At 41.9% G+C, this 57,671-nt stretch carries 57 protein-coding genes; 42 read left to right on the top strand and 15 right to left on the bottom strand.

The features are described from left to right. Positions 1 to 115 precede the first annotated feature (115 nt). The 9 genes from ACT3TH_RS13015 to ACT3TH_RS12975 all read left to right on the top strand — a co-directional run bounded on the left by ACT3TH_RS13015 (position 116) and on the right by ACT3TH_RS12975 (position 9,471). A complete protein-coding gene (locus ACT3TH_RS13015) occupies positions 116 to 2,317 on the top strand; it encodes a heavy metal translocating P-type ATPase (protein WP_444756241.1) in 2,202 nt (733 codons plus the stop codon). A gap of 120 nt (positions 2,318 to 2,437) precedes the next feature. After that, positions 2,438 to 4,492, top strand: a complete 2,055-nt coding sequence (locus ACT3TH_RS13010; protein ID WP_105244429.1) for a heme lyase CcmF/NrfE family subunit — start codon at positions 2,438 to 2,440, stop codon at positions 4,490 to 4,492. Continuing rightward, positions 4,485 to 5,135 (top strand): DsbE family thiol:disulfide interchange protein, encoded by a 651-nt coding sequence (locus ACT3TH_RS13005; protein WP_058025866.1) that lies wholly within the window; start codon positions 4,485 to 4,487, stop codon positions 5,133 to 5,135. The genes ACT3TH_RS13010 and ACT3TH_RS13005 overlap by 8 nt, the downstream gene beginning before the upstream one ends. After that, on the top strand, positions 5,132 to 5,683 hold the full coding sequence (locus ACT3TH_RS13000) for a cytochrome c-type biogenesis protein (RefSeq protein ID WP_191114791.1): 552 nt from the start codon (positions 5,132 to 5,134) through the stop codon (positions 5,681 to 5,683). The genes ACT3TH_RS13005 and ACT3TH_RS13000 overlap by 4 nt, the downstream gene beginning before the upstream one ends. Beyond that, positions 5,680 to 6,960: a c-type cytochrome biogenesis protein CcmI gene (gene ccmI, locus ACT3TH_RS12995; RefSeq protein WP_191114792.1), complete on the top strand. Its 1,281-nt coding sequence runs from the start codon at positions 5,680 to 5,682 to the stop codon at positions 6,958 to 6,960. The genes ACT3TH_RS13000 and ccmI overlap by 4 nt, the downstream gene beginning before the upstream one ends. Before the next feature lie 141 nt (positions 6,961 to 7,101). Continuing rightward, positions 7,102 to 7,809, top strand: coding sequence for a signal peptidase II (gene lspA / locus ACT3TH_RS12990; protein ID WP_057758795.1), 708 nt, complete (start codon positions 7,102 to 7,104; stop codon positions 7,807 to 7,809). A gap of 233 nt (positions 7,810 to 8,042) precedes the next feature. After that, positions 8,043 to 8,879, top strand: coding sequence for a cation transporter (locus ACT3TH_RS12985; protein WP_057758797.1), 837 nt, complete (start codon positions 8,043 to 8,045; stop codon positions 8,877 to 8,879). Positions 8,880 to 8,978: 99 nt separating this feature from the next. Then, a complete protein-coding gene (locus ACT3TH_RS12980; RefSeq protein WP_256713876.1) occupies positions 8,979 to 9,104 on the top strand; it encodes a hypothetical protein in 126 nt (41 codons plus the stop codon). 208 nt (positions 9,105 to 9,312) lie between these two features. Then, positions 9,313 to 9,471, top strand: a complete 159-nt coding sequence (locus tag ACT3TH_RS12975) for a transposase (protein ID WP_224737862.1) — start codon at positions 9,313 to 9,315, stop codon at positions 9,469 to 9,471. A gap of 37 nt (positions 9,472 to 9,508) precedes the next feature. On the opposite strand, the gene ACT3TH_RS12970 is transcribed toward ACT3TH_RS12975, so the two are convergent. Further along, the gene (locus tag ACT3TH_RS12970; protein WP_058025361.1) at positions 9,509 to 9,718 is read right to left on the bottom strand and encodes a helix-turn-helix domain-containing protein; all 210 of its coding nucleotides are present in this window, start codon (positions 9,716 to 9,718) and stop codon (positions 9,509 to 9,511) included. Between the two features lie 84 nt (positions 9,719 to 9,802). Between ACT3TH_RS12970 and ACT3TH_RS12965 the strand changes: the two genes are divergently transcribed. Together ACT3TH_RS12965 and ACT3TH_RS12960 are read left to right on the top strand one after the other, a co-directional pair. Next, the gene (locus ACT3TH_RS12965; RefSeq protein WP_057758801.1) at positions 9,803 to 11,095 is read left to right on the top strand and encodes a hypothetical protein; all 1,293 of its coding nucleotides are present in this window, start codon (positions 9,803 to 9,805) and stop codon (positions 11,093 to 11,095) included. Between the two features lie 128 nt (positions 11,096 to 11,223). Then, positions 11,224 to 11,472 carry an antitoxin VbhA family protein gene (locus ACT3TH_RS12960; protein ID WP_057758803.1) on the top strand — a complete coding sequence of 83 codons (249 nt, stop codon included), beginning with the start codon at positions 11,224 to 11,226 and terminating at the stop codon, positions 11,470 to 11,472. Between the two features lie 751 nt (positions 11,473 to 12,223). Here the strand turns inward: ACT3TH_RS12960 and ACT3TH_RS12955 are convergent. Then, positions 12,224 to 12,649 (bottom strand): elongation factor P hydroxylase, encoded by a 426-nt coding sequence (locus ACT3TH_RS12955; protein WP_444756240.1) that lies wholly within the window; start codon positions 12,647 to 12,649, stop codon positions 12,224 to 12,226. 158 nt (positions 12,650 to 12,807) lie between these two features. Here ACT3TH_RS12955 and ACT3TH_RS12950 point away from each other — a divergent pair, with 158 nt between their 5' ends. The 6 genes from ACT3TH_RS12950 (at position 12,808) to lysM (ending at position 17,376) form a co-directional block, all read left to right on the top strand. Next, positions 12,808 to 13,401, top strand: a complete 594-nt coding sequence (locus ACT3TH_RS12950; RefSeq protein WP_444756239.1) for a YceD family protein — start codon at positions 12,808 to 12,810, stop codon at positions 13,399 to 13,401. Positions 13,402 to 13,718: 317 nt separating this feature from the next. Continuing rightward, on the top strand, positions 13,719 to 13,901 hold the full coding sequence (gene rpmF, locus ACT3TH_RS12945; protein ID WP_057758809.1) for a 50S ribosomal protein L32: 183 nt from the start codon (positions 13,719 to 13,721) through the stop codon (positions 13,899 to 13,901). A gap of 434 nt (positions 13,902 to 14,335) precedes the next feature. Further along, positions 14,336 to 15,304: an ACP S-malonyltransferase gene (fabD, locus tag ACT3TH_RS12940; protein ID WP_444756238.1), complete on the top strand. Its 969-nt coding sequence runs from the start codon at positions 14,336 to 14,338 to the stop codon at positions 15,302 to 15,304. Next, entirely contained in the window at positions 15,295 to 16,029 is a 735-nt protein-coding gene (gene fabG, locus ACT3TH_RS12935) for a 3-oxoacyl-ACP reductase FabG (RefSeq protein ID WP_444756245.1), read from the top strand. Before fabD ends, fabG begins: the two co-directional genes overlap by 10 nt. A 269-nt stretch (positions 16,030 to 16,298) precedes the next feature. Further along, complete coding sequence (gene acpP, locus ACT3TH_RS12930; protein WP_021813394.1) at positions 16,299 to 16,535, top strand: acyl carrier protein; 237 nt, start codon at positions 16,299 to 16,301, stop codon at positions 16,533 to 16,535. Positions 16,536 to 16,839: 304 nt separating this feature from the next. Beyond that, positions 16,840 to 17,376: a peptidoglycan-binding protein LysM gene (lysM, locus tag ACT3TH_RS12925; RefSeq protein ID WP_444756237.1), complete on the top strand. Its 537-nt coding sequence runs from the start codon at positions 16,840 to 16,842 to the stop codon at positions 17,374 to 17,376. A 154-nt stretch (positions 17,377 to 17,530) separates the two neighbouring features. Here the strand turns inward: lysM and queG are convergent, their stop codons facing one another. Further along, entirely contained in the window at positions 17,531 to 18,769 is a 1,239-nt protein-coding gene (gene queG, locus ACT3TH_RS12920) for a tRNA epoxyqueuosine(34) reductase QueG (protein ID WP_444756236.1), read from the bottom strand. A 194-nt stretch (positions 18,770 to 18,963) separates the two neighbouring features. Between queG and ACT3TH_RS12915 the strand changes: the two genes are divergently transcribed. Next, a complete protein-coding gene (locus ACT3TH_RS12915; protein WP_444756235.1) occupies positions 18,964 to 20,760 on the top strand; it encodes an NAD(P)H-hydrate dehydratase in 1,797 nt (598 codons plus the stop codon). On the opposite strand, the gene ACT3TH_RS12910 is transcribed toward ACT3TH_RS12915, so the two are convergent. Further along, a complete protein-coding gene (locus tag ACT3TH_RS12910; protein WP_444756234.1) occupies positions 20,757 to 21,251 on the bottom strand; it encodes a DUF4124 domain-containing protein in 495 nt (164 codons plus the stop codon). The two genes, ACT3TH_RS12915 and ACT3TH_RS12910, sit on opposite strands and share 4 nt — an antisense overlap. Positions 21,252 to 22,196: 945 nt before the next feature. On the opposite strand from ACT3TH_RS12910, the gene ACT3TH_RS12905 reads away from it, so the two are divergent. The 8 genes from ACT3TH_RS12905 (at position 22,197) to ACT3TH_RS12870 (ending at position 29,929) form a co-directional block, all read left to right on the top strand. Beyond that, the gene (locus ACT3TH_RS12905) at positions 22,197 to 23,909 is read left to right on the top strand and encodes an acetolactate synthase 3 large subunit (RefSeq protein ID WP_444756244.1); all 1,713 of its coding nucleotides are present in this window, start codon (positions 22,197 to 22,199) and stop codon (positions 23,907 to 23,909) included. After that, positions 23,909 to 24,406 carry an acetolactate synthase small subunit gene (gene ilvN, locus ACT3TH_RS12900; RefSeq protein ID WP_444756233.1) on the top strand — a complete coding sequence of 166 codons (498 nt, stop codon included), beginning with the start codon at positions 23,909 to 23,911 and terminating at the stop codon, positions 24,404 to 24,406. Before ACT3TH_RS12905 ends, ilvN begins: the two co-directional genes overlap by 1 nt. Before the next feature lie 153 nt (positions 24,407 to 24,559). Further along, on the top strand, positions 24,560 to 25,576 hold the full coding sequence (ilvC, locus tag ACT3TH_RS12895; protein ID WP_444756232.1) for a ketol-acid reductoisomerase: 1,017 nt from the start codon (positions 24,560 to 24,562) through the stop codon (positions 25,574 to 25,576). A gap of 277 nt (positions 25,577 to 25,853) precedes the next feature. Then, positions 25,854 to 26,279 carry a hypothetical protein gene (locus ACT3TH_RS12890; protein ID WP_444756231.1) on the top strand — a complete coding sequence of 142 codons (426 nt, stop codon included), beginning with the start codon at positions 25,854 to 25,856 and terminating at the stop codon, positions 26,277 to 26,279. Positions 26,280 to 26,659: 380 nt separating this feature from the next. Beyond that, on the top strand, positions 26,660 to 26,872 hold the full coding sequence (locus ACT3TH_RS12885) for a cold-shock protein (protein ID WP_057758834.1): 213 nt from the start codon (positions 26,660 to 26,662) through the stop codon (positions 26,870 to 26,872). Positions 26,873 to 27,119: 247 nt separating this feature from the next. Continuing rightward, complete coding sequence (locus tag ACT3TH_RS12880) at positions 27,120 to 27,680, top strand: DUF421 domain-containing protein (protein ID WP_444756230.1); 561 nt, start codon at positions 27,120 to 27,122, stop codon at positions 27,678 to 27,680. A 437-nt stretch (positions 27,681 to 28,117) separates the two neighbouring features. Then, positions 28,118 to 28,867, top strand: a complete 750-nt coding sequence (locus tag ACT3TH_RS12875) for an electron transfer flavoprotein subunit beta/FixA family protein (RefSeq protein ID WP_444756229.1) — start codon at positions 28,118 to 28,120, stop codon at positions 28,865 to 28,867. Positions 28,868 to 28,996: 129 nt separating this feature from the next. Next, positions 28,997 to 29,929: an electron transfer flavoprotein subunit alpha/FixB family protein gene (locus ACT3TH_RS12870; RefSeq protein WP_444756228.1), complete on the top strand. Its 933-nt coding sequence runs from the start codon at positions 28,997 to 28,999 to the stop codon at positions 29,927 to 29,929. Positions 29,930 to 30,027: 98 nt separating this feature from the next. Here ACT3TH_RS12870 and ACT3TH_RS12865 read toward each other — a convergent pair whose 3' ends face one another. Together ACT3TH_RS12865 and ACT3TH_RS12860 are read right to left on the bottom strand one after the other, a co-directional pair. Next, positions 30,028 to 30,822 (bottom strand): TrmH family RNA methyltransferase, encoded by a 795-nt coding sequence (locus ACT3TH_RS12865; protein WP_444756227.1) that lies wholly within the window; start codon positions 30,820 to 30,822, stop codon positions 30,028 to 30,030. 126 nt (positions 30,823 to 30,948) lie between these two features. Next, positions 30,949 to 31,932, bottom strand: a complete 984-nt coding sequence (locus ACT3TH_RS12860; protein ID WP_444756226.1) for a class 1 fructose-bisphosphatase — start codon at positions 31,930 to 31,932, stop codon at positions 30,949 to 30,951. 408 nt (positions 31,933 to 32,340) lie between these two features. Here ACT3TH_RS12860 and ACT3TH_RS12855 point away from each other — a divergent pair, with 408 nt between their 5' ends. Genes ACT3TH_RS12855 through ACT3TH_RS12845 form a run of 3 tightly spaced genes read left to right on the top strand, consistent with a single transcriptional unit; the run spans position 32,341 to position 35,225 of the window. Then, positions 32,341 to 33,414 (top strand): aspartate carbamoyltransferase catalytic subunit, encoded by a 1,074-nt coding sequence (locus ACT3TH_RS12855; RefSeq protein WP_444756225.1) that lies wholly within the window; start codon positions 32,341 to 32,343, stop codon positions 33,412 to 33,414. A 58-nt stretch (positions 33,415 to 33,472) separates the two neighbouring features. Then, a complete protein-coding gene (locus ACT3TH_RS12850) occupies positions 33,473 to 34,684 on the top strand; it encodes a dihydroorotase (protein ID WP_444756224.1) in 1,212 nt (403 codons plus the stop codon). Then, positions 34,677 to 35,225 carry a DUF2127 domain-containing protein gene (locus ACT3TH_RS12845; RefSeq protein ID WP_444756223.1) on the top strand — a complete coding sequence of 183 codons (549 nt, stop codon included), beginning with the start codon at positions 34,677 to 34,679 and terminating at the stop codon, positions 35,223 to 35,225. Before ACT3TH_RS12850 ends, ACT3TH_RS12845 begins: the two co-directional genes overlap by 8 nt. Before the next feature lie 109 nt (positions 35,226 to 35,334). Here ACT3TH_RS12845 and ACT3TH_RS12840 read toward each other — a convergent pair whose 3' ends face one another. The 3 genes from ACT3TH_RS12840 to ACT3TH_RS12830 all read right to left on the bottom strand — a co-directional run bounded on the left by ACT3TH_RS12840 (position 35,335) and on the right by ACT3TH_RS12830 (position 40,007). Next, positions 35,335 to 36,609: a cation:proton antiporter gene (locus ACT3TH_RS12840; protein ID WP_444756222.1), complete on the bottom strand. Its 1,275-nt coding sequence runs from the start codon at positions 36,607 to 36,609 to the stop codon at positions 35,335 to 35,337. Between the two features lie 112 nt (positions 36,610 to 36,721). After that, positions 36,722 to 38,356, bottom strand: a complete 1,635-nt coding sequence (locus ACT3TH_RS12835) for a DUF2254 domain-containing protein (RefSeq protein WP_444756221.1) — start codon at positions 38,354 to 38,356, stop codon at positions 36,722 to 36,724. A 100-nt stretch (positions 38,357 to 38,456) separates the two neighbouring features. After that, complete coding sequence (locus tag ACT3TH_RS12830) at positions 38,457 to 40,007, bottom strand: YihY/virulence factor BrkB family protein (RefSeq protein ID WP_444756220.1); 1,551 nt, start codon at positions 40,005 to 40,007, stop codon at positions 38,457 to 38,459. A gap of 313 nt (positions 40,008 to 40,320) precedes the next feature. Here ACT3TH_RS12830 and wrbA point away from each other — a divergent pair, with 313 nt between their 5' ends. Both wrbA and ACT3TH_RS12820 read left to right on the top strand, forming a co-directional pair. Continuing rightward, positions 40,321 to 40,938: an NAD(P)H:quinone oxidoreductase gene (gene wrbA / locus ACT3TH_RS12825; RefSeq protein WP_444756219.1), complete on the top strand. Its 618-nt coding sequence runs from the start codon at positions 40,321 to 40,323 to the stop codon at positions 40,936 to 40,938. Positions 40,939 to 41,006: 68 nt separating this feature from the next. After that, positions 41,007 to 41,489, top strand: coding sequence for a hypothetical protein (locus ACT3TH_RS12820; RefSeq protein ID WP_444756218.1), 483 nt, complete (start codon positions 41,007 to 41,009; stop codon positions 41,487 to 41,489). 164 nt (positions 41,490 to 41,653) lie between these two features. On the opposite strand, the gene ACT3TH_RS12815 is transcribed toward ACT3TH_RS12820, so the two are convergent. Continuing rightward, positions 41,654 to 42,418: a DUF3108 domain-containing protein gene (locus ACT3TH_RS12815; protein WP_444756217.1), complete on the bottom strand. Its 765-nt coding sequence runs from the start codon at positions 42,416 to 42,418 to the stop codon at positions 41,654 to 41,656. Positions 42,419 to 42,956: 538 nt separating this feature from the next. On the opposite strand from ACT3TH_RS12815, the gene ACT3TH_RS12810 reads away from it, so the two are divergent. Further along, positions 42,957 to 43,247, top strand: coding sequence for a co-chaperone GroES (locus ACT3TH_RS12810; protein WP_010196840.1), 291 nt, complete (start codon positions 42,957 to 42,959; stop codon positions 43,245 to 43,247). A 156-nt stretch (positions 43,248 to 43,403) separates the two neighbouring features. Then, complete coding sequence (gene groL / locus ACT3TH_RS12805) at positions 43,404 to 45,053, top strand: chaperonin GroEL (protein WP_444756216.1); 1,650 nt, start codon at positions 43,404 to 43,406, stop codon at positions 45,051 to 45,053. Between the two features lie 221 nt (positions 45,054 to 45,274). Here the strand turns inward: groL and ACT3TH_RS12800 are convergent, their stop codons facing one another. The 3 genes from ACT3TH_RS12800 to yaaA all read right to left on the bottom strand — a co-directional run bounded on the left by ACT3TH_RS12800 (position 45,275) and on the right by yaaA (position 47,849). Further along, a complete protein-coding gene (locus ACT3TH_RS12800) occupies positions 45,275 to 46,012 on the bottom strand; it encodes a hypothetical protein (RefSeq protein WP_444756215.1) in 738 nt (245 codons plus the stop codon). A 100-nt stretch (positions 46,013 to 46,112) separates the two neighbouring features. Next, complete coding sequence (locus ACT3TH_RS12795; protein ID WP_444756214.1) at positions 46,113 to 46,823, bottom strand: hypothetical protein; 711 nt, start codon at positions 46,821 to 46,823, stop codon at positions 46,113 to 46,115. Positions 46,824 to 47,039: 216 nt separating this feature from the next. Next, positions 47,040 to 47,849: a peroxide stress protein YaaA gene (gene yaaA / locus ACT3TH_RS12790; RefSeq protein ID WP_444756213.1), complete on the bottom strand. Its 810-nt coding sequence runs from the start codon at positions 47,847 to 47,849 to the stop codon at positions 47,040 to 47,042. A gap of 459 nt (positions 47,850 to 48,308) precedes the next feature. Here yaaA and ACT3TH_RS12785 point away from each other — a divergent pair, with 459 nt between their 5' ends. From ACT3TH_RS12785 to ACT3TH_RS12755, 7 genes are all read left to right on the top strand, one after another. After that, positions 48,309 to 49,466, top strand: coding sequence for a Re/Si-specific NAD(P)(+) transhydrogenase subunit alpha (locus ACT3TH_RS12785; RefSeq protein WP_444756212.1), 1,158 nt, complete (start codon positions 48,309 to 48,311; stop codon positions 49,464 to 49,466). A 100-nt stretch (positions 49,467 to 49,566) separates the two neighbouring features. Then, entirely contained in the window at positions 49,567 to 49,902 is a 336-nt protein-coding gene (locus ACT3TH_RS12780; protein WP_444756243.1) for a proton-translocating transhydrogenase family protein, read from the top strand. Then, a complete protein-coding gene (locus ACT3TH_RS12775) occupies positions 49,899 to 51,299 on the top strand; it encodes an NAD(P)(+) transhydrogenase (Re/Si-specific) subunit beta (RefSeq protein WP_444756211.1) in 1,401 nt (466 codons plus the stop codon). The genes ACT3TH_RS12780 and ACT3TH_RS12775 overlap by 4 nt, the downstream gene beginning before the upstream one ends. Positions 51,300 to 51,461: 162 nt before the next feature. Then, entirely contained in the window at positions 51,462 to 52,007 is a 546-nt protein-coding gene (locus ACT3TH_RS12770; RefSeq protein ID WP_444756210.1) for an acyl-CoA thioesterase, read from the top strand. Between the two features lie 76 nt (positions 52,008 to 52,083). After that, positions 52,084 to 52,293 (top strand): Fe-S cluster assembly protein IscX, encoded by a 210-nt coding sequence (gene iscX / locus ACT3TH_RS12765; protein ID WP_131657563.1) that lies wholly within the window; start codon positions 52,084 to 52,086, stop codon positions 52,291 to 52,293. Positions 52,294 to 52,361: 68 nt separating this feature from the next. Then, positions 52,362 to 52,847 carry a GyrI-like domain-containing protein gene (locus ACT3TH_RS12760; protein WP_444756209.1) on the top strand — a complete coding sequence of 162 codons (486 nt, stop codon included), beginning with the start codon at positions 52,362 to 52,364 and terminating at the stop codon, positions 52,845 to 52,847. A 230-nt stretch (positions 52,848 to 53,077) separates the two neighbouring features. Then, positions 53,078 to 53,299, top strand: coding sequence for a hypothetical protein (locus tag ACT3TH_RS12755; protein ID WP_444756208.1), 222 nt, complete (start codon positions 53,078 to 53,080; stop codon positions 53,297 to 53,299). A gap of 125 nt (positions 53,300 to 53,424) precedes the next feature. Here ACT3TH_RS12755 and dapE read toward each other — a convergent pair whose 3' ends face one another. Both dapE and ACT3TH_RS12745 read right to left on the bottom strand, forming a co-directional pair. Further along, entirely contained in the window at positions 53,425 to 54,657 is a 1,233-nt protein-coding gene (gene dapE, locus ACT3TH_RS12750) for a succinyl-diaminopimelate desuccinylase (protein ID WP_444756207.1), read from the bottom strand. A gap of 53 nt (positions 54,658 to 54,710) precedes the next feature. After that, entirely contained in the window at positions 54,711 to 55,466 is a 756-nt protein-coding gene (locus tag ACT3TH_RS12745) for a 2OG-Fe(II) oxygenase (RefSeq protein ID WP_444756206.1), read from the bottom strand. Positions 55,467 to 55,596: 130 nt separating this feature from the next. Here ACT3TH_RS12745 and ACT3TH_RS12740 point away from each other — a divergent pair, with 130 nt between their 5' ends. Together ACT3TH_RS12740 and pssA are read left to right on the top strand one after the other, a co-directional pair. Beyond that, entirely contained in the window at positions 55,597 to 56,472 is an 876-nt protein-coding gene (locus ACT3TH_RS12740; RefSeq protein ID WP_444756205.1) for a 23S rRNA (adenine(2030)-N(6))-methyltransferase RlmJ, read from the top strand. 27 nt (positions 56,473 to 56,499) lie between these two features. After that, entirely contained in the window at positions 56,500 to 57,396 is an 897-nt protein-coding gene (gene pssA / locus ACT3TH_RS12735; RefSeq protein WP_444756204.1) for a CDP-diacylglycerol--serine O-phosphatidyltransferase, read from the top strand. The last annotated feature ends 275 nt before the right edge of the window (positions 57,397 to 57,671 follow it).

Here is a 57,671-nt window from a genome sequence, read left to right as displayed (position 1 = left end):
AGTGGCTGTAAAGACTAGCGCTAGAGAAATTAAAATTACGAAACTGTAGATAAATAACCTTGACTCTAAAGCCACTATAGGGTTCATAATATCATTATTCAAAGGGTAAATTATTATGAAATATCATATTGAAGGTATGGACTGTGCCAGTTGCATCGGCAAGATTGAAACAGCTTTGAAACGTATGCCTGGGGTTTCTGATGTTCAGCTGAATTTCGCTACAGAAACGCTAGAGCTAAATTTAGCCCCTGGTGCGCCGACTCAGGCTAGTGATATCGAAAAAACAATCAAAAGCCTAGGGTTCGGCATCTCTGCCAATACTGGTCAACAAACTGTATCGGCTATTGATATTGACAGCGACAATCAGATGGCTCCGCAGGATAAGCAATGGTGGCAAACTCAAAAAGGCAAACAGGTTGTTGGCCTCGGTATTTTGATGGGCAGCGGTTATGCACTGTCACTACTGTTGCCCGCTTATGGGATATGGGTGTTTGCCATCGCTGTGATTGTAGGCGTTTTTCCATTTGCGCGCAAAGCCTTAGCACTGGCTAAAACAGGTTCATTCTTTTCAATTGAAACGCTGATGTCCGTCGCCGTGCTTGGCGCACTTATCATTGGTGAAGCTGAAGAGGCCGCAGCGGTTGTCTTTTTGTTCTCAATCGGTGAACTGTTTGAGAGTATCGCTGCTGATCGCGCTCGCGCTGGCATCAGAGCCTTATCATCGCTGGTTCCGAAAAGTGCAATTTTACTTGATGCTCAAGGTGGGCAGCGTAACGTTCCAGCGACTTCATTACAAGTGAATGACCTTGTGCTGGTGCGTCCTGGAGATAGGGTATCTGCTGATGGTTCCATTGTTCAAGGTGCGTCCAGCCTTGATGATTCGCCCGTGACGGGAGAGTCTGTTCCTGTTGCCAAGACGATGGGTGACAATGTATTTGCAGGGTCAATTAACATCGATGGTGTGCTCCAAGTGCGCGTAGAAAAGACAGCCGCCGATAACACCATTTCGCGCATTATTGAGCTGGTAGAGCAAGCCCAAGCCTCCAAAGCACCCACTGCCCGTTTTATTGAGAAATTCAGTCGCTATTACACACCCGCAGTGATGGCTATTGCCGCACTAATTATTATCATTCCACCGTTAGCCATGGGTGGAGATTGGTCGACTTGGTTGTATCGCGGTCTAGCACTGTTGCTGATTGCCTGTCCCTGTGCTCTTGTACTATCAACACCCGCTGCCATCGCCTCTGGTCTTGCTGTTGGTGCGCGCCGTGGCTTGCTGATCAAAGGCGGTAGTGCTTTAGAAACTATCGGCCAAGTGAAGACGGTCGCTTTTGACAAGACAGGCACTTTAACTGAAGGCAAACCACGCGTGACCGATGTTGTTGCCTTTACACAAGAGGACTCAAGTATTCAAGGTCAGAATTCTCAAGGTCAAGATGAGATATTGGCACTTTTTGCCAGTGTGGAGACTGGTTCTAGTCACCCGCTTGCTGAAGCCATTGTTAGTCATGCTGAAGCTGCTAAAGTGTTCATACCTGTGGCCTTCAATACTTCTGCAACTGCCGGTAAAGCGGTACACGCAACTGTCGCGGAGCGCGCGCTAGCTATCGGTTCGCCTGTTTACGCAGCCGATGAGGCATTGATTTCATCCACACAACAGGCGCAAATTGAGGCGCTGCAAAATGAGGGTAAGACCGTCTCTGTTCTTTTCGATGAGCAAAGTCGCGCGGTGCTTGGGGTAGTCGCACTAAGAGACGAGTTACGAGACGATGCTCATGAAGGTGTGGCTCAGCTCAAAGCGATGGGTGTGCGCTCCGTCATGCTAACAGGCGACAACCGCTTAACCGCTCAAGCACTTGCCAGTAATTTAGACGTGGAATGGGAAGCTGAGCTGTTGCCTGAGGACAAACTGCGCCTGCTTAACGAGATGAAGAACAACCGCAAAATAGCGATGGTTGGTGATGGTATTAACGATGCGCCAGCGCTAGCAACTGCCGATGTTGGCATCGCGATGGGTGGTGGTACCGATGTGGCCATTGAGACGGCCGATATCGCATTATTAAAAAGTCGTGTTACGGACATGGCTCATCTCATCGCACTTTCACGTGCCACCATGCGCAACATTCATCAGAACGTCATTTTCGCTTTAGGTCTCAAAGGCGTCTTTCTGATCACGACCATATTCGGCATTACTGGACTATGGATTGCGGTTCTAGCTGATGCTGGAGCAACAGTGATCGTTACTCTTAATGCGTTACGTTTACTGCGCTTTAAAGGCGCGCCTCCACTGGTAAATCCGCCTAAAGTAGTTAAATAAAACCCTTCGAAATCAATTAAAAACTAGAGATAGCAGCAGATTTCGGGGTGGGTTCTAATAATAAAAATTCCACCGCCACAGTAAACTGCAACCGCATTAGAGTAAATAAGGTTAGACCGTATGTTGATTACAGAATTGGGCTATTTTGCCTTGCTTACCGCTTTTGTACTGGCGTTATTGCAGGTAATTCTGCCAACTATTGGTGTTATTCGTAACCAAGTTGCTTGGCAACGACTAGCCCCTAGCCTAGCTTGGGCACAGTTTGCCGCCATGATAACGTCATTTGGCGCTTTGATAGCAGGTTTTTATTATAATGATTTTAGCCTCAGTTACGTCGCGCAGCATTCTAATACGCTGTTGCCTTGGTACTATAAGTTATCGGCGACATGGGGCGGACACGAGGGCTCTTTGCTGCTATGGATGACCATCATGGCCACATGGTGTGCACTGGTATCATACTTTAGTCGCGGCTTGCCGTTATCAATGCGTGCGCGGGTATTAGTTATTTTGGCCGGTGTACAGTTAATGATGCTAACGATGCTGATATTTACCTCGTCACCGTTTGAGCGTACCTTACCCAATCTAGCGGTCGATGGCGCTGATTTAAATCCTGTCCTACAAGATTTCGGTCTGATTATTCATCCGCCCATGTTATATATGGGCTATGTGGGTATGGTAGTACCTTTTGCATTTTGTATGGCGGCATTGTGGGAAGGGCGTTTAGATGCTGCTTGGACACGCTGGTCACGTCCATGGGCGCTCGCGGCTTGGGGATTTTTGACCATTGGTATTGCACTGGGCTCGTGGTGGGCCTACTACGAGCTTGGCTGGGGCGGTTGGTGGTTTTGGGATCCGGTAGAGAATGCCTCGTTTATGCCTTGGCTTGTCGGCTTAGCATTGCTGCATTCATTAGCAGTCACTGAAAAGCGCGGGGTGTTTAAAGCATGGACCATCATGCTGGCTATTTTCGCCTTTGCCTTAAGCTTGCTTGGCACGTTCCTGGTACGCTCTGGAGTCCTTACCTCAGTGCATTCGTTTGCCGCTGATCCGACGCGTGGTTTGGTTATCTTAGCTATTCTTGGCATTATCATCGGTAGTGGTCTATTAATGTTTGCCGTTCGAGGTTGGCGTTTAACCGTTGAAAGTCAATATCAGCTGATTTCACGTGAGTCCTTTTTAGTGATCAACAACGCCATCATTTTGATTGCAACCTTAGTGGTGCTGCTCGGCACCCTTTACCCTATTATCGCTGATGCTTTTGGTTTAGGACAAGTGTCCGTTGGCCCTCCTTATTTTAATGCATTATTTGTACCTTTAACGTGGCTGTTATTAATAGCTATGGGTATGGGCTCAAATATTCGCTGGAAAAAAGACACCCGTCCACTACTGGGTATAGGCATGGTCATCGCCGTTAGTAGCTTAGTATTAGCCGCCATTATTACTTACTTTGTTAATCCATCGTCTATGCTTAATATTGGTGTGACTTTAGCCGTTAGCTTTTGGGCACTGCTATGGATGGCAGTTGATTTTAAAGATAAAACTAAGAATGCGCCTAATCTTTTTAACGGTTTGCGGCAGTTGCGTCTGAGCTATTGGGGTCAACAGACTGCTCATATTGGCGTATTGGTTGCTGTCATTGGCATAGCCTTTACTAGTAGCCTGAGTATTGAGCGTGACGTAGCAATGGGTATTGGCGATACAGTCAATGTTCAAGGTTACGATTTTGAAGTAACTGAATTTTTTGAAATAAAGGGTAGTAACTTTGATGCAACGCAAGCGCAAGTGGTGGTATCCAAAGACGGTCGTGAAGTGGCGAAACTGACTCCAGAAAAGCGTACTTATATTATCAGCACGATGCCAACAACTGAAGCTGCTATTGACCCCAGTCTTATGCGCGATGTTTATGTCGCACTGGGCGAACCTATTGCCGATGGTAGTAACCAATGGGCATTAAGGATTTATGTAAAACCATTAATTCGTTGGATATGGCTCGGCGCTATTATTATGGCATTGGGTGGTCTGCTGAGTATGCTTGATAGGCGCTATCGTCTCAAAACATCCAAGACCCCTGCACAAATTGCAGCGAGTAAGTCAGGCTTTACGACGGTTACTGATTTAGATGTTAAAAGCACTACTAATAACACGACACTAATAGGGGAGAAGCAAAATGACTAAGTCTAATCATTTTTCCGAGCAACCCCCTGAAACAAAAGGTAATCGAACAATGAAAAAAAGCCAAATTAGAATATGGTTTTTGATCCCGCTGATCATCTTTGCTGCTGTTATGGTTATGCTTTATTTTCGTTTGGGGCAGCCGACTGAAATCGTAACCAATACCGCGCTTGAACGCCCAGTACCAGCGTTTGAGCTGCCATTGTTGTCCGATACCAGTCGGATCATGACCAATGACAACTTACCTGATGAGCCCTTTTTGATGAATATTTGGGGCTCTTGGTGCCCAACTTGCGTTATTGAGCATCCTTTTTTGATGCAGCTAGAGGAGCGTGGTGTCAATCTGGTTGGCGTGAATTATAAAGACGATATCGGTGATGCGCTCAGCTATCTCAACCGAGGCGGTGATCCCTTTTCGATGTCTATTCAGGATTTGTCCGGCCAGTTTGCCTTGGACTTAGGGTTGACGGGTGCGCCTGAGACTTTCACTGTCGATGGTGAAGGCGTTATTCGCCAGCACATTGTTGGTGAGATTAACGAGAGTAACTGGCAAGATCGTATTGAGCCTTGCTTAACGGTACTCAATGATGCCAATGATAATAACGTCAGTCCAGATGCGATTCAGGTTGAAGAGGTGTGCAAATGATAGCCCGTTCAATAAAGGCCGTTACGATAAAAGTAGCGAGCTTAATACTTGCCTGTCTCCTAAGTGTGACCAGCTATGCGGCGATAGAGGTATATGATTTTGACTCTGCACAACAAGAAGCCCAATATCGAGGGCTAATCGAAGAGCTACGTTGCCCGAAATGCCAAAACCAAAACTTGGCAGGTTCTGATGCGCCGATTGCCCAAGACTTAAAGCAAAAAGTCTATGATTTGATTAAAGACAGACGTAGTGATGCGGAAATCCGGGATTATATGCAAGAGCGCTACGGCGATTTTATCAGCTACAAGCCGCCTGTACGTCCATCGACATGGATTTTATGGTTTTTTCCGCCATTGCTACTGATCGTATTATTGATAGGGTGGTTTTGGCAAAGTAAACGCCGCCAAGTTGTCGCCCGTGGCCAAAACGGCGTTACAGTGAACAGTACTGCTGCCTTGACCTCTGCGGAAAAGGCTGAGCTTGATCGTCTATTATCGCAAGCTGAGAATGTCGACCACGATATTACTAGCATAGAGGACAAAAAATGACTCTATTTTCTACTTTTGGCTTATTTGTAGCTCTAAGCTTGCTGATTGCTCTTATATTTGCGCTAATTGCTATTATGCCATGGCTACGAGCACCGCGTTTGCAGTCCAAACCAATAGACAATCAACTGCTAGATATTAATGTTGCAGTATTTCGCGAACGTTTAGCTGAGCTACAAACAGATAAAGACAGCGGTACTATTAATAATAGCCATTATCAAAATCAAAAGCTGGAACTGGAGCGTCAGCTATTGGATGCCCAGCGTGAAGTCACGCCGATGGTCACCCCTGGTATCAAAAGCCGCTTGATCCTCATGGTTTGGGTGCCTGTATTGGCTGCGCTGGCGTATCTGATGGTGGGTGACCGAACGCCTGTGTTTGATCTGTGGACGGCCGAAGACAAGGTCGGAAAAGTCGCTGATGACTTGTTGACTGGCAAAATCGATCAGCCACCTGTATGGGCAATCGAAAACGGCCAGCAGCTTATCAGCGCGATGCAGACCAACGTTTATCGTCATGCCGATGATCCTGATCGCTGGATGCGTTTGTCAGAGCTGTTTTTATCGCTTGAAGCTACCGACTCAGCGATTGAAGCTTTGTCACGCGCTTACCGTCTGTCACCAGACAATGAAGAGATTGCGACCACTTATGCGCAGATTAGCTTTTTTGCCAATAAAGGTCAGCTTGATGCCAGTAGCCGCCGTGTATTACAAGATGTCCTTGCCAAAAATCCACAGCATGAAGGTGCGCAGATGCTAATGGCAATGGGTGAGGCACGTGGTAGTAACTTTGCCCAAGCGCAAGGTTGGATTAAACGCTTACAAGGCAGCATTGTGGCCAAACCAGGTGATCATACTAAAGCTTTAGCAAGCTTAGATGAGTTAAGCAACTACGTTAGCACGCAAGAAAAGCAAGCGCTAGAAGGTATTGACGTGACAGTGAAAATTAACGCTAATTTATTACCGTTAGTGAAAGCTGATGATGTGTTGTTTGTAGCGATACGTGATGTGAAAGGGGGCCCTCCGTTTGCCGCCAAACGTTTACCCATTAGTATTATCAAGCAAGGTGAGGCTAGTATCCGCTTAAGCAATCTTGATGCGATGATGCCAGATCGCACGTTAAATTCAGCTCGTAGTGACAAAACTCAGTTAGCAGTCGTTGCTCGTATTAGTCATAGCGGTAATGCCATAGCAGAATCAGGCGACTTATCGGGTAATCCTATAATGATTAGCGTTGAACAGACTCAGGTTAATGTTGAAATCAATCAACAGATTCCCTAATAAAAAATTATTACCGTAAGTTTCATAATACCAGAGCGGTAAGTGGAGCCGTTTATGAAAGTGGCGCGATTAATAATCGTATACCAAAAACATATACGTTTAACATTGTTCATTGTATAAACATAGATAAAGGAAACAACTATGACTGAATCTACCGACAGATTAGATAGTACTAAATTGAATAGCGTTGAATCGGCTAGTACTAATATTGCTGACAAGAAGGTACCTATAGCTGTGAGTAGTACTCATCAATCGATTGACTCTAAAACCATAAATCATACGCCTAAAGCTATGTACGTGACTTCAGGCAACTCAATAACACCTAAAGATAAGTTGGACAAAATACCAAAAATGGTTGCCAATGGCAGTCGCGCTTTTATCTGGTATTTGTTGGCGATAATGGTATTAATACTTGATCAATGGACTAAGTGGTTGGCCCAAACCACATTAGCGTTCAATGACCCCGTACCGGTCATTGAACCATTTCTCAACTGGACACTCGCTTATAACTATGGGGCAGCATTTAGCTTTTTAGCCAACGCTGGCGGTTGGCAGAAATGGTTTTTCTCAGGCGTAGCTTTTGTAATGGCTATCTTTTTAACGGTTTATTTAATCAAAGCGCCACGTGCAGCCAAGCTATTATCTATGGGGTTGGCCTTAATGCTTGGTGGTGCGATTGGCAACTTAATCGATCGTTTAAGAATTGGTAAAGTGGTTGACTTTATCCATGTGCATTATGCTGATGTCTGGAATTATCCTCTTTTCAATGTTGCAGATATAGGTGTCTGTGTCGGTGTCGCATTGATTATAATTGACATGATATTTTTAGAAAGTAAGCGTAATAAATAAGCACATTGATGCCGATTATCACAAACAAAATGAACTAGCGTCGTATTCACTCTATACGGAAAAATACTTTTTATACTTGAGTATGTTTATAAAATGTGAACTGGAAGGTAATGTTACTTAGACAGGCTGGGCATTTGATGTATAGTGTCATTTGCATTTCACTATTTATCAATTTCTCAGCCTGTTTTTTTTCAGCCTACTTTTTGAACCACCACCCGGATATAAATGTAACTATGAATAAAACAACTTTTAAAATATCGAAGATGGACTGCCCTTCGGAGGAAAACCTAATCCGAATGAAATTAGAGGGCCACTCGAATATTGAACATCTTGAGTTCGACATTCCTAACCGTCAATTAACTGTGTTTCATCATGACAATATAGAAGGGATAGAGACTGCTATTCATGACCTAAAATTAGGAGACACCCTACTCTCGACCGAAACCATTGACCCCTCTGATCCCAACAATAATTTTAAAATTGATGCTGACTCTAGTCACAAAAAAGATGCTGAGCAAAGAAAGCTACTATGGATAGTGCTGGTCATTAACTTTGCTTTCTTTATTATTGAAATGAGCACGGGACTGATTTCTCGTTCGATGGGGTTGGTCGCCGACAGCTTAGATATGTTAGCAGATAGCTTGGTGTACGGAATTAGCTTATTTGCGGTCGGTGGAACGGTCATTAAGAAAAAACGGATTGCTAGAATTGCCGGATATTTTCAAATTACGCTAGCGATTCTTGGTTTTTTAGAAGTACTAAGACGTTTCTTTGGCAATGAGCAGTTACCTGACTTTTCTACCATGATAGTCATATCGATTCTTGCGCTAATTGCAAACTTGATTTGCCTCTATTTACTACAAAAATCGAAAAGCAAAGAAGGAGAAGAAGCCCATATGCAAGCCAGTATGATTTTCACTTCAAACGATGTGATTATCAATTTAGGGGTAATTGTTGCAGGGATTTTGGTTAATTGGTTACACTCTAGTACGCCTGATTTGATTATTGGTAGCATCGTATTTGCTTTAGTTATTCAGGGCGCCTTTAGAATATTGAAGTTGAGTAAGTAGCCAAGCCTAATAACTGAAGCAAATAGCTCAAGTAAGTAGCTTAATTAAACCGCTAAGTGTAAAGTAACTGGGTTTGAAGCAAATAAACATCATAAGGATATGAGACCTCAAGCAATGATTGAACAAACTTTAAATCTAGTCACCACCAAAGACCATCAGCAAGTTGCCGTTTGGCGAATAATAGATGATGAAGTCTTTGATAAGAATCTGGTGGTGGTCAACTAATTTAGGACACTAATAAAATTCAAACCTACATCGCCATTACTTATAACCCTGAGTCGAGAACGGATAATAATTATAAGCGTTGGGGCAACTTTTATGACCGCCAAGATCTGTTAGTAGGTGACGAGTTGTGTCAGGTGGTTAATTTTCAGAGACCTTCCTAAATTTTGTGTAAGTATTTAATCTAAACGTCAGTTACACAGAATCTGGGATGGTCTCTCGTATTCTTTGGTTGCCACCCTACAGCCCTGATCTAAATCCCATTGAAAAGAAGTGGGCACAGGCAAAATTTCTACGTCAAGGCTGGATGGAGAATAATCTACCTAAGCTGTTTCATGATATGGGTTGTATCTCTTTTATTCTAGACTGACTATAGTTAACTATCATATTATTATGAATCGAACAATTTAGACTAGATCCTTAATATCTATATCCAATGCATCGCAAATATCATAGGCCTTTTTGAGAGTGACATTCTTCTCTCCACGCTCGATATTTCCCATATAACTTCGATCAATATCTGCCATCTCTGCCAGCACTTCTTGAGATATTCCTTTGCTTCTGCGCACATCACGGATACGCTTTCCAAAGGCTATCATGCGTTCATCTGTCTTCATCTCACCAACCACTGCTAAAAATAGCAATACTCACAGTGGTGGGCTATAATATCCACGGGATATAGTCGGTATTATGAGGTGAGTATGAAAACAAAACTAGAGTATCAGCCAGATATAACAGAAACTAATAAGCTGATCTGTGAGAGGTACTGGTTAAGAGAAGGCGATAAACGAAGTGGTTTTATATATACCTGTAAAGAAATAGGTCAAGAGTTTGATGTTAAGCATCAGGATATACCTAGTATCGTTAAAATAAATGCTCATCTTGTCGTACTAGACTGCCAATGCATAGACTGCGGTACAACTAAGATTTGCTATACTCGCTCACAGCTAACTCGATTGGATCTTATTAGATGGCGGTGTGATGATTGCAGGGCGGCGCTTGAAAAAAGAATGGATCAAGAGTACTTAGAGTATCGTCTTAAACAAGACCGTTTAGCAGAAGAAAAGAGACAGACCGCTCTAGAGTACATCAATCAATGCCGAAGCATTCAATTAAGCAGTATTCCTTCAGTCACTGAGCTTAACGATGTGGATAAACTTCTACTCGCAGCGACTGTAGAGAGCCTAGGGGCAGATAATATAAGGAATACAGTCTCTCTACGTGACAATTTATCATTACCTTTATCACCGTTCTCTAAATTAGATGAAGAGATACTACAGCATCTTTTTAACCGAAATCTGCTCATACTCGCTTCTGAAAATAGCTACGAATACGTAACTATCAACGAAGAAAAAGAGCTAGAGATAGATTTCTATCAAGCGATCTTTGAGTTTGCTTATAGTATTGAGAATCTTACTAAAATCTTGATAAACGCTAAATCTCAGAAAAATACCAGTGCTCTAGTAGCGAATGATCAATTTAAGAACTGGTGTGAAAAGTTACAGCTAGGAGAGTGTTTAAGCTACCTGATTACTAGGTCAAGATTGAACTATCTAGCACCGCCTATTGGCGAAAAGCTAATTAGTATTCTCAGATCATGTTTAGCTGAATGCTCTGTATCAACCATGCATTATATCATTTGGAAGTCTGTGGAAAATGCTGCTGCATACGTGCAAAAACCAGGTATTACTCGAAAACATGCTTCAAATTCTGTTTCTGGTAATATAGAGAGAGTATTCAATAAAATATACAGTGGTAGTTGGAGTCACAATAAATCTTTTCGCGATGCTAGCCACCCTCAGTCTGCAATGGCCAAAATATTTTTTGATTATGTATTTGCAGTAGATGATGGTGGTTTTCACCATACTCTTGATGAGCTATTCAGCCCATATAGGTCCCAAAAAACTTTAGAGCAAGTAAGTTACGCAACTCTAGGAGATGCTAGAAGTACGAATTATTCAGTCACAATAGCTCTTGATATTAAACAATCATGATTTACCGATGTCTAAATCACTAATACAATTAAATCAGCCGAATAAGACATAGCAATGAGAGAAAGATTGTCTAGATAGAAGACTATCTGACTTGCTGAACAATTTTATTACTACTGATAGGAGCTAGTATGGAAGATTCTAAATTTGAAGCATCGATTACCGATGATCGTCCTATCCTCGTTAGCAAACAAGAAATAGAAAAGCGCCGCCGCATTAACTTTGATACTTTGGGCAGCTTCGCAGTCGATAATATTCCTATTAACCCAGATACTCAGCACATCTTTCAAGACTTTGAGGAAGGTAAAATTGCAACTAGCAAGGAAGTAAAAGCTTTGCTACATGCTCACTATACTAAGATAGCGCTCGAAGATAATTAGCTCTTATAGTTTGAGCCCGACGTTGCTAAGCTATTATAGTATTGCTTTTCACAGCCAGTATCGAAAGATGAAACATAATTAATTGTGCTATTCAATCATATTTATCAAATCATTTCACCTATGTAAGATTACTAGTCCAGTATCACTAACTCTCGTCCAGCCATCTCCGAAATAAAGAATAACTATTCTGCCCACAAACATAATAATGCTATAGCTAGTCAGCTTATTCGCTTAGTGAATAGATAAGCATTAAGACCTAATATCACCGTGGTGAATTACATCCTTGGGTCTGCTTCTATCTACACTCGCGTGCTTTAATATTACCATCATTATATCCGTGTTCATATGATTCGATATCTTGCAACTGACAATACTATGTGCAAAGACGTTAATGATAAACATGAATAGCAGAAAACTACTTTTACTTCTACCTATCTGACATAGATAAAATCTACTGGATTAGAGGATGGTACGATTGATCAAAAGTAACCATTAATAGATAGACGTAGCGAAGCGCATCATGTCCGCGTTTATAGCTTAGATAGGATGATATTAGAAAGAATGCTTCTGAAGATGTGAAAGATACCTGAAAAACTTAATTGTTATGATACCTAATTGATAGAACGACCATTATCTTTTGGATAGGTAAAAGTGATTTGTTCTGATAGGTTGTAATAATCACCGAAGTGATAGTTTTAATTTAGATGCCTACAAATAATATAGCGATGTACACTATTAGAATAAGAGGTTTCTAGCATGTCAACCTATAAGGAGATGTGTGCATTTCGTGTAAGGCACTTGCAAAAAATCCATGAGCAAACTCAATTCTTGCTGGCTGACCGTTATGAGCTGGAAAGTATTCTGGTTCTCCCGCACTATGAGCCAATATGACATTTTGCTGAACAAATAGGGTGTTGAATAATTGAATCAGCCAATCTGTTGCCGCTCGTTCTCTGTCTTCAATTGAATATGGCACGTTATTATCTATTTCAAAGGTGTGTAACTTTTGCCACTCATTTTTCCAAGTCTTTAAATGGTCTTTTCGCTCAAAGGTCTGTGAGTCAATAAAATTTTCTTCAATATGGCCGGTCAACTCGGTCAAGTGTTGTAGGAACAGTCCGGCTTTAATACAAGACAGTAGATGAGAAAAATCAGTTTTATTGTTAAATGAACTCATAGATAAAACACTAGTCAGATAAAGGATGAATAAAAGGAATAAATAAGTCAGACCAACGCAGACAAAAACTTTTTAACATACTAGCGCTAGCGCAGCAGGGCGCTTTCCTTTAGTATGGCAGGCAATATTATACACCGTTTTGATAAATGAGGCCTCGCATGTCAAGCACTCCAGAAAGTAAGTCGTCAGCACTTCAATCCGACATTAACAAAACGTCTGTCTCTACCAACATGCCTGAGCATATTTCTTTAGACAAATGGGCAGACACAGGGTATGAGTGGGTAGGAGAAGTAGAGCCGAACTCTTTTAAGCGTCTCACTGCCATATTGACAACTGAACATGAGCAGTCAAAAATGCAGCTCAATGCTAACTTATATCGACGCAATAATGTACTACATTTGGCTTTTACATTGACTGGTGAGGTCTGGCTGACCTGTCAGCGCTGCTTGCAACCAATCGCTGTTGAGTTATCGGACGATTACAACATTGCTTTACTCGAAAAAGACAGTCAAGTGCGCTTAGTCGATGAAGAACAAGACTATTTATTGCTTGATGAGATTATCACTGAACAATCACCAGAGCATTTATTGCCATTTAAAAAACTGGTTGAAGATGAGATTTTGTTAAAGACCCCAATGGCACCAAAGCATACTGACTGTGAAATGAGTGTTGAGCAGTTTGGTGAGATTCCAGAAGAAGAAGAAAATGAAAATCCTTTTGCTGCGTTAGCTTCGCTCAAAGGCAAACTATAATCGTATCAAGGTTTTATTTAATAGATATATACTGTTTTTCTGGGCTTTGTGCAGAAGAGTGCAAGGCAGGGCTTTATTAATCTAATAAACATGCGTATAATGTCCGGTTTATTGCATTCGAGCAACCTGTTGCTTGCTGATAGAAGCTGACTGGTTAGATTTTTTGTAAATTTTAGACGTTGTCAGCGCTTTATGTGAGTGACAATCTATTTAACTAATTATGATTCAGACTTAGGTTGTTTTGATTACATAGCCTCTGTCAGTATCGACTAAAGCTGAATTTCAAGCTTATCCCTTTTAAGTATAGGAGCTATATCATGGCTGTTCAAAAAAGTCGTAAAAGCCGTTCTCGTCGTGACATGCGCCGTTCACACCATCGTATGGAAATTGCTGAGCTAAGCGTAGATGCTACTACTGGTGAAAAACATCGTCGTCATCATATGACTAAAGATGGTTTCTACCGTGGTCGTCAATTATTCAAAGTCAGTCAAGACGCTTAAGTCTTTGATTGTCTAATAGCAAATATAAAAGTAATGATGATACTGGTGATTGTCATTACCTTTTTGCAATTATTATTAAATAATATGCTTTAAACTAAAAAAGCCAAGTTATTTCGCTATCATATATTATGTGGCTGGATAACTTGGCTTTTTGCTATAAGTTTTTTATCGTTGTTATTTAAGAAAGACTCTAATTTAAGCCATTGATGAATATAAAGATAGAGAGTTGAAATCTACGCTTCTATTCAAGCATCGTTTATTACTTCACATGCCTAGGTTCCATTCGCTATGATAATAGTGAGTGTCAGTGTATAGTTTGCTGATGGTTGATTTTTTATGCGAATGATGAAAGCGACGACTTGATATAGTATCTAATAATATAATAACCCCCATTGTTTTTAGGGATGTTTCCAATTAAATAAGGAATGTTGGTTATGGCTTCTGTACCCGATATGGTAAAAAAGCAGCCTACGCGTATTGCGGTAATTTTTCCTGGACAAGGATCACAAGCGGTCGGGATGACTAGCGAGCTTGCTGAAATTTATCCGGAAATTCGTGCTACTTTCACTGAGGCGAGCGACGCGCTTGGTGAAGACTTGTGGGCTATCTGTCAGGATGAAGAAAAGCTCAATCAAACTCAGTATACTCAACCAGCATTATTGACCGCTAGTATCGCAATTTGGCGTATCTTAAAAAAGAAAATGGACACAGCACCTTATTATTTGGCTGGTCATTCTTTAGGTGAGTATAGTGCGCTTTGTGCTGCTGATGTGATATCACTGGCCGATGCCGTAACCTTGGTACATAAGCGTGGTCAATTAATGCAAGAGGCTGTTGTAGGTATCGATACAGCCATGGCAGCAGTACTGGGTTTGGAAGACAATCGGGTCGAAAACTTATGTGAGCAAGCGACCGAACACGTCGATGGTGCAGTGGTTGGTGCTGCAAATTTCAACAGTCCAGGGCAGGTGGTTATATCGGGTAATTCGGTGGGCGTCAATGCCGTAATCGATAAAGTACAAAATACTGGCAAAAAAGCCATTCCTTTAAAAGTGAGTGTGCCATCACATTGTGCCCTTATGGAACCAGCCAGTAATGCATTGGCTGAGATATTAGCAAGTATCAAGTTCGACCAAGCGAATATTCCTGTTATTCAAAATCGTTATGCGCGCATTGAAAGTAACGCCATTGGCATCAAACAGGCATTAACTGAGCAATTAAGCCAACCTGTGCTATGGTCGAAAACCATGCAAGAGCTGACTGACAAACAAATCAATGTTCTAATTGAATGTGGCAGTGGTAATGTATTAAGCAATCTGGCCAAGCGTCAAGCCCAACCAATTACTAGCTATCCTACTGACAAGCCTGCCCGTCTTGATAAATTAATGGAGATATTATCATGAGTCGTACAATTACATTAGTAACAGGTGCCAGTCGCGGCATCGGTAAAGCAGTCGCTAAACGTTTTGCCAAAGAAGGCCATTTTGTCATTGGGACAGCGACTAGCGAAAAAGGTGCTGAGCTTATTAATGATTATCTTCATGATACTGGCGGTATTGGCAGAGTCTTAGATGTGAGAGATACGGCACAGATTGATAAACTGTTTGAAGAGATTGAAAGTGTGTACGGCACGGTACAAGTATTGGTAAACAATGCAGGTATCACGCAAGATGGACTACTTATGCGTATGAAGGACGAAGATTGGGGAAATGTGATCGATACCAATTTGACCTCGATTTATCGTATGAGCAAACGTGCGGTGCGCGGTATGATGAAAGCGCGCCGTGGACGCATTATCAATATCACTTCTGTTGTTGCTCAAATGGGTAATGCGGGTCAATCTAACTATGCTGCGACTAAAGCCGGAGTAGAAGGGTTTAGCCGTACCTTAGCACGTGAGATTGGTTCACGCCAAGTGACTATTAATTGTGTAGCACCAGGTTTGATCGAAACTGATATGACAGATGAGCTGGATGAGCGTCTGTTGAACTCTATGTTGGATGCTGTGCCAATTAGTCGTCTTGGTCAACCAGAAGACATTGCAGCAGCCGTGCATTTCTTAGCAAGCGATGAGGCAAGTTACATCACAGGTGCTGTTATTCCTGTCAATGGCGGCATGTATATGTAACTTGAAAGTAAGTGTTACATACTTATAATAAAAAACTGTGTGAACGAGTGTAAACTCTAATAAAGGGTGCTATAATGATGGACACTTTTATATCAAAGCCCTGTATTATAGCTAGGCTTTATCAGACATTAGTCAAATCGTATAACTTGTTATAAAGCATTTAGACGACCTACTAATTTAAAAACATCATTCTATATACAATGTCATAAAGCCTACTTATAGTGCTAAGGCAGTTTGTCAAAATAATAGATCAAAAAGGAGCAATCTACATGAGTAACGATACCGAGCTAAGAGTTAAAGCAGCAGTAGCTGAGCAATTAGGTATGAATGTTGAAGACATCAGCAATGATGCATCATTTATGGAAGACTTGGGCGCTGATTCATTAGACCTAGTCGAATTGGTTATGTCATTTGAAAGTGACTTTGGCATTACCATTCCTGATGAAGATTCAGCAGAATTGACCACCGTACAAAAAGCAATTGATTATGTACAGGCACAGCTATAAGTTGCCACTTACTTAGCTAGCAAGTTTTATCTAACCGTTTATCTATTAAGATAAGCGGTTTTTTTATGTCAAATATCGGGCTCATCTATCAGCTTGTCAAATTGTAGTTATCAGATGACTAATTACATTAACATAAGCTACGCCAAATCAACATTACTCAACATACTCTTACTATTCACAGCTTTTGCCTTTGGCTATACTCACCATGGTAAACGCTAGCGAAGAAAAACTATGGTATCCAAATAGGATCACCGTTAGACAATAACCACAAATAATAAATAATGATATTCCAAGGAGCAGTAACATGGGCGTATTCAGTTTTGCAAAAGATATTGGCGATAAAATATTTAACCGAGATGATGCCAAGCACGATGCCAAGTCAGAAACAAATGCATCTGCTAACACACCAGCTACGAAAACAACTGCTGGCACAACAGCAGCCAGTAGTGAACCGTCAGCACAGTCAGTTGCTAACCTTCTACTTCGTCGTATTCAGCAGCACAATATCAATATTAGTGACCTAAAAATCAAATATAACGGCACAACAGATACTGCAGAAATCAGTGGTAAGGCGAAAACTCAAGCGGATCGCGAAAAAGCAATTATTGCTATTGGTAACGTGCAAAACGTAGCCAAAGTCGTTGACAGTATTGATGTTGAAGAAGATGTACCTGAATCTACTATGTATACAGTAAAATCTGGTGACAGCTTATCTAAGATTGCCCAGAATGTTTATGGTTCATCAAACGATTATATGAAGATATTTGAAGCCAATAAGCCAATGCTTTCTGAGCCTGATAAAATTTATCCAGGTCAAGTATTGCGTATACCAAAGCCATAATATGTTTTGAATCAATACGTTGAGCACTATTTAGATGGTCAATGAGTTTTGAGAAAACGCCTCTTTTTTTAAGAGGCGTTTTTTATTGGTTCATTTTAGGCGGTTGTGTGAAGCATTTGAACAGTGGTAGGTATCGCACATATGAGCGATAAGGTTAAGAATCAGTAGGGACTAGCTTTTCGTACTGTTCAACGATTGCCCATCTTATGTGCTCATCGAGAACGTTACTATGTTCACCTAGCCTTGCGCGTAGGTGATGAATCGTTTCTTCGCTACCATTCGCATTGCCAAGTCCAATAGCAATATTGCGTAAAAAATTGACGTAGCCTGTACGTCTGATTGGACTGCCTTCAGTTTTTTTCATAAACTCTGCTTCTTGCCATTGCCACAACTCTAACAAACTGCTGTTGTCTAGGTTGTGCCGCGGTGCAAAGTCTTCTACAGGTGTGAGATTGGCATAACGGTTCCATGGGCAAATGAGCTGACAGTCATCACAACCAAAGATACGATTACCAATCGCACGGCGGTATTTTGGATCGATAATACCGTCATGCTCGATAGTGAGATACGAGATGCAAGCAGAAGCGTTGAGTTTATAAGGCGCGATAATGGCCTGCGTGGGGCAAATATCAATGCAGGCGCTACAACTACCGCAGTGGGCTTTGACTGGCTCATCATCGGGCAGCTCAAGACTGACAAACAGCTCACCCAATACAAAAAACGAGCCCGCTTGTTTATTTAATAGCAAGGTATGCTTTCCCGTCCAACCAAGGCCAGCTGCTTCTGCAATGGGACGTTCAAAGATAGGTGCAGAGTCGCTAAAGGGTCTAAAAATAAAATCTTGTTCTGAGCCGATATTAAGGTGCTGCCACTCAGGAAGCATAGCTTCAATCTTTAACGCCAACTGCTTTAAACGGCTGCGCATGGTCTTGTGGTAATCGCGTCCTCGAGCATAGCGTGCAATAATGCCTTGATTGGGATGGTCATTATCACTAACCGTACGAGATTTTGGCGTTTGAGTCAGATAATCCATGCGCACACTAATGATTGTTTTTGCGCCCTCTACTAATTGTTCAGGATGAGCGCGTAGATGATGGTTATGGTGCATGAATTGCAGTTGACCTTCATACCCTTTGTCTAACCATTGTTGCAACTGGATAATTTGCTGAGCAAACAGAGGATGATGAACAGACAAAAAACCGCAATCAGCAAATCCTAGTGATTGAGCTTGTTCTTTAATCCACTGTTTAACATTTGCTGTAGTCTCAAATGTGATGATATTGTTGATGGCAATTTTCTTTTCAGACTTATGATTGGGAATAGAAGGCAATGATTTGGCTGATGCCTGCTTAGCTGAAGAGGTTGATACGTTTGGTTCAGATGAATGATTCATGTATGGCAATAGATATTGATGTGAATACCGTTATGATAAGCGAGTGAGCGAAGAGCGCAAGCATAAAAACAAATAAACTCGTATTCATATTAATACATAAGTCAAAGTCAGCTTTGTTAAGCTAATAACACTAAGAAATAAACCATTTTTACTATACTAAAAAATACACCAATAAAAGTAGTCGAGGGTTAGCCATGCAAATGTATTCCAATTTATTATGTCAAAAAACCACAACACCTGTAGCACTCTATAATAGTGAGCAAGTATACGCGATGGAGCAAGCATGGTTTGCAGAAGGCTATGACAGTTTTGGGCTAATGAAACAAGCGGCGTGGCAAATGACTCAGCATATTGAGCAGCTTTACGAGCGAAATTGCTTGAATAAGTTGTCATCAGGCAATGGCAGTTTTTATTACCGTCATACTCGCCAGCCCAGAGCCAGTATCTGGGCTGGAAAAGGCAACAATGGCGGCGATGGTTGGCTAATCGCTTCTTACTTGCAACAAGCTGGCTGGCACGTTCAAGTAATAACGGTCGGCTTTGAGAATCGTGATTTTGAAGTAGGTAATACGAGAGAGGTTTCTGATGCGGCAAGCGTAACAACGGACGCTATAAAGGCATTGAAAGTAGCCCTATCAACTGGTTGTGATTATCAACGTTTTGAAGATATTAACGGTAGTCAGAGTGGTTCAGAAACATCTTTGCAAGCAGATGTTTATATCGATGCGCTGTTTGGTATTGGACTAGACCGTGCACCTGAAGGTATTTATAAACAGGCGATCCATGCCTTCAATCAGGCAGTACAACAAAATACCGGCTTAACAATGGCAGTCGATATCCCGAGTGGGTTGGTTGCTTCTACTGGCGAGGTATTCAACCGTATAGCCATCCAAGCAGATATAACCTTATGTTTGATTGCGCGAAAGTTCGGTCTGCATACCAAAGACGGGGCAGACTACAGCGGAGAAGTACTTGATATACCGCTGATACCTTATCAAAAAGCATCTGCTAAAGACAGTAACCGACAACAAGGTTTCAATCAGGCACTGACGCCAGTTGCTATGCTGCTAACTTCTGCGCACAGTTTAAATGCTCGTCGTCAAAACAGCTACAAAGGCAGTTATGGTCATGTTCTAGTTATTGGGGGTAATCGTGTCGATGATTCTCAAGGTATGGGTGGAGCAGCCATACTGTCTGCGTCCAGCACCATGGCAACAGGAGCGGGGAAAATCACCGTCGCTTGTCACAAGGCTTTTCACGGAGCTTTATTGACGACGTTACCAGACGCAATGACCATCGATTTACATGATGTAGAAGGTGTGAAGCGTTTGATTAAAACGGCCAGTGTCGTTGCTATTGGCATGGGATTGGGGCGTGATGAAAAAGCAGAAGCAATATTTATAAGTTATATACAAGCTGCTATAACCGAAAAAAAACCAATTGTTATTGACGCTGACGGCCTTTACCATTTAGCAGCACTACAAATGGACAACCATGAGCTAATTACTCAGCTACGTGAACATAGCGCCGATCATCAGGTATGTTTGACACCGCATAGTGGTGAAGCTGCTAAGTTGCTCGATAAAAAGATAAGTCAGGTAGAAAGCAACCGATTAGCAGCTATCAAACAATGCGCTGTGACTTATGGCGGGGATTGGGTGCTAAAGGGAGCAGGTTCTTTGATATTAGAGCAAAATTCAAACTATAGCCAAGTTTATGTTTGCGGTGTTGGCAATGCTGGTATGGCAACGGCTGGCATGGGCGATGTATTGTCTGGCGTTGTTGCTGGGCTGTTGGCGCAACAAGATCTACAATCAGAGGTGCGTAGCCTGCATCAGGCAGTGGTTATTCATGGCCTAGCAGGTGATACGCTAGTGAATCAGACAAGTAGTAATGAAAGCAATATGCTACTGGTTGGACAACGAGGGCTGCAAGCTCAAGATATGCCAGCAGCCATTCGTCATGTGATGGAGTCTGGGACTAGGTCTTAAGTAGGGTTGCTACAATACTGAGTGATTGCCTGCTGAACACGTTCACGCTTAAGCTCAATTTCACGGCCGTCCAGATACTGACGTTTACCATTGGCATCCATTTCATATATACGTCCACCAACATTTAGATTGGTCAAGTTGTTGCGTAATGACTGGCAACGCTGAGCATTGGCTTGAGCATCTTGCTCTTTAATACGCGCTTCTAACTGAGCAACTCGCTGTTCTTCAGCAGTTTGAGTATTAGCATTTTGATTGGCATCGGTTTTGCCTGCCAGTTGTCCCGCATTGTTTTGTCTACCGTCACTACGAAATTCAATCAGCTCAACATTTTTGCCGTTTTGCGGCGCATGCTGACTGTATTTGACTTCTCCGTACGCACCAATAGACTTATAAACTTGAACGGCTTGACTGGCGTTCATTGACAGTATTAGCATGCACGCCGTACTGACAAGTAGTTTGGCAGCATTATCTATCTTAAACGCATATGCCATTGTCGCAATCCTCTTGACTGATAAGAACAGATATATATATACGTATAAATATAACATCTGAATGGTGATGTAGTATCAAAAATTTTTGAAGGTTTGATTTTAACAAATAATCCTTATGGATGTATATTATTTAATAACCAATAGTTAGGTATGGGCTTTAGAATTTTTTCTTGACAATAGCTTGTAAACCACCGAATATAATAACAGTTGATTGGTCAGTGAACGGCTTTTACTACATTGCCGTGGCACTTGAAAATAAAAACTATGAGTTGCTTATCAGTAGCTCATGCAGCTTTATTTTCTTTGTGACAATGCTATAAGAAAAATAGTGAACACTATGAATAACCTTATACATTGTCTCCGGACTTATCTGTCTACAATGACTAAGATAAACTTATTATTTGACAGTCGCTATATGTTGTTTTAGCGGTTGTGTTAGATTGGTACTATATTTACTGATAGAGTTCTCCTTATAAGCCATACGTAAAATTGAATGATTTTATAAGTATTATTGGCCATGAGAGTATTTTTCTCTATCTATACTTGAATATCTATACCAATTGATTGATACGAATGCTGGCTGATACTTGGTCAGTACTACGCATAAATAATGAGCTTCTTTTACAGATGCACTTGCATCTTGTCACTGTATATCGATAAACCCCTGTCACAAAACTGACCTTACACATATTGCTGAAATACAGCGGGCACAAATTCTTGTTATGTACAAGAATTGGCATTCGTTTTTACGAGATGGACAACAATGTGTAAACGTGGTTGTTTTATTTCATGAAATAACGCAATTTTTTGCCACAAAAAAAGGTGATGACAGTGACGCAAACCACGCAAAGTCCAAACATGACTGGACATACCCAAACGGGTAATGCTGCCAAAAATTTTGAAGAGAAGCAACAACGCCTTGTTGAAAACAGTAAGCAGCCTATAATGCTGTCTGGCGCTGAAATGTTGGTACAATCGCTGACTGATGAAGGTGTCAAATATATTTTTGGCTATCCAGGCGGTGCTGTTCTTCATATCTATGATGCCTTGTTTCAACAAGAACACATTGAGCACATTTTAGTGCGTCATGAGCAAGCAGCAGGCCACATGGCCGATGCTTATTCACGCGTGACTGGTAAAACAGGTGTCGTGTTGGCAACGTCAGGCCCTGGTGCGACCAATACGGTGACTGCTATTGCGACCGCCTATATGGACTCTGTACCGATGGTGGTGATAGCGGGTCAGGTTCCAAGTAGCCTAATCGGTGAAGATGCTTTCCAAGAAACAGATATGGTCGGTGTATCGCGTCCTATCGTGAAGCATAGCTTTCAGGTACGTCATGCGAGCGAAATCCCAAGTATTGTTAAAAAAGCCTTTTATATTGCACAGTCTGGACGTCCAGGCCCTGTCGTTATTGATGTACCAAAAGATATGACGGCTCCTAATGAAAAGTTTGCGTACGAATACCCAGAAGAAGTATTTATACGCTCTTATCAGCCTTCAATGAAAGGGCACGGCGGCCAAATTAAAAAAGCGGTTGAGACCTTGTTAGCAGCTCAGCGTCCGGTAATTTATGCGGGTGGCGGTGTGATTTGGAGCAAGGCTCACAAAGAGCTAACGGAGCTTGCGCATCGTCTAAACTTGCCTGTGACCAACACGTTAATGGGTCTTGGTACTTTCCCTGGTTCTGACCGTCAGTTTTTAGGCATGCTGGGTATGCATGGCACTTATGAAGCCAATATGACCATGCATCATTCGGATGTCATTTTGGCTATTGGTGCGCGTTTTGATGATCGCGTAACCAATAATGTCAAAAAATTCTGTCCGAATGCAACAATTATTCATATCGATATCGATCCAGCTTCGATCTCTAAAACGATTCTTGCTCATATTCCTATCGTTGGAGATGTAAAATCAGTATTGACTGACATGTTAGATATCATCGGGAACGATAAAGAGTTAGAGCAACATGCTTTGCTAGACTGGTGGTCACAGATCAATGAATGGCGTAAGCGTCATGGTTTGCGTTATGACACTAACACAGACAATGGTATTAAGCCGCAAAGTGTCGTACAAGCATTAGACAAAGTCACCAATAGCAACGCTATTATTACCAGTGACGTCGGTCAGCATCAGATGTTTGCTGCACTCTACTATACTTATCTAGAACCAGGCCAATGGCTCAATTCGGGTGGTCTTGGTACGATGGGTGTTGGCTTACCGTATGCCATGGCCGCCAAACTTGCAAATCCAGATCGCGATGTGGTTTGTATTACTGGTGAAGGCTCTATCCAGATGAATATTCAGGAGCTATCAACCTGCCTACAGTACAACTTACCAGTCAAAATCTTAAACCTAAACAATGCGCAACTAGGTATGGTTAAACAGTGGCAAGATATGTTGTATGAAGGTCGTCACGCGCAGTCTTATATGAACTCGCTACCAGATTTTGTGAAATTGGCTGAAAGTTATGGCCATGTGGGCATCAAGATTACCGATCCTGCAACTATGGAAGCACAGTTGGCTGAAGCCATGGCGATAAAAGACAGATTGGTATTTATTGACGTTTATGTCGATCGTAATGAGCATGTATACCCGATGCACATTGCTGGGCAAACCATGCGTGATATGTGGCTAACAAAAGGGGAGCGTGCCTAATGCAACAACAACATCTGATTTCGGTATTGATGGAAAACGAAGCGGGTTCGTTGTCGCGATTGGTCGGATTATTTTCACAACGTGGCTATAATATCGAAACATTAAACGTCGCACCTACTGATGATCCAAGTATTTCACGTTTGACGTTAACGACCATTACCTCACCTGAAAGAATTGAGCAAATCACCAAGCAATTGCATAAGCTGATTGAAGTGGTTAAAGTGCACAATCTTTCTGACACTGTGCACGTTGAGCGTGAGCTAATGCTCATCAAAGTACGTGCAACGGGTAGTGTGCGTGAAGAGATCAAACGTAGCGCAGATATTTTCCGTGCTCAGATTGTCGATGTAAATGCCAATTTATATACCATTCAAATCGTCGGCGATAAAGCAAAACTCGATGGTTTTATCGATGTACTTGGTCGTGAACGTATTATGGAAGTTGTGCGTTCAGGCGTAATTGGGATTGCACGTGGCGAAAAAACGCTTAGTCTATAATCAGCGTTGATTTTGCTTCAAATACCGTATTTTAAATTTATTTATTCAAAACTTAACATCGCGTTTATATAGCAGCTCACCTTCTTATAGTGACTGTAAACTAAACGCTCATTTATCCATGGTTAGCCATGATTGAGGAAAAGGACTCTACTTATGAACGTATATTATGATAAAGATTGTGACCTATCGATTATCCAAGGCAAAAAAGTTGCTATTATTGGTTATGGTTCACAAGGTCATGCACACGCTCTTAATCTACAAGATTCAGATGTCGAAGTGACGGTTGGTCTACGCGCAGGCTCAGGCTCATGGAAGAAAGCTGAAAACGCTGGCTTAAAAGTTGCTGAAGTAGAAGAAGCCGTAAAAGCGGCTGACGTGGTTATGATTTTGACGCCTGATGAGTTCCAAAAAGAGCTTTATAGTGACGTGATTGAGCCAAACATCAAAGAAGGCGCGACTCTGGCGTTTGCCCATGGTTTTGCTATTCATTATAACCAAGTCGTACCGCGTAGTGACCTTGACGTCATCATGATTGCTCCTAAAGCGCCAGGTCATACCGTTCGCTCTGAATTCACTAAAGGCGGCGGCATTCCTGATCTTATCGCTATTTATCAAGACGCTTCAGGTCAAGCCAAGCAAGTGGCACTATCGTATGCCGCTGGCGTTGGTGGTGGTCGCTCAGGCATTATTGAAACCACTTTCAAAGATGAGACTGAAACTGACTTATTTGGTGAGCAAGCGGTTCTTTGCGGCGGTGCAGTTGAACTGGTAAAAATGGGTTTTGAAACCCTAACTGAAGCAGGCTATGCACCAGAAATGGCTTACTTTGAATGCTTACATGAGCTTAAGCTTATCGTCGACTTGATGTATGAAGGCGGTATCGCTGATATGAATTACTCAATCAGTAACAATGCTGAATACGGCGAATATGTGACTGGTCCTGAGGTCATCAATGAGCAATCACGTGAAGCCATGCGTAATGCACTAAAACGCATTCAGTCTGGTGAGTACGCAAAAATGTTCATCTCTGAAGGTGCAACCAACTATCCATCAATGACTGCTCGTCGCCGTAACAACGCTGAGCATCAAATCGAAGTAACTGGTGCTAAACTACGTGGCATGATGCCTTGGATCGGCGGCAATAAAATTATCGATAAAGACAAAAACTAAACTTATATTAAGTATTATAAAAGTTAGTTATAAAAAACCCATGCTATAAACCAATAGCGTGGGTTTTTTAATGGGTGCTGTATGCTCAATGTTTCTATAGGCATGTCTTCATGTGGGTTGAAAACTCGTCATAACTGCCTAATATAGACAAACGTCATTATAATCGTTAATGATTCGCTCGAGGAGACAACGAGCATTATCTTCGTTGAACTCTGAGCTATTAGATAAAAAAAATATCTCTTTATTCTTATTTTTCATAGATTACAGGTTGTGTGTTGTGCAAATATCTTATCTTGACTGGCTAACGCCGCAATTCGTATATGTTACCCTTAGCGCCGTGATAGCAGTGTTAATTTGGATAGAAGGAGAAATGCTCAAAAAGACAGATGGCAAATTGCCAAAATCTAAATTTTTTCAAATTAGCTCACTCTTAGATACCCTATGGTTCTTTATATCTGTAGTCATTTTATACGCGATTGATCTGACACCACTTGCTATAGCCGTACCAGCTGCCTACGGTATTTATACCACCTTTGGTTGGGTTTATGGGACGCGATTATTAAAACGCAAAGGTATCCCTGATTCTCCTAAAGACTTGGTTGTTCCTGCTAAATATATCGCTTATAGTCAGTCATTTTCGTTGATATTTTTTGCGCTTTGTTTGTTAGTGTTAAGCTCACAGTGGTTACCCATATTGCAGTAAAGTATATTGATATTAGTATCTAATTATTATGCCAAAACACCTTGTTATTGGATCAAGATGTTCATTTTTATTTACGTTATTAAAGATGTTTTTATAAAAATATCTTTAATATCAATATAATATATCTCCATCCTTCAATTACTTCAGTTTGCCTAAATTAACTATAATTGTTTACAAAAATCATCAATTTAAGCGGTTGCGGTTATCAAAAGCTGTTATAATCAAGATGTATTCAAGGGATTTCATGCGAAAATCTTATAATGTTTATAAGATGATCTGATGGTTTTGACTATCAAATTAAGCAGGAAATGATTTGAATATATATCAATTAATCGGTGATGACACAAGTCACGCCAACAGTTAAAGAGTTAGGAAAATTTATGTCAGATAAAGTTGAAGGCACTGTAAAGTGGTTTAATGAAGCTAAAGGTTTTGGTTTTATCGCTCAAGACAATGGCGGACAAGATGTATTCGCTCACTACAGCGCTATCCAAGGTAATGGTTTCAAAACTTTAGCCGAAGGCCAAAAAGTGTCTTTCATCTTAGGTGATGGCAAAAAAGGCCCACAAGCTGAGCAAATCGAAGCTATCTAATCTCATTGCTTATTAAACGAGCTGGTTTTCAGTAAGTTTAATATCTATTAGATTATCAATATGCATTGATTACTTTGTTTGTTAAAACAATAAAAATACTGTTTCAACTTCAAAAAAAAGCAACCTCTCATCAGGTTGCTTTTTTTATACCATTTTTCTGAAATTAAATTGATATAGTTGATGGCCATTTGTGTCATTGGGCAACAAAAATAGTAATGCAATAAACATGCAATAAAAAAGGGTTTTTATGAAGTGGGAAACTTGGTTATCAATGGATTGGCAGCAGGTACTAGGTATCTCTCTATCAGCAATAGGGTTTTATATAGGCCTCATGCTATTTACGCGGCTAATGGGATTGCGAAGCTTTTCTAAGCTGTCAAGTCACGATTTTGCGATGACAGTTGGTATTGGTAGTATACTCGCGTCTACGGTAATATCTGACACGCCATCTTTGCTTCAGGGCCTGTTTGCTGTCGCCGTCTTGTTTTTAATTCAAGGTATTATCTCGGTTATCAGACGTAAAGTGAAACCGTTGAAATCCTTGATCGACAATCAAGCCATCATATTAATGGCACATGGTGAATACCTTTCGGACAATTTAAAAGAAGCCAACCTCACTACTAGCGACGTCCAAGAAGTACTGCGCAAAAACGGTATCAAATCTAAGACTGAAATATTTGCCGTTATCATGGAGACGACAGGCGATATGAGCGTGATTAAAAAAGATGATGTCACACCTGATTTGACGTTATTTAATGACATACGCGACAGCGAGTTGTTGATGAAACCTGAAAATCATTCATCGTGATACGATGTTAGTATTTCAACACGTTTAGATAAATAATAACAAAATATTAAATCAATCCTGTGCCTGCAATGCTATAAAGGTATGAGAGATTTAGAATTCGAGTAAGACAAGTGCTGAGACGATGTGCCTATAAACTATTTTTTATAGAATGGTGACAAATTTATGACGCATTATTCACGGCGTTGTCTTGACGTTATGTCTGTGCTCACGCAAGATACATAGGTCTGATAATAACGGTTGGCTTAGCTTCAGCAAATTTCATTGATAGTGTGGATAATACTAATATAGCTTTATCATTAGATTTTCTGACTGAGTTTTGGTCTTATGCTGAGCAGCAACAACCTTGAGTACAATTTTGAACGACAGTTTGAATCACCATAAATCTTTGGTTCTCAACTGACAATTTTTAATTCATAACATAAATAAACGAGGAACGTATGAAAGCATTAGTAGCGGTCAAGCGTGTCATTGATTATAACGTAAAAGTTCGTGTAAAAGCTGACAACTCTAGCGTTGATCTATCGAACACTAAGATGTCAATCAACCCATTCGATGAAATTGCAGTAGAAGAAGCGGTGCGTCTAAAAGAAGCGGGTGTTATTGACGAAGTCATCGTGGCTTCGATTGGTCCAAAAGAGTCGCAAGAGCAGATTCGTGCAGCATTAGCATTGGGCGGGGATCGTGGTATTTTGGTCGTTACCGATGAAAAACCATACCCACTACAAGTCGCTAAGATACTAAAAAGTATTGCCGAAAGCGAAAGTACAGACATTATCTTGTTAGGTAAGCAAGCGATTGATGATGACAATAACCAAACTGGTCAGATGCTTGCAGCCCTGATGGGAATTGGTCAAGGTACATTTGCTTCAGAAGTAAAAGTTGAAGGTGATAAAGTCAATGTCACTCGTGAAATCGATGGCGGCTTACAGACAGTAGCACTTGATTTGCCAGCAGTGATTACCACTGACTTACGTTTGAATGAGCCACGTTATGCCAAGTTGCCTAACATCATGAAAGCGAAGAAAAAACAGCTTGATGAAAAGACGCCAGCTGATTTTGGTGTTGATATGGCAACCAAGCAAGAAATTATTAAAGTTGTGCCACCTGCTGACCGCAAAGCTGGTATTACAGTGGGTTCAGTTGATGAGTTGATTGATAAGCTAAGAAACGAAGCAAAAGTAATCTAATACTTCGCTACAGCCTATCATGTACAAGGTTATCGTATCAGAACAGTTTTGTGCTAAGAGCAAAGATACATAACGTTGTACACAAACAACCGAATGAATAGATGACACAAAAAATAAAGGATTAAGATCATGGCAATTTTGGTATATGCAGAACATGACAATGCCAGTCTAAAAAAGGCAACTTTAAATACTATCGCTGCTGCTAAACAATTGGGCGATGATATTCATGTGTTAGTTGCGGGCAGTGGCAACCAAGCAGTAGCTGATGAAGCGGCTAAAGCTGAAGGCGTAACTAAAGTATTATTAGCAGACAACGCAGCTTATGAACATCAATTAGCTGGTAACATTGCGCTGTTGGTTGCTGATATTGCAGGCGACTATAGTCATATCCTTGCGCCTGCCACCACTACTGGTAAGAACTTTTTGCCACGCGTTGCCGCGTTACTTGACGTAAGCATGTTATCAGAAATTTCTGCTGTCATAGATGCGCAAACTTTTGAGCGCCCTATCTATGCAGGTAATGCAACAGCGACAGTTAAAACGTCAGAAGACAAAGTCGTATTGACTGTCCGTACGACGGCTTTTGATCCAGTTGCAAGCGAAGGCGGTTCAGCCACTGTTGAAACGATTGACAATGTACAAGAAACTGGCAAAGCAAGCTTCGTCAATGAAGAGATGGCCAAATCAGATCGTCCAGAATTAACCTCAGCAGGTATCGTGGTTTCTGGTGGTCGTGCACTGGCAAATGGTGAGAACTTCACTAAATACATCGAGCCATTGGCTGATAAATTGGGCGCAGCGGTTGGTGCCTCTCGTGCTGCTGTTGATGCTGGTTATGTACCAAACGATATGCAGGTTGGTCAAACAGGCAAAATCGTTGCACCGCAGCTTTATATTGCTGCTGGTATCTCAGGTGCTATTCAGCATCTAGCCGGTATGAAGGACTCTAAGGTTATTGTTGCTATCAACAACGACCCAGAATCACCTATCGCCAGCATCGCAGATTACTACTTAGAAGCAGATTTGTTCGAAGCATTGCCTGAGCTGACCAGCAAAATCTAGGTCATCAGTAGTTGATAAAGTAGCAGTCATTTAAAAACCCACTATCTTTTGGTAGTGGGTTTTTCTATTTATAACTATTTTTAAACCAACAACTAGAACTAAGCATAGTGTCTTTGACGCAATGTTTCATATAAGCAAAGCGAGCCTGCAATCGCAACGTTCAAGCTTTCTTGTCCATTTGGCTGCGGTAGCGCAATAGGTGTCGCGCACTGCATCAGCTCATCGCAGACGCCTTGACCTTCGTGTCCCATAATCCAAGCAATAGGCTGCCTTAAGTCATGTTGATAGATGACAGTATCGGTATGGGAGCTGGTTGCAAACAAGGGAGTCTTTACGTGGTCTAAAATATCTTGAACACTCAAATCTTCATAAATGGTCAACGCAAATTGCGCGCCCATGCCTGCGCGTAATGTCTTCGGCGACCACGCTTGAGCAGTTGCACTGGTACAAAGGATATTATGAATGCCGACTGCCGCTGCTGTGCGTAGTAGTGTGCCGACATTACCACTGTCTTGAACATCATTCAAAATTAAGCAGTCATCTTTAATTGACGATAAATCAGGTGTTGGCACCTTAATAATAGCCATAATATCAATGCCTGTACCTAGGCTTCGAATGCTTTCGTAAAGCGCATCTGACAACGTCAAAATCGGTGTGTAAGTGGGCAAACGCGTCAATACTTGCTGTACCTCAGGATGCGTATGTGCGGATTCAGCCAATAGTATTTGGACAAATGGATAGTCACTACGAAGGGCAGCATCGATCAGATGAACGCCCTCAATGACGGTTTGACCGTGTTTTTTACGCTGACGTGCTTGCGTCAATAAGGCTTTTACCAGTTTGACCGTTGTATTCTTATCTGAGGTAATCAGCTCGGTAGGATTGGAGACCATAGTGGATCGCTTAGAAAAGAGGATAGGGTAAGGGCTATTTGAATGACCAGTATAACGTCAAGTAAGCCGTAAGCTTTATACTGGTCATCGTCAATGTATTTGTAAAGCATTGTACTTTTAAGTCAATTATTTCTCAGTATAGTTTACATGCAAGTCTTTCACGTAATTGACTTCATTTTTGCTGCCAAGCACGACAGGGACGCGCTGATGAATGTCTGTCGGCTCTATATCCAAGATGCGATTGACGGCATCAGTAGCGCCGCCACCAGCCCGTTCAATAAGTAAGCTCATCGGATTGGCCTCATACATCAGTCGTAATTTACCTGCTTTATTGGCATATTTGGTATCAAATGGATAAGTGAATAGACCACCGCGACATAAGATACGATGAACGTCACCGACCATGGCAGCCACCCAGCGTGTATTGAAATCTCGTCCGCGTACGCCAGTTTCGCCTGCGATTAACTCATCAATATACTGCTGCATGGGTGCGCGCCAGTAGCGATAATTAGAAGCATTGATAGCATACTCGCTAGTATCGGCGGCAATTTGTACATTGTCTTCAATGAGTACATAGTCACCTGTATCTGGATCTAAGCTGAACATGACGACGTTATCTGCTATTGTCAGCGCCAGCACGGTAGAGGTGCCATATAATAAATAACCAGCGGCAAGCTGTTTATTGCCCGCTTGTAAGTAGTCGCTGTTTTCACTTACCTGACCTTGGCGCTCATACGGCAAAATAGAGAAAATAGTGCCAACAGCCATATTGATGTCGATATTCGAAGAGCCATCAAGGGGATCAAACAAGACCAGTAAACTGCCATCCACATTGGCTGGTATGCCATCATCCAGCTCTTCTGAAGCAACGCCTGCACAATGTACGTTCTTTGCTAAAGCGTCTAGTAATAAATCGTTTGCCAGTACGTCGAGTTTTTTCTGATCTTCACCTTGGACATTTTGATTGCCAGCTTCACCTAAAATATCTGCTAAAGCGCCTTTTCTAAGTAACTGTGAGATGGTCTTGCCAACGTCAGTAATCGTGGTAATCACATCGTTAAGGGCAGGATTGGTTGCGTGATCGTTCAGATAGTTTGCTAAGGTCGTCATAAGGCTTCCTAATAAATAATAGTAAGAGTAAAAAACAGATGAGTATTGAAGAGAAGGGACGGCAGCACCAAGCTCCTTTTATTTGGCAAAAAACTTTCTTGATTCGGCAAGTTTTTAAATACCCAATCAGGCAACTTTGTCCTGACCAAAAAATCAGCTACACTATATCTATTATTATTCGACTATAGTTTCGATGAGCTTGTTTTTTGTGCGAGGTGCTAAAGGTTTGTTGCATCACCTACATGGCCGCCAAGAGTTATTCTACAGAGCCTGTTTCATTAGGGTAAATTGTAGCAAATAAGCGTCAAAATGTCCCTGTATCTGTGCGGATCAACCATAAATGCTCGAACAAAGACGAATAAGTGATTACTATAGACTCATATAAACCCACAATGAAGACTTGCCATTATGTCAAACTCGCTCAATAGCAATTCAACACATGCGGTCTTATCAACTGATGATGCCGCATTCGATTCCGATACCATTCATCAAAAGCTCAATACCTCATTGAGTCGCCCGCAGCTGAATACTGATGGTAGCATTCGTCACTTTTTGGGTGTCGAGGGTTTGAGTAAAGCGCAGTTGCAGGCAATCATCGCAAAAGCAGAGACGTTTTTTGATGACAAGGGACAACTGATTAATCGTCCTGAGCTTGAAGGTTATACGGTGATGAATTTGTTTTTTGAGCCGTCAACTCGTACGCGCACCACTTTTGAAGTGGCCGAAAAGCGTCTGGGTGCCAATGTACTGAATATCGATATCGAGCGCTCCAGTACTAAAAAAGGCGAAAGCCTACGCGATACGCTATGGAATTTGCAAGCGATGACGGCAGATATCTTTGTGGTACGACACTCGTCGTCAGGAGCCGCACATTTTATGGCAACAGAAGTGACACCAGATATCGCTATTATTAATGGTGGTGATGGCTGGCACGCGCATCCAACACAAGGAATGCTCGATATGCTGACCATTCACCGTGAAGCGCCGCGCCCCTTTGAAGAGCTATCAGTGGCTATCGTTGGCGATATCAAGCATTCGCGCGTTGCCCGCTCTGATATCAGTGCACTACAAACCTTAGGCGTCAAAGATATTCGAGTATGTGCGCCACGTACTTTGCTTCCCAAAGGTATTGAGCGTTATGGGGTCAACGTTTATGAAAACATGAATGAGTGCGTCACGGATTGCGATGTCATTATGGGGTTGAGAATTCAAAATGAGCGTATCGGCTCGCCACTATTGGCGTCATCGAGTGAATACTACAAACACTATGGCATTACACCTGAGCGCGTAGCACTTGCCAAACCTGATGCATTGGTCATGCACCCAGGACCGATGAACCGCGGGGTTGAGATTGCTTCGAGCGTGGCCGATGGTGCGCAGTCTGTGATCTTAAAACAAGTGAATAACGGCATTGCCATTCGTATGGCGGTATTGTCGCTTGCGATGGAAGGTCAACGCACACATCAGGCTGCTAATCATTGATTCTTGATCGGCTTTTTATTTTTATTTATTTCATCTTATTGATACGGTAATAACGCTCATGTCTACTATGCTCAATACTGAAGCACCGATACTTGATCATCTTCCCCAAGCCATTAAAAACAACTTATCAAGCACTGTAACCGATAAATTGGCTTCACTCGAAACAGTGCATGAAATGTGGCTGTTGCCACCATTGGTGGACTTGTGTGCTCGCTTACGTGAACCAGGTCAACAACAACATGGCACGCTTGAGTCAGAAGGGCGAGCAGCCCGTGGCAATGGCTTTTTGCATGTGGTGATTCCACCAGACACCAATCCTATATTAGAAAATGGTTCATTACTCAAAGGCTTGCGTGAGCGTGCGCTTGATGATGGCGGGATTCACTTGCATATTTTGGGTGCATTGACTGCTGGGTTAGAAGGCGAGCGTCCCTCCAATATTGCAGGATTAAAAAAAGGTGGCTGTATCGCAGTTTCTAATGCGCGCAGACCTTTTCGCAATGATCTAGTACTACTGCGTACATTGGAGTATGCAGCAACTTTTGGAATGAAAGTGTTCTTTTATCCAGATGAGCCAAGTTTGTCAGGGGAAGGCGTCGCGCATGAAGGTTACATTGCTTCATATCATGGTTTGCAAGGTATTCCATGGATTGCGGAAACGGTTGCGTTATCTACTCAGTTATTGATGGTTGAAGAGACAGGGATTGCCGCGCATTTTAGCCAATTGTCCTGCAAGTCTTCAATAGAGCTCATGCGCTGGGCAAAGGATAAAGGCCTGCCAGTGACTTGTGATGTCGCGATGCATCAACTTTACTTAACGGATGACAATCTTGAGGGTTTTAACGCTCAAGCTTACGTGTTACCACCATTGCGTAGTAATACTGACCAACAAGCCATCCGCCGTGGACTAAAAGACGGCACCATTGATGCAATTTGTAGCCATCATGAACCACTAAACAGTACGGCTAAAAAGGCACCGTTTGCTGAGAGCACACCTGGTATCTCAAATTTCGATACGTTTATGGCGCTGGCGTGTCAGTTGGTACATGATGAAGTACTTACTTTAGAGCAACTGGTAGACAAAATCTGTTTGAACCCAGCCAAAATCGCTGGTATCAGTGAACAATACGAAAGCATTGGCGGAGCTGTATTGGTCGATCCTAATGTAGAATGGCAAGTAACCGCCCAATCGATGCTATCAAGCGGTAAGAACACACCGTTTTTTAATCAGCAACTGAAAGGACGTGTTGTGGAGACTTTCTTTGGTTAGTCTGCCTCAACAGGATGACAATCTGCTGCCATCCTCAGAGGAGAATGAGCCAAATTTACTTAGACAGCAGGAAAGAGTGCGTAGTACTTCTAGTGAGTCCATTAAGGCAGTGGCAATCTATGAAGTAATCAAGGGTGTTGGTGCGTTAATAGGAGCAGGGGCCTTGTGGTCGTGGCATACCAACCTCGACCATTGGCTGACCATGGCTACCGCTTCTTGGCAGCAAAGATTCGGGCAACTGCTAGAACCGCAAGTAGAGAGTGCAGTACAAATTGCTCAGCACGCCAGCAAAAACTGGCCAGTATTTTTATTACTGATTGTGGTTTATGCCAGTTTACGCTTCGTTGAAGCTTACGGTTTATGGGAGGACAAGACATGGGCCTACTGGTTTGGCGTACTCGGTTACGTTATATTTATTCCGATTGAAGTTTATTATTTGATAGTCAGTCCATTCGATTGGTTTAAGCTTGGTATATTGGTCTTAAATATTCTGATCGTTATCGTGGTTTATCGTAATATGAAACGAAAAGGTCTGATATAGACGATACTAAATAAAATAGACTGACAATGTCATAATGCATGATAGGCACACATTAAAACGCCAGCATCAGAATAATCTCTGTGCTGGCTTTTTTTAGCAGATGTTTAAGTTACGCGACTGTTTTTTTATCATCAGTACGAATGCTTTTTGCTACTCGGCCCACACTTAACCCTTGCACCAAGATAGAGAAGATAACCACCGCATAAGTCAGCGCCAATAAGATATCTCGCTCTGTCCCCATTGGCAATTGTAATACAAGAGCGACTGAGATGCCGCCGCGTAGTCCACCCCATGTCAAGACCTTCCACGCACCTTTCGGTAAGTCCAGTTGACGATGAAAGGTCTTGGTGGTCAGGCCGACGACAATGAATCGAGCAAACAAAGCAATGAGAATGGTCAAACCGGCAGCAATGAATAAGTTGCCCGAATAGGCAATCATTACTACTTCTAAGCCAATAAGTACAAACAAGATCGCATTTAAAATCTCGTCAATCAGCTCCCAAAACAAATCAATATAGTGGCGTGTCTTGTCACTCATGGCAAGCTCGCGTCCACGATTGCCCACCATCAGTCCCACCATCACCATGGCGAGAGGTCCCGATAAATGCCAATGACTGGCCAATGCATAGCCACCAATGACTCCTGCTAATGTCAATAACACCTCTTCTTGATAGCTGTCAATACTCTTTAAGAGATAGTACAGAATTGCACCAAGTATCAAACCAAAGAGTATGCCGCCGCCAGCCTCAACAGCCAGCGTATGTGCTACATAATTGACCGTTGGAATATCGCCACTTGATAAAATACCAAGCAGTATGACAAAAATTACCACACCGATACCATCATTAAATAAGGACTCACCAGCGATGACGGTTTCAACACTCTTGGGAGCGCCTGCTGAGGAAAGAATCCCCATCACAGCGATAGGATCGGTAGGAGAGATCAAAGCACCAAATAATAAGCACCAGATAAAGGATAAGCCAAAACCAAATAGTGGTAGCATCAAATAAATCGCGGTAGCAATGAGTAATGCCGATACAATGGTGCCAAGTCCTGCAAGGATACCAATGGGCAATCTATAACGTTTTAAGTCCCCGATATTGACATGTAAAGCGCCTGCAAATAACAGCATAGACAGCATGCCGTCTAATAAGACCTCGGTAAAATCAAGCTGCTCTAATAAGCTGACTTCGTAATCAATAAGCTGATCAAATCCTAAAAAGCCTAAAAATATCGCACCAATAGACAGTAAGATAGAAATAACCATCACTCCAATGGTGGTGGGTAGCCCAATAAAACGGTGATTGATGTAACTTAATAAAGCAGTAATTGATAAAAATATGGCGCTGATTTCAAGTACGCTCAAACTGGTTGCAGAAGCCATAAAATTGGTCTCGTATAAATATAAATGTATCCCTAAGCTTAAAGCCTATGAGAGTTACGTCGGTACTTTTGCTTTCGCCTAATCAATGCGTATTGAATTGCCCGTAAGTCACTTATTGAGTGGATGTTGATTGCAGCATTTGACGGATATGGGTGGCAAACTCACTGTCGTAGTTAAAATGCTGATGCTGTGCGTTATCATCCACAATAAACTGCTTTGCCTGTTGACACATATTCACCAAGTCATCGACCAATTCTTGATAGTCTAAATTTTCCTCTCCAGCACGCTCAATCAAATTTAGCTCATGCAATAGCGTTTGTTGCTGCGCATGATTCACGCATGCATAATTTAGATTTACCATTGCCTGTCCCAGTGCTTTTAATACCATTAAATCAGTCGCTGCATAACGTCGTATTTCGCCGAGTGACATATCGATAAAGTCTGCTATCGTAGGCATATGAGTGACCAAAGCTAATGTGGTCGAGCGTTGTTCTTGGACCATGGTCTTAGGCGTATCGGTATTGGTCTTTTGATGTTGTGTTGTTATGTGGAAATGATAAGGGCTTGGTGGTTGGTGGCGCATCATAATACTCAAGCAGCTGGTCAGCGATTGCACACAATTGACAGCAGTTTTTGGATCGTTGGTACCAGGAGACAAGGCCCGTACTGCAATCTCAGTCATTTGACCTAAACTATAAGAAATATCGTTAGAATGCGCCAATCGTTTTTCGAGTCGTATGCAATTTGCAAAGCGTTGCCAAAACTCACCATCTGGTGCGCGTGGCACTACTATCAAATGCGGCAGTACTGTCTTTTGTTGGTTTTCCGGATGATCGGCTGGACGGCGGTAAAAATATCCAATAATGTTTTGATCGGTGACATAATCCCCGATGTTTATATGAATCTGTACCACACCGCCATAATCTTGTGTCAGTGTAATCAACGACTCAACATAGAGCTGTTGGACATAACCTGAGCTTGGCGGATAAATAGGCGTGGCAGGCCATGTATGAAACTTATCAACGTCAAGACACTCAATATCACGTTGATGCTGAATATCACAATGGTCGCTATACCAATAATGAATATTCTTAACCGCGTCATTGCTGGCATCTTGAATGACGTGTGAGGCTTGGATAGCATGTACCATATGTTGTACAAAGTACACTAATAATAAAGCACAAATGATTGCCATGATAATCGCAAAGGTCACTGCCAATTGAGGCACACCAAAAGCAACATCGTATTTATGAATAGACTTCAATACAAGCAAGCTATAGCTGAAGGTACCGATGAATGCACCCAATACAAACTGATTGGGCGTGTCTGTCAAAAAGTTGCGTAATAATCGTGGGCCAAACTGTGACGATGCCATAGACAGTACAGCAATCGTAATCGAAAAGGTAGTTCCCGCTACGCCTAAAACAGCACCTGCAATCGCTGTCATGATAGCGCGTGCAGCATCATCGTTACCTGTAAACGCAAAGGTAATCTCTCTGACAGTTTCTCGGTCGAAGTACTGATCGATTGTCACCAGTAATGGAGCAAGCAAAATGCCTATAATCACACAAGCAGTTGGTATAAACCAGTAAGAGCCGATAAGCTGCTGCCATAAGTTTCTGAGGCGATCAGGCAAATCCGTAAGTATCTGTAGCGACCTTAGCTCAGTGAACTGTTTTAACTTATTCCGGCTCATATCAAAAGAGCGCATCCATAAGCTTTTTTTCTTGTTTTTATTCACTGCCATAAGTTTTAAGGTATCCAAAAGTAATCAAATAATAGTGTTGTGGCTTGGTTATGACTTCATGACTCTGTACTAAAGACCACGCTAAGATTTTTTATTTTGGTTAACGTGTTTTGGGATTGTCTGCTTCCGTAATGATAGCACTCTTATAATCATGCCTTGCTGAACCTGTTTGCAAGCTATCCTCACCAATATCCATAGGAATGATCGCTTCGTTGTTGTGTTCATCATAGTCAACATCGCTTTGTTTGTCATAAGCAACAGGGTCAAAGTGTGGCGACTTTTGAAGGTTTGAATCTTCTTTTGATAATTGGCTGATTGGTTTGGTATTGGTTTTTCTAAATAAGTTATTTTTATGACCTTTGGAATCCTCTTTTTCATCAGGAGACGCTTTTTTACGTGGCTCGCTGTTGGCGAAAATAGTATTCAACGGCATATTTAGCTGCTGTTTGGCGTACGCTTCAGTATGCTCAAAACGATCAACCAGTAGGCTCAACCAAGGTTTTTGATCTTCCATGTTCATTTCATCAAACTCATCCTTGATGGGTAAAGGATAGGGTAGAGTACGATAAAAATCCCATAACGTCATTTTGCTCAAGTCTTTTTTAAGTACATAATCAGCATCTTCGGTCATTGTGATGAGATTGCTGTCTTGTAGATAATTAATGTAGGTGTACCATTTTGGCAGCTCTTTACGTCCCAGTACATTGCGCAGGGCCTGTTCACTAACGGCTTCGCCTTTTAAATGATGGGTGTATACCAAGTTGAGCATATCGAGCAAGCTGAGCAATGGGTGACGCGGGTACACCTCTTCAGTCTCAAAAATAGTCAGAGTGTAACTCACCTCAACACCTAGTAAGATAAGGTTCCAAGATAAATAGATCCACAGTAAAAAAATAGGCAAAGCAGCAAAAGCACCATAGATCGCTTCATAGCTGGTAAAATTCGCCATTACAGTACCAAAAAGATGCTTCATCAGCTCAAATACGACTGCCACGAATAAGCCCGCAATGGCGGCATTTTTTACTGGTACACGTGCTTTAGGAATGAACCAGTACATGCCAATAAAGCCTGCCACAGTGATACCAATGGACACAGCTTGTACCCAAAAAGACCAATCAATACCGTAGCCAGCAATTTGTCGATTTAAAAAACTCAGGCTCTGTACGGCACTTGAGGCAATAAAAGCCGTACCCAATACCAATGGGCCCAAGGTCACGATCGTCCAATAACGCAGCATACTTTTTATGCCACCTGATCGGTTCTCTACTCGCCAAATTTGGTTAAACGCGCGTTCAATAGTCGTCAAAGTCATGATGGTCGTCAAGAATAAAATCATGGCGCCAATGATGGTGAGATTGGACGATTTTTCAGCGAAGCTATTTATATACTCACTGACTTGCATGCTTGATTGTGGCAATAGATTGCTATAAATCACATCATAAATTTGAGCTCTGACTGAGGCAAGGGCAGGTACTGAAGATAGGATCATCAATAGTACGGTTAATATAGGTACAATCGATAACATCGTCGTATAAGTGAGCGATGCAGCTTTTTGTTGGCAATTGTCTTCAAGAAAATGTCGAGCTAAAAATCGTAAAAATTGAAACCAACGTTGATGTAAAAAAGGAATTTTTTTTATTAAGTTTTCCATGTCGACCATTTAGCAAGAAGTAGAGTGATAATAGTGTAACAAAAATACGCCATTATCTCCTGCCATTTAATTGTGTCAAAATGCACAGTAGGCACTACTATAGTGTCTTGCTCGCTATAATATAAAGTCAGGCAATTTGCATGTCAGGGAATGAGTCGGGCATAATGTATGCATAACGCTATAGTGCAAATCATTGGTTATATACTTCTATATTTTGAAGAAAAATCTGGTCATATGGCTAAATAATACAAAAGCCAATCTAGACCATACCTATTAACAACGATATTAACGACTTTATGAGGAAGTGTTGCTAATGAGTCAGACCGACCCTTATGTTTTGGTGCTCTATTATTCTAATTATGGCACGACTAAGACATTGGCCTATGCTATCGCTCAAGGTGTTGAAGATGCTGGCATGAAGGCACGTATCCGTACTGTGCCAACAGTCGCACCAGAAACCACCGCAAGCAAGCCTGCGATCCCTGATGAGGGTGATCTGTATTGTACGATGGATGATCTCAAAGACTGTAGCGGTCTTGCACTCGGTAGCCCAACGCATTTTGGTAATATGGCCGCGCCGATGAAATATTTTTGGGACAATACAGTCACACTATGGTTGGCTGGAAATTTACAGAATAAACCAGCGTCAGTATTTACTGCCACAGGTTCGATGCATGGCGGTCAAGAGACGACATTGTTGACGATGATGCTCCCATTGATGCATCACGGCATGATTATCCTTGGTGTGCCTTACGCGGAGCCTGCACTAAATCGTACAGATCGCGGTGGTACACCTTATGGCGCCAGTCATGTCAGTGGCGCTGCACACGATCAGCCAATCTCTGATGATGAGCGTGAATTGGGTATTGCTCAAGGTCGTCGTTTGGCCATCAGTGCAGCCGCATTGGCTCAAGCCAATTGGCGCCCTTAAGCCATTCTTATAGGTGGCTTTAGCCATTGCAACTCACTATGTTATTAATTGGGAAATAAATATATCTAATGGCTACAAACCGCTCCAATAGTGAGATAAATGCTACTGAACCAGCAAAAAAATCTGGCAAGGCTGTTAAGGTCAAAAAACCGATTACTCCCATCCGTCAGCGTTTGCTGGTGACTTGGTTAATTTGGCTCGTCTATAGATTGCTGGGACTACCGATCTTTATTAATGTTTTTAATCCAAGTAGTCCTGATGTCGTCGGTGGTATTGCTTGGCAAGCGCTTTGGCTGGTGCCTGCGTTTATTTTGACGCCATGGATATTGCGTGGTCGCTCGCCTTATGCATTACTGATAAGCAGCATGTTTACCTTAGTGTATTTGGGTGCGAGTGGTGTGGTGTTATTCACTCGCGCTTATGGTAGCAGCTGGGCTGAGATAGTCATTTACCTGATTGATTTTTTGCTGCTTTTGGCCATCAATGTTTGGTTGTTTATTTTGCTTAAGCGCTTACCTTCGATGAATAATATCGTAAAGCAACCGCGTTAGTTGCTTGTTTAAATTACTTGTTTAAATGGCTTGGTTGTTCAAGCCTCTATAGGCTTATGCCCGCAAAAAAGCGGCGCTCTTATTGATATAGGAGCGCCGCTTTTTTATGCAACGAGCTTAAAGTAGAGAGAAACGTTTGTCTCACATTTCTACTGAAAGCCTGATTAATTCACCTTAGTCAATTCTAAGTCCATCTTTTTGCCATCATTGATTTGGCTTACTTTCACTGGTAGGTAGTCTAAACTTGGCGCTAACCAAAAGCTGGTAGAGCGGCTATTGTCATCATGGATACGGTCAACGCGTACTGTATCAAACGTACCAGCAGGTACGGTAATTTTGGTATTACCTGACTTTTTAAATGGTGTTTTTTCTACCTTGTCCTTTTTGGCCATGTAGTAGTTACCAGAGAATTTACCATTCAATAAATCTTGACGAATTTGCACCTCAAGGCTCAAGTCATCAAAGGCTTGCTGCGGCATATTCATGGTGGTTGATTTGCCTTTATAGTTACTAGTGACCTTTTTAGCACTTGGGTTAAAGTTCAACTTATGCGTACGGCCAAGACCTAACAGCTTATAAGTCGTGGTCGCTTGAGAGGGAATGACATTATTACCATCAATAGTAAACGTACTGCTCTGTACCGCACTTGCAACGCCCGATACTCGAGCATTCACATCATACTGCCAAGCATTGCCTGACTTTTTTAATACACGAGTAGCCGTACCTTTGTACTTATCTTCTACTGTAAAACTATAATTAGCATTTGAAGCCTGAACAGTTTTTGCATTGGCAAGGGTAGGTGCGGTCATGCTTAATGCTCCGATGGCGACAATACTTGTGCCTGTGGTCAAAGCAGTTAGCAATTTAGACTTGCTGCCATGCCTATCATTGGTGACGGAAGGTGTCTTATTTATTGATAAAAAACTCATGGAGGTTCCTTAACTGGGATTTATTAGATTTTGATTATGACTATTATAATAGTTTCAAAACCTATAATGGCCATATCTTGTTACATTTTCAAGAGGGGCAGCTCACCATGACGTGTTGCTCTTGTAGCCAATGTTACTGGCAAAGTCATTGAGATCGTGACAAGTAACCTATAGTCAGGTCAGTAAGAATCAATCAATAAATCACTAAAGTCTGATCCAAGCGGTACGATTTATCGGCTATACGAGTCATTGCATTCGTATCATATAACTGCTTTTGTCTAAGCTATCTTTCACAAATCAATATCGCTAAACCATATGAACTACTAAACACAAGATACTCTAAAAATTCCTCAAAAAATCTTGTAAATTTTTGAGCTTTACACTTGAACCCGACTAGTCACGCCCCCACTTTTTGAAACAAGCTCAACGCTTATCGTTAGAATACTGTTTGATAAAAAGATTCTGATAGATATTGGCATTGAGATCATTTATTCAAATAAACCTTTAATGTAAATAACCAACTTTTGGAGTCATCTCGATGAACATTCGTCCTTTACATGACCGTATTGTCGTCCGCCGCATAGAAGAAGAGACAAAAACAGCTGGTGGTATTTTGTTGCCTGGCTCAGCTCAAGAAAAGCCTTCACAAGGTGAAGTATTGGCTACTGGTAATGGTCAGATTCGTGACAACGGTGAAACTCGTGCGCTAGACGTAAAAGCCGGTGACAAAGTTCTATTCGGTCAATATGCGGGTCAAACCGTAAAAGTTGACGGTGAAGAACTGCTTATTATGAAAGAATCTGATGTATTGGGTGTACTAGAAGGCTAATGATATGCAAAGCGATGTTGGCGGACTTTTTGATTGAAGAGATGTCCAGCTAAACGCCTTTGTAATTGAGTGTTTTTATTCTCAAGCATATTTATAAAAATATTATCGAATCATTCAATTGTATTCTCATACTTATAATAAATGGAGTAATTTAACATGGCAAAAGACGTAAAATTCGGCATAGATGCCCGTAAACAAATGATGGACGGTGTAAACGTCCTAGCAAACGCGGTAAAAGTAACACTAGGCCCTAAAGGTCGTAACGTTGTTATTGATAAGTCATTCGGCGCGCCTACGATCACTAAAGATGGTGTGTCAGTAGCCAAAGAAATCGAGCTTGAAAACAAGTTTGAAAACATGGGCGCGCAGTTGGTACGTGAAGTCGCAAGCCGCACTAATGACGTAGCTGGTGATGGTACGACCACAGCAACTGTATTGGCTCAGTCAATCTTGCAAGAAGGCATGAAATCAGTTGCCGCTGGCATGAACCCAATGGATCTAAAACGTGGTATCGACAAAGCGGTACGCGCGGCGGTTCAAGAGATCCAAAAACTATCAACGCCTGCTGATGATGAAAAAGCCATTGCACAAGTCGGTTCTATCTCTGCGAACTCAGACACCAAAATTGGTGAGCTGATCTCTCAAGCGATGGAAAAAGTAGGCAAGCAAGGCGTCATCACGGTTGAAGAAGGTTCAAGCTTTGAAGATACCTTGGAGGTTGTTGAAGGTATGCAGTTTGACCGTGGTTATATCAGCCCATACTTTGCAAATAAGCAAGACAGCTTAACCGCAGAATTTGAAAACCCATACATTTTGCTTGTTGATAAAAAAATCAGCAATATCCGCGAAATCGTGCCATTACTTGAGCAAGTAATGCAGCAAAGCAAACCGTTGCTAATCATCGCGGAAGACGTAGAAAACGAAGCGTTAGCGACTTTGGTTGTAAACAACATGCGTGGCGGCTTAAAAACTTGTGCCGTTAAAGCACCAGGATTTGGCGATCGTCGTAAAGCCATGTTGGAAGATATCGCAACGCTAACAGGTGGTACCGTTATCTCTGAAGAGATTGGTTTGAGCTTAGAGACAGCCACTATTGAGCAGTTGGGTACGGCTAAAAAGGTAACTGTTGGTAAAGAAAACACGGTAATCGTTGATGGCGCTGGTAACAAAGCTAATATTGATAATCGTGTTGAGTCTATCAACCGTCAGATCGAAGAATCAACGTCTGACTATGACAAAGAAAAGTTACAAGAGCGTGTTGCTAAACTGGCAGGCGGTGTTGCAGTTATCAAAGTTGGCGCAGCGACTGAAACTGAAATGAAAGAGAAAAAAGATCGCGTTGACGATGCGCTACATGCGACTCGTGCAGCAGTCGAAGAAGGCGTTGTACCTGGTGGCGGCGTTGCCTTGGTACGTGCAATGAATGCATTGTCTGAGCTAAAAGGCGACAACGATGACCAAGACGCAGGTATCAACATCCTACGTCGCGCGATGGAAGCACCACTGCGTCAAATCGTAACCAACGCAGGTGAAGAAGCATCAGTTGTGGTTAACGAAGTGAAAAACGGTAGCGGCAACTATGGCTACAATGCTGCCTCTGGTGAATACGGTGATATGCTTGAGATGGGTATCCTTGATCCAGCCAAAGTTGCTCGTTCAGCTTTAGAGAATGCCGCTTCTGTTGCAGGTCTAATGTTGACCACCGAAGCCATGATTACTGACCTACCAGAAAAAGATGACGGTATGGCTGGCATGGGCGGTGCTGGTGGAATGGGCGGTATGGGTGGAATGGGCGGTATGATGTAATTTTACTTCTGCTGCAAAGCGGTTTGTCTTTGTCAGACGCGCTTAATGTACAATAGGTACTATTTTCGCGCGTCTTCCTCGATAAACCGCTTATCGCTAGAAGTATGATTTTGTCATAAAGTTTATTTGATCATTGAAAGCTCTGTTATCGTAAGATAGCAGAGCTTTTCTTGTGAATCGTTTTATATTATTTAAAAGTTAGACTGAAATCACATAGATTTTCAGTTACGAACAATTAACTGATCGACCAGTTTTAGCCAGAAATTAATTTCTTCAATCTGTTCACTGCGTTTGAGTTTCCCGTAATCGTTTGGAAAAGATTCGATTTCAAGTTTAACGTTTAAGTTACCACTGACGATATTAACAAAGCAGAAACTACTTTCACGAGCTGTCTCATTTTTATTGGTAGCGCTAATGTTTATCGGTGATTGACAGACTGGTTCACTAAGCTTTATAAACTTACTGGGTATAGTGACACCTTGCCAGATATAGTCTTCTTTAGTGTAATATTGAAATTTTGGTTTACGGATATCTAATGACTGTTGACTCAACTCGATCGTGACTTTGCTTTTGGGGTTTGGCGTACGAGTACTTGGGGCATCAGCTGCATAAATATCCTCTATACCAGCGTGGATGTAATTCTGTTCCAATATAGCGTTTCCATCGCATTTCAACACACCTGGATCATCATATCCATAGCCGCATTTTAATTTATCTTTGTGCCCCATCATGTCGGCTGGTATGCATAAACTATAGATAGCATAACTATCGTAATCAAGTAGGGTGCGGTTATTGTTTGCATGTTTCTCATTTTCAGGAGGTGGTAAGCATCTTATTCCTGCAAGTGATGGCGGTAATTCTATAGCTTCTGCCTTTTCGCCAATAAAGTTATCTGCAAAAAAACCTAAAATTGCAACAAAACCGAGAATATACAAAGAACGTTTAAAAATATTTTCCATAAGGATAATTGTTTAACCTGTACTGATTCATGAGTATCAATTTATTATTTAGACTTTTATAGATATAGACTGATATTTATAACAGTTTATTAAACTCAAGTTATGTTTCTTCGATAGGTTGAACGATATCATTTAATAATCTGACCCAATGATTAATATTTTTCTTGGCATCATATTCACTAAATTCTGTATCTTCTTCACCTACTAATTGAATTGATATGCCGATATCAAGACTTTTATACGATAGTACAGCTCGACACATTGCAAAATTAAGTCGGTTTGCTTTACTGTCACAAACGAAGTCTTCGTGAAATGTAAATTTTTCAACGTTACGCAGATCACTTTTGCTAAAATGAAATTGCTTTTTATTGGCTTTCGTATTGCCTGTAGATTTAAAGCCCTGCTGCGAAAAATCATATGTAACTGAGCTTTCAATATCTGGTGCATCTTTATTGTAAAGAGAAATATCTATGGTGTTCCCATCGCTAGTTAAGCTATATTGTTGATATAATTCAGCTTCATTACCACAAAAGGCCTGATTGAACCCTTCTTTTTGGCATCTCAAATACTGTTTGTTCTCAGTATCATTCTTACTCAAACAAATAAAATAAAGCGCATAATCATCAAATTCTACTAAAGCACGGTTACGTTTTGCGTGATCTTCGTCTGTTGGCTCGGTAAAACACTCTACTTCATTGAGCATTCCTACTAGATCTGGTGAGTTGGTATCTTTGGTACTGAAATAGTAGATCGTATAGGCCGTAAGTACGAAGGCAATGGTATAGAACGCTCGTAGCTTAAAACTAGGCATTTCAGGCTTCCTAAACATAAATTTTGTCGATTATTATAATTTGTTACATAAATATAATCTATAGATATTTTCTTGTAATGTTGACTACTTCATTTAACAAAAAATATAAAACCCCAATAGTTTGAACCTATTGGGGTTTTTATGGCGTTTAGGCTGATAATAATACATAATGGTGACAAGGTATTCGCTTAAAAATATTCGCCTAATAGTTATCTATTATTCCGCCGTATCCCGTCTAAACACCCATGTCTTATCATCAGACGCCTCTTTGCAGTAACAATAACCTGCCAAATCAAATTGCTTAAGTTGTTCAGCATTGATCAACTTGTTATCAGCAGCATACTTCACCATCAGTCCGCGTGCTTTTTTGGCATAAAAACTAATCACTTTGTACTGACCATTTTTTTCGTCTTCAAATCTTGGCGTAATGATTTTCGCATTAAGCGCTTTCTTTTTAACGGACTTAAAATATTCATTAGAGGCAAGGTTGATTAAGACATTATCTTCGCTATTAGCCATACGCTTATTAATGGTATTGGTCACTTCATCGCCCCAAAACTCATATAGGTTGTCACCGCGCTCGTTTTTCAGCTTGGTGCCCATCTCTAAGCGGTAAGGTTGAATCAGATCCAGTGGTTTCAATACGCCATACAAGCCGGACAAAATACCCAAATGCTCATTGACGTAAATGGCGGTGTCTTTGTCCATATTATACATATCAAGACCTGTATAAACGTCGCCATCAAATAGATAACCAGCTGGCTTTGCTGTATTGCCAGAAGTCTCATCAGTAAACGGTTGCTCTTTACTCCAGCGCCACTCTTGATTGCGTTTAGCATTGAGCTGAGCCAGATCATCAGAGATGCTCATAAGTGCCTGCAAGTCAGTTGGCTCTTTTGATTTCAATATTTTCATCAAATCTTGCGAATGTTCAATCAACTCAGGCTGGCTGTAATGATTACTAAGGTTTACTGGTATTGCGTCTGTTTCATTCAAAGATTTGGCAGGAGAAAGTAAAAAATACATTGTTGTTCCTTATTAAAGTGAATCAATAATCAACTTATCAAAGCGTCAGGTCTTCTTATTATACGATACTCAAAGGTTCGACGGCGCTTACTCGCGGTCGTTTGAGCTATTTCTCAAAATTCATGGGTGCTAAAAAATTACCCTTACAGTTGTGAGCCTATCTTTAATAGGCGACACCGTCTAGTACAAAGATAAAACTTTTAATATAACAATAAAAGTTATGTTAATGGTGCAAATACTTAACTTTTTATTTACTTGTAAGTCATCATTTGACAATGAAAGTTGACAGATGATGTCTCTATAATAAAAAGGCATGATGAAAAGCTAATCATCATTTATTAAATTGATAACCATTAGTCATGATTGTAAATCATTAAAGACTGCAATTCTTGTCCCAATGTTTTTAGACGGACATCAAGGGTATTAAAAATAGTCATTGGACGTCAGTAAGGAGACGATATGAAAATCGGTGTAATTAGTGCAGATGTCACAAGCGAGAGCCGCGTTGCACTTACCCCAGATGCAGTTAATAAATTGCGAAAACTGGGGTTTGACGTGGTCGTACAATCTGGTGCCGGACAAGCAGCCTATTATGCTGATGAGCTGTATCAGACAGCAGGTGCCGACATCGCTAATAGTAGCACTGAGGTAATTACTCAGTCCCAGATTATTACGACAGTTCATGACCTGCCAGCTGCGACCACCACTCACTTGACGTCTGGTCAGATTGTCATCGGTATGCTCGATCCTTATCGCAATACTCAGCTTGATACTTATGCGAGTAAAGGCACAACAGCGTTTGCCATGGAGCTTTTACCTCGCACATTGTCACGTGCACAAAACATGGATGTGTTGTCGTCACAAGCCAACCTTGCTGGTTATAAAGCAGTATTGCTCGCGGCCAATGAGTACTCGCGTCCTTTTCCAATGTTTATGACATCAGCAGGAACAGTCAAGCCTGCCAAAGTAGTTATTTTAGGGGTCGGCGTTGCAGGTTTGCAGGCCATTGCAACGGCCAAGCGTCTAGGCGCAGTGGTTGAAGCCAGTGATCTGCGTCCTGCGGCAAAAGAGCAAGTCGAGTCGCTTGGTGGTAAATGGCTTAATGTACCAATGAGTGAAGATGAGGCACAAAAAGCAAAAGCAACGGGCGGCTATGCATGGACACCTTCAGAGCGATACATCAAAGATCAAGCAGCCATAGTAGATAAGGCCTTGACCAATGCTGATATTGTTATTACCACAGCTCAAATCCCTGGTCGTCAAGCGCCGCGTTTGGTTCATCAAGCAACGCTTGCCAAAATGAAGGCAGGTTCAGTATTGATTGATATGGCTGCTGGAACGGGCGGCAACGTAGAAGGCAGTACACCTGACGAAACGGTTACCACGGCCAATGGCGTACGTATCGTCGGTGCAGCCAACATTCCATCGATGCTTGCCGCGCAGTCCTCCGATTTGTATGCCAACAACCTAGTCAATTTTATCACAACCCTCGTTGCGCCTACTGCTACAGATGATACTTCAGCAAGTAAACTGGCCCTCCACTTAGACATGGAAGATGAGATTCAAGGCGCACTGGCAGTGACGCATGAAGGTCAGATACGTCTTAATAAGCGCTAAGTTTTGAGTGTATATCACCATACAAAGCTCGCAAAGAATAAATTTTTAGGAGGATAAGATGATTGCCACTGTTTTAGCCGCAGCGCCAGTAGGTGCCGCCATGAGTAGCACACCATTTGTAGCGATTTTTACCGTATTTGTGCTCGCTATTTTTGTCGGATATTACGTCGTTTGGGGAGTCACACCAGCACTGCACACGCCATTAATGGCTGTGACGAACGCCTTATCAAGTATTGTCATTGTGGGTGCGATGCTACAGACCGTCTCCATTGATGGCTCTATGTTTACACCGACCAGCTTACTTGGCGCGTTTGCTGTGTTTTTAGCCAGCATTAACATCTTCGGTGGTTTTGCGGTGACTGAGCGTATGCTTGCGATGTTCAAACCCAAAGCAAAAAAAGCACCTGTATCGGCTGAGAATGGAGGCGACGCATGAATGATTTGACAACGACAATAGCGGCGAACGCTGATTGGTTTTATTTGGTTGGTGCCATTCTTTTTGTCTTGACTCTACGTGGCCTCTCTAGCCCGAAGACAGCCATTCGTGGGAACCGTTTTGGTATGGTAGCGATGGCAATCGCTGTGGTGACAACATTCTTCTTGGCTGAAGGCCCAGTGCTTTGGTTAATTATCGGAGCAATGGTTTTGGGTGCCATTGTCGGTATGTGGAAGGCAAAAACAGTCGCAATGACTCAAATGCCAGAAACGGTTGCTTTGATGCACTCGTTTGTTGGCTTGGCAGCAGTAGCGATTGCTTTAGCAACAGTACTTCATACTGAACAACAGCATGGCACGGTGGCTCGGGTAGAATTGTTTATCGGTTGCTTCATCGGGGCGATTACTTTCTCGGCTTCTGTCTTTGCTTTTGGTAAGTTGGCCGCAAAAAGCTGGGCTAAAACATTGACAGGCAGCTGGGTAAAACCTGTACAAGCTCTATTGTTTATTGCCATGATTGGTTTTGGCGGCGTCTATTTTGTCACTGATTCATTACCCGCTTTTTATGCGATGGCAGTGATTGCGGTAATCTTTGGCTGGATGTGGATTGCTCCCATTGGTGGCGGTGATATGCCAGTAGTTGTGTCTCTACTGAACTCATTTTCAGGTTGGGCAGCGGCTGGTATTGGTTTTACCCTTGGCAACTCAATGTTAATTATTGCAGGTTCGCTAGTAGGTTCGTCAGGCGCAATTTTGTCTTATATCATGTGTAAAGCCATGAACCGCTCATTACTCAATGTACTGTTTGGCGGTATGGGAACGTCAGCAGTTGCGGCAGGTGAAGATGCTGGCGCACCCAAAAACTACAAGGCGGGTTCAGCAGAAGACGCGGGATTCTTAATGGCGAATGCCAGCAGCGTGGTTATCGTACCGGGTTATGGTATGGCGCAGGGTCGGGCACAGAATGCAGTAAAAGAGTTGTATGAGCTATTAAAAGACGAAGGCGTCAATGTGCGTTTTGCTATTCATCCAGTTGCGGGTCGCATGCCAGGCCACATGAACGTGCTATTGGCTGAAGCGGATGTACCGTACGATGATATCCTTGAGATGGATGAGATCAATTCAGACTTCGCCAGTACAGATGTGGTCTTGGTCATTGGCGCAAACGATGTAGTGAATCCTTCTGCTAAAGACGATCCTGCGTCCCCTATTTTTGGTATGCCTATTTTGGAGGTAACCAAAGCTCAAACGGTCATGGTGATTAAGCGGTCGATGAGCACAGGTTATGCAGGCTTAGACAATAGCTTATTTTATATGGATAAAACCATGATGATATTTGGTGATGCCAAAAAGATGGTAGAAGAGATGGTACGCAGCATCAACGGCGCAGGTCATTAACTTCTCAGTCAGTTTACAAATCCTAAAAAGTCACCGAGGTGGCTTTTTTTGCGTTAAAGTATTCGGCATTTATGTCTTAGATAGCGGTATGCCATAAAAACAGCCTAGCAATAAGTGGCATTAAGCCTCATCGATAAACCATATTAAATAAGAGATTGATTCATGAACATGTTACTGCGTTTTTTTATGATGACCAGCCTGTTAAAGCAACAACTCAAACAACAATCGGTCAGTGAATACCTGAGTGTCGAGACATTGACCGCACCCGTTGTTCGTCAGTATCGTGTATTGCCCCATGATATGGGCTTTCGCGATCACTTGCCTAATTATCGTTACCTATCTTTTATTGAATTAAACGTCACACGCTGGCTAGTGACTTGCTGTCATCAAAAAGGCATCAAGTCTCTTAATTGGATTATCGCTATGCAAGAGATGGTTTATCTCAAAGAAATCAAGTTTCTTGACAAGATGACAATAAATAGCACGCTGATCGGTTGGGATCATAAATATGTGTATTTTGAACATCGCTTCTTTGTGAAAAGCCAGTTAATGGGCGTGGGTATGACCAAGTTTGTTTTGACGGATCAAACAGGACAACGTACGCCTGCAGTACTAGATATGACAGGAGAGCGACTAACAGATGTCATCACTACGTGGAACGCACATCAAGTTGCGGTTAAGGCCGCCAAACCAACAATAAAAGCATAGAGAACGTGGCTATAATCCTTGATTGAATTTTGGTAAAATAGAGCCTATCAAAACGATTAAAAAGTAAGGAGCCGCTATGACCCCGCAAAAGTTAAAATGGACAGATAGTTTAGATATCGCGATTGAGCTTTATGAAAAATTCCCAGAGACTGACCCACAGTACATACGTTTTACTGATTTGCATCGCTGGGTAACTGAGCTTGAAGGGTTTGATGATGATCCAAACAAATCAAACGAAGGCATCTTAGAAGCCATTCAAATGAATTGGATTGATGAGGCAGACTAACTCGCTTCTCTTAATTTATGCACTATATTAAATAGACATCCAAACAAATAAACAGAATAGGCAGCACCATGACTTCACAAATTAAAGAATTGTCAGAAGCGATCGCTTGTAGTGGCATCAGCGTTCGTACGACCAACAACGCTGAAATCAGTCACGAAACGGCCAAATTGGGCAGATTGTGGCAAAAGTTTTACCAAAACCATGTCAGTCAACTTGCAGAAGGTGAAGACATTTATGGGATTTATCATAACTATGAAAGTGATGATTTAGTAGGCGCTTTTGATGTGGTGGCCAGTTGGAAGACGGAAAGTAGACAAGATGAAGTAGAGGCAGCAGGTAATGTAGTGGCAGTAGATATTCCTGCTGGCAAGTATCTGGTGTTTTCTGAAAATGGCAATATGCCAAACACGGTCATGAATGCGTGGGAGAAGGCGTGGGAATACTTCAATGCGGCAGACTGTGAGCACACTCGAACGTTCAATGTTGATTTTGAGCGTTATATCGATGGCAACTTAGAATATGGTCAAGTGGATCTGTATATTGGTATTGAGTGAGGTTGTCAAACCTTGAGACGGTATCATTAGAAATAAAACATAGCGTTCGTCAATGCTGCAACGGACTTTTTCAATCCCTACTTTAGTCATTCCCAAAAAGTGTATTGAGCTATTGATAAATTGTTGGTTCGAACTTACGAAAACTTACTTATCTATTGATGCTTTACCGTATATTGAATGTTATGTCGATATGAGAAAAATCTCGAAGACACTGCGGACGTGAAGTAAAAATGGATAATGATGATGAGCATAAGATTTCAGTCTATGAGCTAGGTATAATAAAGAATGCATTACGTGGACGTGTACTTGATGTAGAAGACTTTAGAACAGAAGGTGTTCTGAAAAAGGACGAAGAAGACATGAATGATAAAGTCGATGCTTTCCAAGCAGAATTAATCAATATACAGCAAAAACTTGAAAATATTTCTCCAGAAAAAGGAATTGATATTTAAACAAGGGTTTCTCATTTATTCACTAAGTCTTAAACCTATTAATTCAATTTATTGCTAATTAAGTACAAATAATAAAAAAGCGCCCTCTCATATAGAAGGCGCTTTTTCATTGGTAAATATTGAGATTAATCTAACAGCAGATTTTCCAAAATCCCTTCATAAATCTGCGCAAGCTTGCCTAAATCATCTATCTCGACTTTTTCGTCGACTTGGTGGATTGTGGCGTTACGAACGCCAAGCTCAACGACTTGTGCACCAGTTGGGGCGATAAAACGCCCATCCGATGTACCGCCCGATGTAGACAAGGTTGTATCAATATTGGTCACGCCTTTAATAGCCTTTTGACAGGCTGAAACCAGCTTACCTTCAGGAGTCAAAAACGGCTGACCGGATAACTTCCAATCAATAGCATAACTTGCTTTATTCTCTAAAAATTGGCTACCAGCGAAATGCTTATCAAAAATCGCGTGGGTTTTGGTTTTTAGCTCGTCTTCGGTGGTTTCCGTTGAGAAGCGAAAGTTAAAGACCACCTCTAAGGTTTCAGGAATGACATTGGTCGCGCCTGTACCACCATTGATATTTGAGATCTGTAAGGACGTGGCAGGGAAGTAGTCGTTTCCATTATCCCATGTGGCAGTTGTTAATTCAGCCAATGCTGACATAGCAGCATGGATAGGATTGGAGGCGAGGTGAGGATAAGCAACATGACCTTGTTTGCCAGTGACCGTCAGTACAGCACCTAATGAACCACGACGACCGTTTTTAATAATATCGCCTAGCGTATCGGTGCTAGATGGCTCACCAACGAGGCAATAAGTGATTTTTTCCTGACGTGCTTCTAGGGTTTCGACTACTTTGACCGTCCCATTGACCGATGGGCCTTCTTCATCTGAGGTGATTAAAAAGGCAATAGAGCCGTTGTGCTCAGGATGGTTTTGCACGAAGCGTTCAGCGGCGATAGTAAAAGCAGCAATGCCCGTTTTCATGTCAGCCGCACCGCGAGCCCATAAATAACCATCAGCAATAGTTGGCGTAAATGGTGGATACGTCCAATTCTTTTCATCACCCGTTGGCACTACATCCGTATGGCCTGCAAAGCAAATCACGGGGTCGGTTGTACCGCGCCTTGCCCACAAGTTTTTGACTTCAGCGTGCTCACCGCTTTGTTGTCTGTCACCAAAATACATAAACTCGCAGTCAAACCCTGCGTGCTCTAATCGTGCTGACAATATATCTTGGCAACCATCATCATCAGGCGTCACTGAAGGACGTTCAAGTAGGGCGATGCTTAAATCTAGCGTCGCTTGCTGATGCGTTGTCTGTTGCTGAGAGCTTGTTTGATTGTTAGAGTCAGACATGAATAAACCTTTTGTATTTAAAGTCAATATTTAGCGTTAAGGTAAACAATGATTTAACTATTTTCTTCAACGAATGGTACCAATCCATCTCGGCGCATCCAAGTTGCGATAGAGTAGCGTTGGCGATGAGCAATTTGCACTTGATGCTTTAAGTCGCTATCGAATATTACCAGCCTATTGGCAACAGGCATGACATCATGATGGACACCATGTTTGTCAACAATTTCTAACGCGCCGCCATCATTCATTGTCCATTCATTATTGAGATAAAACACTGCTGAGATGACGCGCTCGTCTCGGCCAGCAGGATTGTCACTGTGCCATTGATAACCGAAGCCAACGGGATAACAAGCGTAATGTGCTTCACTATGCCGAATACCCGTAAACAAGCTACGATTAAATAATGCAGCAAGCGCATTGATACTTTGTAAGTAGTAATAACCCGCAAAAAAGTTTTCCGTAATCCAGCGAATCTTATCACCGCGAATATCACTGATACGGACACCCGCTGTGAGCGTTGCATCACGATAATCAACAAAGCCGCTTTCTACTTGTAGAGCCAGTAACGCTTTATTGTCAAAAACATCGTCGATGACAATCCAGCCATCACTGACAAACTTGTCTAGCTGCGCGTCTGTCAGTTTATCTTGCCAATCTATATCAAAATCGGAGGATTGCAACACGCGCTGGGTTGGCGGCGTTTCGCTTGTGTCTTTGTGAGGTGGGAACAGTAATGGCGGATTATCCTGACCTATCGGATGCTGGGCCAAAATTTCTGTGACCTCAAGATTGCTAATAATCTTTGTCATTTCATCTCATTATTGTCGATACAGCGCCAATCAGGGCCTTTTTATTAGAAGCATTTACTAAAACCACATTATCTTTTACTCCGCCTATGCTACCATAGATGCAATTTTTCTTATTTAAACTTTTGAGATTATGAACTATAAACACGCTTACCACGCTGGTAACTTCGCTGATGTGGTTAAACACATTCTACTGGTACAATTGCTCAATCAACTAGGGCAAAAGAACAAACCTTTTTATGTGCTTGACGCTTATGGCGGTCGTGGACTGTATTCACTTAGCAGTGAAGAAGCGCGCAAAACAGGCGAGGCCAAAGGTGGTATTCAAGCTTTGCTAAAGGTCGATACCGACAAAGCCCCTGCTGCTGTCAAAGATTATATGGAAGGCATTAAGCAAGCCAGATTTACTTATGATAATAAGGTTTATCCTGGTTCTCCTTGGTGGATTGCTCACCATGTTGAAAAAAACCCTGATGCAGGTGTGCGCGGTGAAGCTTTTGAAGCCAAAGCCAGCGAATATGATGCACTAAATTATCAGTTGCACAAGCTACCTATTGGTATACAGCATCGTGATGCCTTTGAAGGTATTACTGCGGTCATTCCACCAAAAGAAAAGCGCGGTCTTATCTTCCTTGATCCTCCTTATGAGCAAGAGCATAAAGATTTTACACGCCTTATCAATCTACTTGTTTCTGCTTATAACAAATGGCCACAAGGCACTTATGCGCTTTGGTTCCCTATCAAAAACATGGAAGCCGTTGAGTTATTTTACAAGAAGCTTAAGCGTACCGAAATGCGTCGTCAATTGGTGTGTGAGCTAAACATTTATCCAAACGATGTGGCAGTTGGCCTAAATGGTACTGGGTTATTAGTCATCAATCCACCATGGCAATTTGATAATCAAGCGCGTGAAATATTACGTTTCTTGCAGCCTGCTCTAAAAGTGGCTGATGCGCCAGATTTAACCCCTGATAGTGCAACCAATGTGCGCTGGCTAGTCGGCGAATAATAAATGCTGGCAAATAAGGATATCGAGATGACTAACGAGCAACCGTCCAAGAGCCAATCAAATAATGCACCTCTAAATGATCGATTATTGCAAGACAGTGCGGCCACCCAGCCGCCCTTCGTCGATGAGCATGAGTTTAATATCCGCTTGGCAGATAATGACAGTTATGATGGCTTGACCTTTGAGGTGATTGAGGCAGAAGTTGCAGAAGGTAAGCGGGTAGTCAGTCGCGGCGTCTATTTAGCGCCCAACTTGATTACTACTTTATCGCTACTGTCAGGCTTCTATTCAATCTTGGCGAGTACGCAAGGCGAGTTTTACAAAGCGTCTTTAGCCATCTTTTTATCCGCTATTCTCGATGGAGCTGATGGCCGCGTTGCACGTATGCTAAATGCGCAAAGTCCCTTTGGTGAGCAGTACGATTCCTTAGCAGATATGTTAGCGTTCGGTGTTGCGCCAGCGATTCTGATTTATAGTTTTGCTCTACAGCCATTAGGTCGCATTGGTCTTGGGTGTGCTTTTGTCTTTACTGCTTGCGGGGCGTTTCGTTTAGCACGGTTTAACGTACAGGTCGGCATAGTGGATAAAAAGTATTTTGTCGGTTTGGCAAGCCCACTTGCTGCTATCTTAGTTACTGCTGCCGTTATGGTCGCTATCGATCACAATGAATGGGTAGGGCAGTACGACACGGCGGTCATGTTCTTATTTGCCGCTTGGGTAGTTATTTGTGGTTTACTGATGGTCAGTAATGTTAAATATTATAGCTTTAAAGAGTTCGACAAAAAGAAAGTACCATTTGTCGTTCTTATCGTTGGTGTGTTGGTCATGAGCATCGTGCTTTATGACATACCAGTAGGCATCTTAGCCATTGGCATCATTTATGCGTTATCTGGTATCGTAACCACTATTAAGGCAAAAATGTAAAACGACTGACTACAAGTATTTAAGGAATTTACCGTCAGGTAGATTCCTTTTTTTATGGAAATATAGATATAAGTATGATGATCATCCTCTGCAAAACGCGTGATCATAAATTATCTGAATATCAAGAAAAGTAAATTTCTAAATAAAACAAATGGTTATATAAATAGACAATCATTAGACAGAAATAAACCGTATTATTTCCAAGTTTGTGCTTGACCCTTATCCAAAACCCCGTATAATGCGTCCCAGTCGGAAGGGAAGGCGGATTGAGGAGT

Source organism: Psychrobacter sp. AOP22-C1-C5, assembly GCF_052378885.1.
Classification (GTDB): domain Bacteria; phylum Pseudomonadota; class Gammaproteobacteria; order Pseudomonadales; family Moraxellaceae; genus Psychrobacter.
The sequence above is the reverse complement of the archived record's forward strand: the minus strand, read 5'-3'. Positions and strand labels throughout refer to the sequence as shown.

Coding starts and splice junctions, on each gene's coding strand:
- iscX (WP_131657563.1), top strand. CDS start 52,084: ATGACCCCGCAAAAGTTAAAATGGACAGATAGTTTAGATATCGCGATT.
- ACT3TH_RS12975 (WP_224737862.1), top strand. CDS start 9,313: ATGGTCTCTCGTATTCTTTGGTTGCCACCCTACAGCCCTGATCTAAAT.
- rpmF (WP_057758809.1), top strand. CDS start 13,719: ATGGCTGTTCAAAAAAGTCGTAAAAGCCGTTCTCGTCGTGACATGCGC.
- ccmI (WP_191114792.1), top strand. CDS start 5,680: ATGACTCTATTTTCTACTTTTGGCTTATTTGTAGCTCTAAGCTTGCTG.
- ACT3TH_RS12785 (WP_444756212.1), top strand. CDS start 48,309: ATGAAAATCGGTGTAATTAGTGCAGATGTCACAAGCGAGAGCCGCGTT.
- acpP (WP_021813394.1), top strand. CDS start 16,299: ATGAGTAACGATACCGAGCTAAGAGTTAAAGCAGCAGTAGCTGAGCAA.
- ACT3TH_RS12915 (WP_444756235.1), top strand. CDS start 18,964: ATGCAAATGTATTCCAATTTATTATGTCAAAAAACCACAACACCTGTA.
- yaaA (WP_444756213.1), bottom strand. CDS start 47,849: ATGTATTTTTTACTTTCTCCTGCCAAATCTTTGAATGAAACAGACGCA.
- ACT3TH_RS12775 (WP_444756211.1), top strand. CDS start 49,899: ATGAATGATTTGACAACGACAATAGCGGCGAACGCTGATTGGTTTTAT.
- ACT3TH_RS13015 (WP_444756241.1), top strand. CDS start 116: ATGAAATATCATATTGAAGGTATGGACTGTGCCAGTTGCATCGGCAAG.
- ACT3TH_RS12860 (WP_444756226.1), bottom strand. CDS start 31,932: ATGACGACCTTAGCAAACTATCTGAACGATCACGCAACCAATCCTGCC.
- ACT3TH_RS12980 (WP_256713876.1), top strand. CDS start 8,979: ATGAGACCTCAAGCAATGATTGAACAAACTTTAAATCTAGTCACCACC.
- ACT3TH_RS12795 (WP_444756214.1), bottom strand. CDS start 46,823: ATGCCTAGTTTTAAGCTACGAGCGTTCTATACCATTGCCTTCGTACTT.
- ilvC (WP_444756232.1), top strand. CDS start 24,560: ATGAACGTATATTATGATAAAGATTGTGACCTATCGATTATCCAAGGC.
- wrbA (WP_444756219.1), top strand. CDS start 40,321: ATGAGTCAGACCGACCCTTATGTTTTGGTGCTCTATTATTCTAATTAT.
- ACT3TH_RS12970 (WP_058025361.1), bottom strand. CDS start 9,718: ATGAAGACAGATGAACGCATGATAGCCTTTGGAAAGCGTATCCGTGAT.
- ACT3TH_RS12955 (WP_444756240.1), bottom strand. CDS start 12,649: ATGAGTTCATTTAACAATAAAACTGATTTTTCTCATCTACTGTCTTGT.
- lysM (WP_444756237.1), top strand. CDS start 16,840: ATGGGCGTATTCAGTTTTGCAAAAGATATTGGCGATAAAATATTTAAC.
- lspA (WP_057758795.1), top strand. CDS start 7,102: ATGACTGAATCTACCGACAGATTAGATAGTACTAAATTGAATAGCGTT.
- ACT3TH_RS13005 (WP_058025866.1), top strand. CDS start 4,485: ATGACTAAGTCTAATCATTTTTCCGAGCAACCCCCTGAAACAAAAGGT.
- ACT3TH_RS12865 (WP_444756227.1), bottom strand. CDS start 30,822: ATGGTCTCCAATCCTACCGAGCTGATTACCTCAGATAAGAATACAACG.
- ACT3TH_RS12800 (WP_444756215.1), bottom strand. CDS start 46,012: ATGGAAAATATTTTTAAACGTTCTTTGTATATTCTCGGTTTTGTTGCA.
- ACT3TH_RS12760 (WP_444756209.1), top strand. CDS start 52,362: ATGACTTCACAAATTAAAGAATTGTCAGAAGCGATCGCTTGTAGTGGC.
- queG (WP_444756236.1), bottom strand. CDS start 18,769: ATGAATCATTCATCTGAACCAAACGTATCAACCTCTTCAGCTAAGCAG.
- ilvN (WP_444756233.1), top strand. CDS start 23,909: ATGCAACAACAACATCTGATTTCGGTATTGATGGAAAACGAAGCGGGT.
- ACT3TH_RS12835 (WP_444756221.1), bottom strand. CDS start 38,356: ATGGCAGTGAATAAAAACAAGAAAAAAAGCTTATGGATGCGCTCTTTT.
- ACT3TH_RS12960 (WP_057758803.1), top strand. CDS start 11,224: ATGGAAGATTCTAAATTTGAAGCATCGATTACCGATGATCGTCCTATC.
- groL (WP_444756216.1), top strand. CDS start 43,404: ATGGCAAAAGACGTAAAATTCGGCATAGATGCCCGTAAACAAATGATG.
- ACT3TH_RS12965 (WP_057758801.1), top strand. CDS start 9,803: ATGAAAACAAAACTAGAGTATCAGCCAGATATAACAGAAACTAATAAG.
- ACT3TH_RS12870 (WP_444756228.1), top strand. CDS start 28,997: ATGGCAATTTTGGTATATGCAGAACATGACAATGCCAGTCTAAAAAAG.
- ACT3TH_RS12910 (WP_444756234.1), bottom strand. CDS start 21,251: ATGGCATATGCGTTTAAGATAGATAATGCTGCCAAACTACTTGTCAGT.
- ACT3TH_RS13000 (WP_191114791.1), top strand. CDS start 5,132: ATGATAGCCCGTTCAATAAAGGCCGTTACGATAAAAGTAGCGAGCTTA.
- dapE (WP_444756207.1), bottom strand. CDS start 54,657: ATGTCTGACTCTAACAATCAAACAAGCTCTCAGCAACAGACAACGCAT.
- ACT3TH_RS12850 (WP_444756224.1), top strand. CDS start 33,473: ATGTCTACTATGCTCAATACTGAAGCACCGATACTTGATCATCTTCCC.
- ACT3TH_RS12755 (WP_444756208.1), top strand. CDS start 53,078: ATGGATAATGATGATGAGCATAAGATTTCAGTCTATGAGCTAGGTATA.
- ACT3TH_RS12985 (WP_057758797.1), top strand. CDS start 8,043: ATGAATAAAACAACTTTTAAAATATCGAAGATGGACTGCCCTTCGGAG.
- ACT3TH_RS12880 (WP_444756230.1), top strand. CDS start 27,120: ATGAAGTGGGAAACTTGGTTATCAATGGATTGGCAGCAGGTACTAGGT.
- ACT3TH_RS12740 (WP_444756205.1), top strand. CDS start 55,597: ATGAACTATAAACACGCTTACCACGCTGGTAACTTCGCTGATGTGGTT.
- ACT3TH_RS12830 (WP_444756220.1), bottom strand. CDS start 40,007: ATGGAAAACTTAATAAAAAAAATTCCTTTTTTACATCAACGTTGGTTT.
- ACT3TH_RS12780 (WP_444756243.1), top strand. CDS start 49,567: ATGAGTAGCACACCATTTGTAGCGATTTTTACCGTATTTGTGCTCGCT.
- ACT3TH_RS12745 (WP_444756206.1), bottom strand. CDS start 55,466: ATGACAAAGATTATTAGCAATCTTGAGGTCACAGAAATTTTGGCCCAG.
- ACT3TH_RS12815 (WP_444756217.1), bottom strand. CDS start 42,418: ATGAGTTTTTTATCAATAAATAAGACACCTTCCGTCACCAATGATAGG.
- ACT3TH_RS12855 (WP_444756225.1), top strand. CDS start 32,341: ATGTCAAACTCGCTCAATAGCAATTCAACACATGCGGTCTTATCAACT.
- pssA (WP_444756204.1), top strand. CDS start 56,500: ATGACTAACGAGCAACCGTCCAAGAGCCAATCAAATAATGCACCTCTA.
- ACT3TH_RS12810 (WP_010196840.1), top strand. CDS start 42,957: ATGAACATTCGTCCTTTACATGACCGTATTGTCGTCCGCCGCATAGAA.
- ACT3TH_RS13010 (WP_105244429.1), top strand. CDS start 2,438: ATGTTGATTACAGAATTGGGCTATTTTGCCTTGCTTACCGCTTTTGTA.
- fabD (WP_444756238.1), top strand. CDS start 14,336: ATGGCTTCTGTACCCGATATGGTAAAAAAGCAGCCTACGCGTATTGCG.
- ACT3TH_RS12950 (WP_444756239.1), top strand. CDS start 12,808: ATGTCAAGCACTCCAGAAAGTAAGTCGTCAGCACTTCAATCCGACATT.
- ACT3TH_RS12905 (WP_444756244.1), top strand. CDS start 22,197: ATGCTGTCTGGCGCTGAAATGTTGGTACAATCGCTGACTGATGAAGGT.
- ACT3TH_RS12885 (WP_057758834.1), top strand. CDS start 26,660: ATGTCAGATAAAGTTGAAGGCACTGTAAAGTGGTTTAATGAAGCTAAA.
- ACT3TH_RS12770 (WP_444756210.1), top strand. CDS start 51,462: ATGAACATGTTACTGCGTTTTTTTATGATGACCAGCCTGTTAAAGCAA.
- ACT3TH_RS12875 (WP_444756229.1), top strand. CDS start 28,118: ATGAAAGCATTAGTAGCGGTCAAGCGTGTCATTGATTATAACGTAAAA.
- ACT3TH_RS12820 (WP_444756218.1), top strand. CDS start 41,007: ATGGCTACAAACCGCTCCAATAGTGAGATAAATGCTACTGAACCAGCA.
- ACT3TH_RS12840 (WP_444756222.1), bottom strand. CDS start 36,609: ATGGCTTCTGCAACCAGTTTGAGCGTACTTGAAATCAGCGCCATATTT.